48 protein-coding genes (1 of these 48 running past the window's edge) are annotated in these 57671 nt (G+C 33.2%); 15 read left to right on the forward strand and 33 right to left on the reverse strand.

Going from position 1 to position 57671, the window contains the following annotated elements; translation table 11 throughout:
* Nucleotides 1–310: 310 nt before the first annotated feature.
* From HM982_RS13650 to HM982_RS13715, 14 genes are all read right to left on the reverse strand, one after another.
* The gene (locus HM982_RS13650) at nucleotides 311–766 is read right to left on the reverse strand and encodes a hypothetical protein (protein ID WP_246296826.1); all 456 of its coding nucleotides are present in this window, start codon (nucleotides 764–766) and stop codon (nucleotides 311–313) included.
* A gap of 225 nt (nucleotides 767–991) precedes the next feature.
* Nucleotides 992–2707, reverse strand: a complete 1716-nt coding sequence (locus tag HM982_RS13655; protein ID WP_179353809.1) for a caspase family protein — start codon at nucleotides 2705–2707, stop codon at nucleotides 992–994.
* Between the two features lie 153 nt (nucleotides 2708–2860).
* The gene (locus HM982_RS13660) at nucleotides 2861–3544 is read right to left on the reverse strand and encodes a hypothetical protein (protein ID WP_115839799.1); all 684 of its coding nucleotides are present in this window, start codon (nucleotides 3542–3544) and stop codon (nucleotides 2861–2863) included.
* An 835-nt stretch (nucleotides 3545–4379) separates the two neighbouring features.
* Nucleotides 4380–5213: a hypothetical protein gene (locus tag HM982_RS13665; protein WP_179353810.1), complete on the reverse strand. Its 834-nt coding sequence runs from the start codon at nucleotides 5211–5213 to the stop codon at nucleotides 4380–4382.
* A 348-nt stretch (nucleotides 5214–5561) separates the two neighbouring features.
* Nucleotides 5562–6131 carry a hypothetical protein gene (locus tag HM982_RS13670; RefSeq protein ID WP_179353811.1) on the reverse strand — a complete coding sequence of 190 codons (570 nt, stop codon included), beginning with the start codon at nucleotides 6129–6131 and terminating at the stop codon, nucleotides 5562–5564.
* Between the two features lie 122 nt (nucleotides 6132–6253).
* Nucleotides 6254–6781: a DUF6933 domain-containing protein gene (locus HM982_RS13675; protein ID WP_179353812.1), complete on the reverse strand. Its 528-nt coding sequence runs from the start codon at nucleotides 6779–6781 to the stop codon at nucleotides 6254–6256.
* 151 nt (nucleotides 6782–6932) lie between these two features.
* Complete coding sequence (locus HM982_RS13680; protein WP_179353813.1) at nucleotides 6933–7811, reverse strand: hypothetical protein; 879 nt, start codon at nucleotides 7809–7811, stop codon at nucleotides 6933–6935.
* Between the two features lie 122 nt (nucleotides 7812–7933).
* A complete protein-coding gene (locus tag HM982_RS13685) occupies nucleotides 7934–8638 on the reverse strand; it encodes a hypothetical protein (RefSeq protein WP_179353814.1) in 705 nt (234 codons plus the stop codon).
* An 84-nt stretch (nucleotides 8639–8722) separates the two neighbouring features.
* The gene (xerA, locus tag HM982_RS13690) at nucleotides 8723–9922 is read right to left on the reverse strand and encodes a site-specific tyrosine recombinase/integron integrase (RefSeq protein ID WP_218849849.1); all 1200 of its coding nucleotides are present in this window, start codon (nucleotides 9920–9922) and stop codon (nucleotides 8723–8725) included.
* A gap of 183 nt (nucleotides 9923–10105) precedes the next feature.
* Nucleotides 10106–10852: a YebC/PmpR family DNA-binding transcriptional regulator gene (locus tag HM982_RS13695; protein ID WP_179353815.1), complete on the reverse strand. Its 747-nt coding sequence runs from the start codon at nucleotides 10850–10852 to the stop codon at nucleotides 10106–10108.
* A 348-nt stretch (nucleotides 10853–11200) separates the two neighbouring features.
* Entirely contained in the window at nucleotides 11201–11488 is a 288-nt protein-coding gene (locus tag HM982_RS13700) for a 4a-hydroxytetrahydrobiopterin dehydratase (protein WP_179353816.1), read from the reverse strand.
* Nucleotides 11489–11571: 83 nt separating this feature from the next.
* Nucleotides 11572–12408, reverse strand: coding sequence for a sugar nucleotide-binding protein (locus tag HM982_RS13705; RefSeq protein WP_179353817.1), 837 nt, complete (start codon nucleotides 12406–12408; stop codon nucleotides 11572–11574).
* A gap of 23 nt (nucleotides 12409–12431) precedes the next feature.
* Nucleotides 12432–13514: a glycine cleavage system aminomethyltransferase GcvT gene (gene gcvT, locus HM982_RS13710; protein ID WP_179353818.1), complete on the reverse strand. Its 1083-nt coding sequence runs from the start codon at nucleotides 13512–13514 to the stop codon at nucleotides 12432–12434.
* Nucleotides 13515–13599: 85 nt separating this feature from the next.
* A complete protein-coding gene (locus HM982_RS13715; RefSeq protein WP_179353819.1) occupies nucleotides 13600–14109 on the reverse strand; it encodes a DUF421 domain-containing protein in 510 nt (169 codons plus the stop codon).
* Between the two features lie 195 nt (nucleotides 14110–14304).
* Here HM982_RS13715 and HM982_RS13720 point away from each other — a divergent pair, with 195 nt between their 5' ends.
* Together HM982_RS13720 and HM982_RS13725 are read left to right on the forward strand one after the other, a co-directional pair.
* The gene (locus HM982_RS13720) at nucleotides 14305–14622 is read left to right on the forward strand and encodes a four-helix bundle copper-binding protein (RefSeq protein WP_179353820.1); all 318 of its coding nucleotides are present in this window, start codon (nucleotides 14305–14307) and stop codon (nucleotides 14620–14622) included.
* A 24-nt stretch (nucleotides 14623–14646) separates the two neighbouring features.
* On the forward strand, nucleotides 14647–16170 hold the full coding sequence (locus HM982_RS13725; RefSeq protein WP_179353821.1) for a GH3 family domain-containing protein: 1524 nt from the start codon (nucleotides 14647–14649) through the stop codon (nucleotides 16168–16170).
* A 377-nt stretch (nucleotides 16171–16547) separates the two neighbouring features.
* Here the strand turns inward: HM982_RS13725 and HM982_RS13730 are convergent, their stop codons facing one another.
* Nucleotides 16548–17147, reverse strand: a complete 600-nt coding sequence (locus HM982_RS13730; RefSeq protein WP_246296827.1) for a hypothetical protein — start codon at nucleotides 17145–17147, stop codon at nucleotides 16548–16550.
* A 171-nt stretch (nucleotides 17148–17318) separates the two neighbouring features.
* Between HM982_RS13730 and HM982_RS13735 the strand changes: the two genes are divergently transcribed.
* Nucleotides 17319–18581 carry a putative DNA modification/repair radical SAM protein gene (locus HM982_RS13735; protein WP_179353822.1) on the forward strand — a complete coding sequence of 421 codons (1263 nt, stop codon included), beginning with the start codon at nucleotides 17319–17321 and terminating at the stop codon, nucleotides 18579–18581.
* Nucleotides 18582–19355, forward strand: a complete 774-nt coding sequence (locus tag HM982_RS13740; RefSeq protein WP_179353823.1) for a TIGR03915 family putative DNA repair protein — start codon at nucleotides 18582–18584, stop codon at nucleotides 19353–19355.
* Here HM982_RS13740 and HM982_RS13745 read toward each other — a convergent pair.
* Both HM982_RS13745 and HM982_RS13750 read right to left on the reverse strand, forming a co-directional pair.
* On the reverse strand, nucleotides 19348–21069 hold the full coding sequence (locus HM982_RS13745; RefSeq protein WP_179353824.1) for an FAD/NAD(P)-binding protein: 1722 nt from the start codon (nucleotides 21067–21069) through the stop codon (nucleotides 19348–19350). The genes HM982_RS13740 and HM982_RS13745 overlap by 8 nt on opposite strands.
* A gap of 69 nt (nucleotides 21070–21138) precedes the next feature.
* A complete protein-coding gene (locus tag HM982_RS13750; protein ID WP_179353825.1) occupies nucleotides 21139–21621 on the reverse strand; it encodes a hypothetical protein in 483 nt (160 codons plus the stop codon).
* A gap of 139 nt (nucleotides 21622–21760) precedes the next feature.
* On the opposite strand from HM982_RS13750, the gene HM982_RS13755 reads away from it, so the two are divergent.
* Nucleotides 21761–24688 (forward strand): FAD-binding and (Fe-S)-binding domain-containing protein, encoded by a 2928-nt coding sequence (locus HM982_RS13755; RefSeq protein ID WP_179353826.1) that lies wholly within the window; start codon nucleotides 21761–21763, stop codon nucleotides 24686–24688.
* Here HM982_RS13755 and HM982_RS13760 read toward each other — a convergent pair.
* On the reverse strand, nucleotides 24685–25539 hold the full coding sequence (locus HM982_RS13760; protein ID WP_179353827.1) for a UDP-2,3-diacylglucosamine diphosphatase: 855 nt from the start codon (nucleotides 25537–25539) through the stop codon (nucleotides 24685–24687). The two genes, HM982_RS13755 and HM982_RS13760, sit on opposite strands and share 4 nt — an antisense overlap.
* 207 nt (nucleotides 25540–25746) lie before the next feature.
* Between HM982_RS13760 and aroC the strand changes: the two genes are divergently transcribed.
* From aroC to HM982_RS13780, 4 genes are all read left to right on the forward strand, one after another.
* Entirely contained in the window at nucleotides 25747–26817 is a 1071-nt protein-coding gene (aroC, locus tag HM982_RS13765; RefSeq protein WP_179353828.1) for a chorismate synthase, read from the forward strand.
* Between the two features lie 121 nt (nucleotides 26818–26938).
* Nucleotides 26939–28381, forward strand: a complete 1443-nt coding sequence (locus HM982_RS13770; protein WP_179353829.1) for a dicarboxylate/amino acid:cation symporter — start codon at nucleotides 26939–26941, stop codon at nucleotides 28379–28381.
* Between the two features lie 18 nt (nucleotides 28382–28399).
* Nucleotides 28400–29215: a sulfurtransferase gene (locus HM982_RS13775; RefSeq protein WP_218849850.1), complete on the forward strand. Its 816-nt coding sequence runs from the start codon at nucleotides 28400–28402 to the stop codon at nucleotides 29213–29215.
* A 4-nt stretch (nucleotides 29216–29219) separates the two neighbouring features.
* On the forward strand, nucleotides 29220–29555 hold the full coding sequence (locus HM982_RS13780) for a hypothetical protein (protein ID WP_179353830.1): 336 nt from the start codon (nucleotides 29220–29222) through the stop codon (nucleotides 29553–29555).
* A 218-nt stretch (nucleotides 29556–29773) separates the two neighbouring features.
* Here the strand turns inward: HM982_RS13780 and HM982_RS13785 are convergent, their stop codons facing one another.
* The 4 genes from HM982_RS13785 to HM982_RS13800 form a co-directional block, all read right to left on the reverse strand.
* Nucleotides 29774–31696 (reverse strand): DUF4139 domain-containing protein, encoded by a 1923-nt coding sequence (locus HM982_RS13785; protein WP_179353831.1) that lies wholly within the window; start codon nucleotides 31694–31696, stop codon nucleotides 29774–29776.
* Between the two features lie 396 nt (nucleotides 31697–32092).
* The gene (locus HM982_RS13790; RefSeq protein WP_179353832.1) at nucleotides 32093–32512 is read right to left on the reverse strand and encodes a thiol-disulfide oxidoreductase DCC family protein; all 420 of its coding nucleotides are present in this window, start codon (nucleotides 32510–32512) and stop codon (nucleotides 32093–32095) included.
* Between the two features lie 66 nt (nucleotides 32513–32578).
* A complete protein-coding gene (locus HM982_RS13795; protein ID WP_179353833.1) occupies nucleotides 32579–34747 on the reverse strand; it encodes an endonuclease MutS2 in 2169 nt (722 codons plus the stop codon).
* Nucleotides 34748–34795: 48 nt separating this feature from the next.
* The gene (locus tag HM982_RS13800) at nucleotides 34796–36289 is read right to left on the reverse strand and encodes a YfcC family protein (RefSeq protein WP_179353834.1); all 1494 of its coding nucleotides are present in this window, start codon (nucleotides 36287–36289) and stop codon (nucleotides 34796–34798) included.
* Nucleotides 36290–36344: 55 nt separating this feature from the next.
* On the opposite strand from HM982_RS13800, the gene HM982_RS13805 reads away from it, so the two are divergent.
* Complete coding sequence (locus HM982_RS13805) at nucleotides 36345–37016, forward strand: uracil-DNA glycosylase (RefSeq protein WP_179353835.1); 672 nt, start codon at nucleotides 36345–36347, stop codon at nucleotides 37014–37016.
* A gap of 316 nt (nucleotides 37017–37332) precedes the next feature.
* On the opposite strand, the gene HM982_RS13810 is transcribed toward HM982_RS13805, so the two are convergent.
* The 5 genes from HM982_RS13810 to HM982_RS13830 form a co-directional block, all read right to left on the reverse strand.
* On the reverse strand, nucleotides 37333–38187 hold the full coding sequence (locus HM982_RS13810) for a substrate-binding domain-containing protein (RefSeq protein ID WP_179353836.1): 855 nt from the start codon (nucleotides 38185–38187) through the stop codon (nucleotides 37333–37335).
* Between the two features lie 64 nt (nucleotides 38188–38251).
* Entirely contained in the window at nucleotides 38252–39124 is an 873-nt protein-coding gene (locus HM982_RS13815) for a nucleoside phosphorylase (RefSeq protein ID WP_179353837.1), read from the reverse strand.
* Nucleotides 39114–40055, reverse strand: a complete 942-nt coding sequence (locus HM982_RS13820) for a DUF1835 domain-containing protein (protein WP_179353838.1) — start codon at nucleotides 40053–40055, stop codon at nucleotides 39114–39116. Before HM982_RS13820 ends, HM982_RS13815 begins: the two co-directional genes overlap by 11 nt.
* Before the next feature lie 2 nt (nucleotides 40056–40057).
* Nucleotides 40058–40387 (reverse strand): translation initiation factor, encoded by a 330-nt coding sequence (locus HM982_RS13825; protein WP_179353839.1) that lies wholly within the window; start codon nucleotides 40385–40387, stop codon nucleotides 40058–40060.
* Between the two features lie 71 nt (nucleotides 40388–40458).
* Nucleotides 40459–41409: an isopenicillin N synthase family dioxygenase gene (locus tag HM982_RS13830; protein ID WP_179353840.1), complete on the reverse strand. Its 951-nt coding sequence runs from the start codon at nucleotides 41407–41409 to the stop codon at nucleotides 40459–40461.
* Nucleotides 41410–41556: 147 nt separating this feature from the next.
* On the opposite strand from HM982_RS13830, the gene HM982_RS13835 reads away from it, so the two are divergent.
* The 3 genes from HM982_RS13835 (at nucleotide 41557) to HM982_RS13845 (ending at nucleotide 46566) form a co-directional block, all read left to right on the forward strand.
* Entirely contained in the window at nucleotides 41557–43557 is a 2001-nt protein-coding gene (locus tag HM982_RS13835) for an alpha-ketoacid dehydrogenase subunit alpha/beta (RefSeq protein ID WP_179353841.1), read from the forward strand.
* Between the two features lie 160 nt (nucleotides 43558–43717).
* Nucleotides 43718–46027, forward strand: coding sequence for a T9SS type A sorting domain-containing protein (locus tag HM982_RS13840; RefSeq protein WP_179353842.1), 2310 nt, complete (start codon nucleotides 43718–43720; stop codon nucleotides 46025–46027).
* Nucleotides 46028–46131: 104 nt separating this feature from the next.
* The gene (locus HM982_RS13845; RefSeq protein WP_179353843.1) at nucleotides 46132–46566 is read left to right on the forward strand and encodes a 3D domain-containing protein; all 435 of its coding nucleotides are present in this window, start codon (nucleotides 46132–46134) and stop codon (nucleotides 46564–46566) included.
* On the opposite strand, the gene HM982_RS13850 is transcribed toward HM982_RS13845, so the two are convergent.
* Complete coding sequence (locus HM982_RS13850) at nucleotides 46534–47103, reverse strand: ExbD/TolR family protein (RefSeq protein WP_179353844.1); 570 nt, start codon at nucleotides 47101–47103, stop codon at nucleotides 46534–46536. The two genes, HM982_RS13845 and HM982_RS13850, sit on opposite strands and share 33 nt — an antisense overlap.
* A gap of 137 nt (nucleotides 47104–47240) precedes the next feature.
* On the opposite strand from HM982_RS13850, the gene HM982_RS13855 reads away from it, so the two are divergent.
* Both HM982_RS13855 and HM982_RS13860 read left to right on the forward strand, forming a co-directional pair.
* Nucleotides 47241–48755, forward strand: a complete 1515-nt coding sequence (locus HM982_RS13855) for a DEAD/DEAH box helicase (protein WP_179353845.1) — start codon at nucleotides 47241–47243, stop codon at nucleotides 48753–48755.
* Nucleotides 48756–48905: 150 nt separating this feature from the next.
* Nucleotides 48906–49589, forward strand: a complete 684-nt coding sequence (locus tag HM982_RS13860) for a hypothetical protein (RefSeq protein ID WP_179353846.1) — start codon at nucleotides 48906–48908, stop codon at nucleotides 49587–49589.
* Here the strand turns inward: HM982_RS13860 and HM982_RS13865 are convergent.
* From HM982_RS13865 to HM982_RS13885, 5 genes are all read right to left on the reverse strand, one after another.
* Complete coding sequence (locus HM982_RS13865) at nucleotides 49579–50169, reverse strand: pseudouridine synthase (protein WP_246296828.1); 591 nt, start codon at nucleotides 50167–50169, stop codon at nucleotides 49579–49581. The genes HM982_RS13860 and HM982_RS13865 overlap by 11 nt on opposite strands.
* The gene (locus HM982_RS13870) at nucleotides 50148–50957 is read right to left on the reverse strand and encodes a DUF1853 family protein (protein ID WP_179353847.1); all 810 of its coding nucleotides are present in this window, start codon (nucleotides 50955–50957) and stop codon (nucleotides 50148–50150) included. The genes HM982_RS13865 and HM982_RS13870 overlap by 22 nt, the downstream gene beginning before the upstream one ends.
* Nucleotides 50958–50980: 23 nt before the next feature.
* Nucleotides 50981–51427, reverse strand: coding sequence for an arsenate reductase family protein (locus HM982_RS13875; protein ID WP_179353848.1), 447 nt, complete (start codon nucleotides 51425–51427; stop codon nucleotides 50981–50983).
* A gap of 3 nt (nucleotides 51428–51430) precedes the next feature.
* Nucleotides 51431–51733, reverse strand: a complete 303-nt coding sequence (gene hpf / locus HM982_RS13880) for a ribosome hibernation-promoting factor, HPF/YfiA family (RefSeq protein ID WP_179353849.1) — start codon at nucleotides 51731–51733, stop codon at nucleotides 51431–51433.
* Nucleotides 51734–51987: 254 nt separating this feature from the next.
* Nucleotides 51988–57671: the 3' portion of a PQQ-dependent sugar dehydrogenase gene (locus HM982_RS13885; protein WP_179353850.1), read on the reverse strand. 112 nt of this gene lie beyond the right edge of the window; 5684 of the gene's 5796 nt are visible here — the last part of the coding sequence; the start codon falls outside the window, past its right edge; its stop codon occupies nucleotides 51988–51990.

Here is a 57671-nt window from a genome sequence, read left to right on the forward strand (position 1 = left end):
GAAATCAGAAGTAAAATTGTCAATATAATTCCTATTATTTTATTCAATTCGTGAGTTTTCTCAAATTATGCACAACGGTTTTGTGTATGGTTAGTTGCGTGGTTAAGCAACTAAGTTAGTAAACTTTAACAAACCCGTGAAAATTCCGCAGGAATTTTCGCAAGTAGGCAAGAACCTAGCAATTAATTATACACGGTGTTGTAAAACGTTTTTTTTCTTAGTTTATTTTTTTTTAAACTCAATTTTTTAATTCCATTTCCGCAACGTTTGTGATTTAATTTTTTCACAGATTTAAAATCCTGTTTTTTCGTTATTCTACTTTGATAAACTTTCCAGAATTTGAAATTACGTGTAAATTCACACGCATAGTAAATTCAAAAGTGTCTTTTTTGCAATCAGTTATCTCGTAATAAGATTTTCCTTGAGAAATCAAAGCTTTTTGAATTTCTGTCAGCGAGTCAGTTTTCTTTTCCAATGAATTAAGTCGAAAACTATTTGCTCCAATTTTTTCAAATTCGTATTTACGTTTTATATCAGAGTTTATTTTAGTTACATTTTTTCCATTTAGTTCAAATTCCCATTTTGGATATTGAGAAAATTCTTTGTCATAAACCACTTTATATTTTCCATTTTTTAATTCGCACGAGTAATTAGTTTCGTTAAAAGCTAAATCCTCACGCGTTTCTCCGAAGAAATTAGCAACAACAAATCCGAACCCAATAAAAGCAAACCAGCCTATTGTTAGAATTATGAACGATATTTTCAAAATTTTCTTCAAATGTTTTACAACGGTATTGTGTATGAAACGTAGCGTGTAAAAAGATACTACATTTTGGGTTTAACACTGAGCCAAATTTTTATATTTTGATTTTAACTTATCAATCTTAAAAGCCAAATTTAAAAATTTGGCGGTCTTTGTAAATAAGCACCACCTTTGGTTTGGCACTTATTAGCTATGTTTTATACACCTTGTTGGGCGTAGTAATTTTTCTTAACTAATAGTCAATAATGACTTATATCTAAGAATTGTCAACTCTATTTCATTTTCAGGATATATGTAATCAATATAAATTGCATACATCATTTCTTCTCCTTGACTTTCCGAGTCATATAACTGATGTTGAATATTTAAATCCCACTTTCTTCCTGACCAATATCTGTTTTCTTTAATTAGTTCAATCTCGTCTCCTGTTAAATATCCTTCTCCAGAGTTATCCAATCCATAAATCATAGTAATTTCAGAAATCATTAGGCTCAACATTTTTATATCTAAACTTCCATCTAATCTTGATAGGGTCAGGTTACTTGATTTATGAAAATTAGAATTATCAGAGAATACTTTGATTATAGCATTGTCAAAAAAGTTAAACTCAGGTTTATCTAACGTGATATGGTAGTCCTCTAAAAACCCGGAATCCTGTTGTTCTGTATTAACCTTTACCGAAGACTCAATTAAAGAAACGAAATCATTATTTAATGCTTCAAGTATGTTTTTTTCTATTACTTTTTTCTCAGGTGTAATATTTACGGAGAACATCAATAATCGCATTTTGGGTTGAATAAGGTATTTTAAGGTAAACGTTACATTTTTGAAATACCAAATGGTAATTAGTTCCTCCTCAGCTTTTTTGGTTCTACCTTTTGCAAGTTTCTTAATTTTATCTATTTCTCTAAAAGAAGAGTGACGTGTGTCATCGAATATTCCCCCTCCAAGTGTTTTATACAGTTCTTTTGAAATTAGGGTGATTCTTTCGTAGTCTCTACTTGTTGTAAACAAATGATAAATCCTCTCTCCATTGCGCATTATCTTTACTTCGATTTCTTTGAATAAATCAAAATAATTTACTCCATTTTTATAGTATACCTCAATTACACCTTCTTCAGCATCCATTTTATTGAGAGGGATTCCGCTGTGCACAATTCTGTTCGTATCCCAAATTTCAAGTTTTAATTGATTAAATACAATATCACGATTGCTATAAATCAACTTCTTACAGAATGTACTTAAAGAGAAATAATGGTTGTCATTAAAAACAAAATCATTTATTAGAGAAGTAGATTCCCAAGGAACTTGATTTCCCTTTGTTATCTTAATTACTGACTGTCTAACATTCTGAAGTACTTTAATAATTGTCATATCTGGTGCAATAATCTCATCAAGTAATTCAGAAGTGTATAGTCCATTTTGCCCTTCTCCATCAGAAGCAGTTTTGTTTGGAGCTGTGGAGTAAGCAATTAATGTTCCATATGGAGCGCTCATATATGATAGACCTTGATTTGTAGGTGACCTTTCCCATGACCTTTCAAAAGGATTGTTTCGACACGCATCAAGGACAACAAGATTAATTGAGTTGCTCGCATCTTCCATTAATGAAAGAATCAAATTTGCATTTATACAGTCATATTCTACCTGATTCTCACTTTTCGGGTTGGCATCAGATGGAATTAAATAGTTTAATCCTTTTACTTGAATTCCGTGTCCAGCAAAATAGAACATTCCTACCTCATAGTCATTTAGTTTATCTCCAAATTCATTTATAGCAATTTTGAAGTCCTTATAATTTGAATCCTTTAGTGTAATTACATCAAACCCTAATTTTTCTAGAACGATAGCCATAGAATTGGCGTCATTTACAGGATTCTTTAGTGAATTTGCATTTTCATATTTTGAAATCCCAATTATTAATGCTAATCTTTTCTCTTGCAATCGATTTGTTTTTTATTACGCCCAACGTGTTTGTGTATGGTTAGTTGCGTGGTTTGGCAACTAAGTTAGCAAACATTTACGAACCCGTGAATATTCCGCAGGAATATTCGCAAGTAGGCTCAATAAAGCAATTAATTATACACGGTGTTGTGGTTAGTTTTTTATTTCCACTTTCAAATATTTTATTTCCTTTTCGCAACTTGTTTGAAATTCAGATTCAAGTTTTAAATAGTAACTATTATTTGAAACTTTAGATTCAATCGTTCTCCAACCTTGAATTCCAATAACGTACTGTTCTTTCGTTTTTAAATCCGTTAATGCAATTTCCTCTTCTCCATAATAGTTTGAGTGAGAAATGGCTGTTTCTCCATCTGAAGTCAAAGGTTTTCCCATTGTAAAACAAGTCAGTCCGTTTTTCAAGTCAACTGATAAAAATCCCCAACCCTCAAATTCAGTAATTTCAATTAATGCGTTTCCGCAATAAGTTCCCTTAAATTCGTAATTTGAATATCCTTTTTCTTTTAATAAATATTTACAGGCTTTTAATTCAGGTGTTTTTATTCCAATTCCATTATTAGCATTTGCTGGAAATGTATAGCAAGAGTCTTTAAGTTTGAAAATTTCAGGATATTTTTTGGTCAGTTCAATTTCAGATATTGGCTTAAAATCAATAAATTTTTCTGAAATTCTAACAACTTTATCATATTCCGATTTGTCAATAAGTTCCGATTTTCCATTTAGAATATTCGACAAATTCCGTATTACAAAATCACAATCTTGAGCCCAAGAAGTTTGGAAAATGGTAAGTAGAAATATTAAAATTAGTCTTATTTTCATTGGTCTGTCAAATTAACCACAACGTGTTTGTGTATGAGTTAGTTGCGTGGTTTGGCAACTAAGTTACTAAATATTTACCGAATAGAAAATCCGAGAGGATTTTCGTACGTAAGCTCTATAAAGCAATTAATTATACACGGTGTTAACTGTAGTAATTACTTGGTTTTTATTTATTTGAGTGTTTTCGATTTCTTGATATTCCACAATATTTATATTCCGATGATTCTGAATTAATTTTAATTATTAAACCTCTAATTTAGAAAAAAAAATCGAGCGATGCTCGATTTCCTCTAAGTTCGGCTTTTACAAACTTGCTAAAATTCCGACTGAGTGAATTTCAACAGTTTTCAATTCGGATTTGAGTGAGAATTCCGATTGAGTAAGATTCCAATTCCAATTAATCAAACGAGCTAAAATTCCAATGTATTTTCATTCAGATTTCGAGTGAGAAATTCGTGCGTTATGTTTATCAATCTAATCTTTTAAAATTCAGAATTCGAGTGAGATTTTTGCATTTTATTCGGCTTAAGTAACTTGATTTTTTTTGCTGAAAATTCCGAATTTGATTGCGCTGCGTTATTACAGTTAACGGTTTTGGCTAGGATTAGTACGGGAAGAAAAGGAGCAGAGCCTTTTCGAACACGGACTAAGCCGAAGCCTTTTTTTTGGTTTTATTTTTCTTATTCTAAAGCCAAATCAAAAAGGATTTGGCGACTTAGTAAATATACACAAAACTTTGAGCAAGAACCAAAACCCGTATTAATTTTAGCCGGTGTTGTACACAGTTTTATTTTGGTGTATTAAAATTTCTAATGTACTTTTTTTATATTTAATTTCAGAAGTTTTTTAATTTTTCAGGTTTAAAATTAAATATTTTAGATAAAGCTATTAGTTTCTCTTCTGGAATTGATTCATCATTTTCAATAGTAAACCACTGTTTAATAGTTTCAGAAGTCTCACCTATTTCAGCACCAATTACTCCATAAACATTCTTTTTAGGAATATCGTTTTGAAATAAAAGACTAATTATTAAGTCAAAATGGTATTTGTTTCTTTTAAATTTTTTCAATCTTTTTCTAAACTTCAAGTAATCTTCCAGCTCATATTCCCATGATACTTTAAATGATTCTAATAATTTGTTAGAAATCGTTAAGTTTTTCAAGCCAACAGAACTTATGTTGAAATAGCAGTTAATATCGCAACGTTTTATTTTATAGCCTTCTAGATACATAGCATAAATTAACTCACCATTAGTAACATAGTTTCCTAAATGTCTTTCAAGTTCATGCTTTAAACCGTAAGAACTTCTTTTTAAATTAAAAGATTTCGTTTTAGTAAAATATTTTTTGATTTCAGCCCTTATTTTTTCTATTTTTTGGATTTCAGAGAAAGTCGAAGAATCAATTTTCTCATTTCCGTTTGAAAATCCATTATGGCATAAACCAATTAATTTATTTATATCTACTATAGATAATTTGTCATACGGATTATGTTTTTTGGTTTCAATAGATTCTTTGTTTTCGTTAAGGAAATGTTTCCAATTATTGAATCCAAATTTTTCAACAGTAAGATTTAAAGCTTCGTGGTGAGAAATATTTTGTTCTTTTTTAAGTTTTTTAGCGAGTCTTTTTACATAATCTACGTTATGTTTATTAACATTTTTTTTCATCTTAAAATATATTTGTATTCGCAAGATAAAATGTCACTCATCAACCATTCTCAAAAAGCGAGAATATATTCGATTAAAATATGTTCGTAAGTAAACGGTGTTGATACAACTTTTCTTTGATGAGTGAATTGCTTCCGAGTAAAGCAATTCAAAGATACAATTTAATTTCTATAAAAAATTCATAATAGAATAGGTTATTTCAAAATTGTGTACAACGTGTTTGTGTATGATTAGTTGCGTGGTTAAGCAACTAATTTAGCAAACTTTTACGAACCCGTGAAAATTCCGCAGGAATTTTCGCAAGTAAGGAAGAACAGAGCAATTAATTATAAACGTTGTTGTAAAACGTTATTTTTTATTATTCAGCGGAAATGTAATTCCGACTGCAAATGCTCCAACGAATTGTTGAACTGATGGTTGAAAATAATAAGTAAACCCTAAATCAACATTATTATTTTTTCCTAATTCGAGTCCAATTGCGAAAGGTATATGATAAATTATACCACCTTTATCGATATTGTCAAATGCTGTTAATGTTTCAAATTTTCCAATTGAGGTTCCTATTCCAATTTCAACATATGGTGCAACCCAAGGAATTGGCGCACGAACTCTTGCTTTCCCACCAAGCAAAAATGCTTTTGATTCTGCTATTTCATTAGTAGGATTGTCATTTAAATCTTTTCCGTCAGAATTTGTCAAAATAAAACCAGCGTAAGGCCTTAATTCAAACCAAGAAGTGACTTTTAATACTAATTCTCCTTGTGCAAAAAAACCATCATCAGCAACATCGTCAATACTATTATATGGAAAACTAACACCATATCCAATTTGAGCATTTATTGATTTTTCTTTTACAAACTGTGCTTCAGCTAAATTTGAAGTCAGTACTATTATTAATATTATCAGAGTTTTTTTCATAATGTTTTACAACGGTCTTGTGTATGGTTAGTTGCGTGGTTCGGTAGCTAATTTAGCAAACTTTTACTTGCCAGAGAAAATTCCGAAGGAATTTTCGTAAGTAAGACTAAAAAAGCAATTAATTATACACGGTGTTGTACGTAGGCTTTTATTGTTTCGTTCATTACTTCTTTAGGGTATTTCCAATTCATCATTTGGTTTGGTGAGCTATTCAATCCACTATTAATTTTTCGAAATGGTAAATTTTCAAAACTGCCATAGTCAATTTTCCAATCTTCAATACTATACATACAATTATTCAGAGAGCTGTTGGCACTTCTATCATTATTTGTTTCGCACAGTTTTATTTCTCCAATTATTTCACTTAAAGTTCCGTAATCAATTGCAATTCCGTCGTTTTTAAGTTGTGAATGAAGAGTTTCGGTAAATAGTTTCGTAATATCATTCAATTCGGATGCTTTTATGTCAGGAAGAATTAGCAAATATTTAGTAAGTTTATTTATAATTAACCAACATTTTTTTCTGTCCATATAAAAAATGGTCGCAACCCATTCGCCTAAAATTTTATTTTCGATTTCGTTTTTCTCAACAATCGATTTCTGAATGGTTTTTTCAAGTTTTCGTGTTGTATAAATTTGAGTGTAATTCATTCAATATTTTCCTTATCTGAGTGTCTTTGGCAGCTTACGTACAACGTGTTTGTGTATGGTTAGTTGCGTGGTTAAGCAACTAAATTAGTAAACTTTTACGAACCCGTGAAAATTCCGCAGGAATTTTCGCAAGTAGGCAAGAACAAAGCAATTAATTATACACGGTGTTGGCAATAGTTTTTATTTCTTTTCCTTTTATATTTCGAGGGTCAATTCCTTTAGTTTTTAATATTCTATAAATCCTAATAGGTAATGTGTCAGTATAATGTTTGTTATCTTCCGATTTTTTTTGATTTATAGTAATCTTCAATTTATTGGTGACTATTGAATCTGGAATACTCTTGTCAGCAAAAATTCGCAAATGGAATCGTTCTTCTGAGTACATTTCGTTTTCTCCAGCGAATTCTTCCCCTAAAGGTCTAATACTATCTTTAAAATTCTTAATGTCAAACTCCAAATTATTTAGATTTTCAGAAAGCTCTGTTCTAGCGATAATTTTGTTATTTGAACTTCCCATAAAGATTTTTAGTCCATAATTAGGGTGTAGTTTCTTGCTGCCAATTGTTGAATGATACATTTGACCTAAATATATTCCAGAGCTATCTTTTGGTAATGTAAATTCAACAGCAAACTTTTTTTTCAGATATTCAATATAGCTTTTTGTTCTTAGTAAACCGAATTTATGTACGCCCCAATTGTTTCTTAAAGTTCCAAAAAGACTATCTCTATTTTCAGAAAGTTCGTAATTAATTAAAATCCTATTAATTGAATCTTCTGGTGTTTCAGATAATTCCCAATAAAGATTAGGAAGTTCAAATTCAATTTGAGATTTATTGGCACTCCAATTTGTCTTTTCATCAGATTCGCCTGGAAATTTCAAAACTAAACTGTCAGGAAAAAAATGCCAAGTGCTAAATTCGCTTTCGATTGCACGCCAATTCCCGTTTAGTTCTTTTTCAGAAGAATTTTGTCCACAAGAAAAAGCCAATAGAAAAAGCAGAAAGTTCGATATGTAAACGGATTTTTTCAAATTATTGCCAACGTGATTGTGTATGGTTAGTTGCGTGGTTAAGCAACTAAGTTAATAAACATTTACGAACCTGTGAAAATTCCGCAGGAATTTTCGCAAGTAGGCTAGAACCAAGCAATTAATTATACACGGTGTTGTGCGTTCGTTTTTATTTTTCGGTCAATTTCGTCTAATTCCTCAATCGTGTGAAATCCATCATCTCCTTTTTTCGTAAATTTTGTTTTTATTTTTCCAGCAGACCAGAATATAAAATCCAATTTTTTCATTTCGGACAACTTATTATCTTTAAAAACATGGTCAAAAAGTCCAATTGTTTCTGGTAAAAGATTTTGGTTAATTATTTGCTCGTAACCATTTTGAATTTTGTCAAGTTGGTCTAAATACTTATCCAATTTAATTTCAAATTCCGATTGATATGGTCTTGACATAGAAAACATTTTAGCAACTTCGCTGTCGTAAATCGGCATTATATCGTCAATTGTATTAAACATCTTTGTTGCAAATGAAAACTGCAATGTGTTTTGTCCTTTTCTGTTCGGAAACGAGTAAAGTCTCCGTAACACTTTTTCAAAGTCAAATTGTTTTTCGTTCCGATTTTGTTCTAATATTTTAAAATACTCTTTTTTAAATTCAGGCGTAAGTCCAGCGTTGTCAATTCGGTAAAAACTCCTAAAAACAAATTGAAATAAGTAATTCTCATTAATATTCGATTTCCTAAATTCAGTTTTTAGAAAATTATAAACATCGACACTTTCTTGGTCAATATTTTCAATTATTTCAGTTGAATTGTTTTCAATCCAGTCAGTTATTTCTCGTGTTTTTTTCATTATTTTTTCCTGAATTTTCAATTTTAGTACGATTTTTCTTAAATGACGCACAACTGGTTATATCAATTCAAATATAGTTAATTATCACTGAAATTTTCGGGATAACAGCAGTTTTTGATTGTTATTATCCTGTTTAGCTAAATTGCCAACCGTTACATCTAACGGACTCTTTATCTCCATTAAACTATGTTGTGCTACATGTGTATATATCATTGTTGTTTCCGGTTTACTATGTCCTAAAAGAATTTGAATATAGCGTAAATCAACACCATTTTCTAACATATGTGTCGCAAAACTATGACGTAAGGTATGAGGTGTGACCTGCTTAGTAATACCCGCTAGTTCACACGATTTCTTTAAAAAACTACGGACAGAACTTGCACTATATGCATTGCCTTGCTGACCTTCAACAAAATAAAATTTTGGTTGATACGTGTTTATATAATTATAGAGTAGGGGTTTTAAAACTTCACTGAGAACGACGGTTCGGTCTTTACGCCCTTTGCTTTGTTTTATAAATAATTGATTGCGATCCAAATCAATATCTCTTATACGTAAACTTAATAATTCTCCTATCCTTAGGCCACTGGAATATATTAGGCCTATTATGGCACGATGTTTTAAGTTTTTTGTAACCTGCAATAAATCTATAATCTCTTCTTTAGATAAGACAACTGGTAAATATTTGCTCTTTTTTGGTCGTTGAATATCCTGTGAATCAAAATCGTCGATATTGCAAAAAGCAGTAAAATACTTGAGAGCACTTATACATTGTCTATGACTGCTAATACTATAATTTTCACGAGCTATAACTTTCTCTAAAAATAATTCGAGTGTTCTTTTGTTCCACTCAGATTTTGGAATATCTTTAGTAAAATCTACAAATCGAAGTATAAAATGACCATAAGTTGAAATTGTGCTCTCACTTAAACGTTTGCTTTTTAAGTAACCCACACATTCTCTTATCAATGATTGCTTGTCTTGGGCTAAATTCTTGAAAATTTCTATTTGAGAACTTTTAAGTATTTTTTTAGACTTTTTATTGGCTTTATTAACGGGTTGTCTTAAGGCAGTAGAATCTATATTATACCCTTTTTCTTTTAAATAATTATAAATGCCTCTCCTGTGAGTTGCATTATCCGGAACATAATATATGCGATGTGTATTAGACCATTTAACAGCATTATAAGCCTTAAGGTGTGCTTTTAGTTTTGAATTAAAAACGAATTTAATTCCAATAATATTAATGTTATTGTGTTGTAAAGGGAGGAGAGTAATAGCCATATTAATATCATAATTAAAACACTTGTAAACACACAAATATCTTAAAATTAAGGAGTTTTATGTGTTTTAGTGTTGATTAATAGATAGTTAAGTTAAACTAAATATTTGAATAACTCAAAAAAAACAGGATGTATTTATGAGTTTTAATAACGTTATGCAAAAATATTTTTTGAAATAACAGGCTTACTCACCACTTTCCTCCATGGTGTGATATACATTTTGCACATCATCATCTTCTTCTAATTTCTCTAGCAGTTTTTCAACATCTTCAGCTTGCTCTGGACTTAGTTTTTTTGTCACCTGTGGAATACGCTCAAAACCAGACGAAATTATTTCAATTTTATGTTCTTCTAAATACGATTGAATACTTCCAAAACTCTCAAATGGTGCATAAATCAACACACTGGTGTGTTCTGTACCATCTTCATCTTCGTCAGTGTCTTCAAAGATTTCATCGACACCAGAATCTATCAGTTCTAGCTCTAATTCTTCTAAGTCTAAATCATCACCCTTAATTTTAAAATTACAGGTATGATCAAACATAAAAACAACCGAACCAGATGTTCCTAAGCTGCCATCTGTTTTATTAAAATAAGAACGTACATTGGCAACCGTACGGGTGTTATTATCTGTTGCAGTTTCAATAAGCACTGCAATACCATGCTGGGCGTAACCTTCAAAAAGCACTTCTTTATAATCACCCTGACTCTTATCAGAAGCACGCTTAATAGCACGCTCTACGTTATCTTTAGGCATGTTTACCGCCTTCGCATTCTGAATAACAGCTCTTAAACGCGAATTACTATCGGGATCCGGGCCACCTTCTTTTACTGCAATTACAATGTCCTTGCCAATACGTGTAAAGGCTTTACTCATTGCTGACCAACGTTTCATTTTTCTTGCTTTTCTAAATTCGAAAGCTCTTCCCATAGTAAAAAAAGTTATAAATTATTAAGTATATAAAGTGCCTAATGTTAGGCAAAAGCAAATTTAAGAAAATATTGAAATTGTAGAAATAAGATTGACTCTATTTATGAATATAATATCTTTAAAAAGGTTAAAGCAGGAAGTGAAATTTATAAATAAAACTATGGATTATCACAACCATCGTCTTTGCGCCTTGTCGTCTTAGTGTGAAAAAAAATCATTAAGCAAATAAGCACAAAGCAATTAATAAAAATTATTAGGTATTAAGCGTTGCTAATCAACATTCAGTTTGTAATTTTCACCAATCACCAATCACCAATCACCAATCACCAATCACCAATCACCAATCATTTATTCTTCGACTTCAACAATCGCTTCAATAGCTTCAGCCAATTTAAAATCCTTATCGGTAACACCATCCGCATCGTGAGTAGACAATGATATTTTTAAAACATTATAGGTGTTACTCCAATTTGGGTGATGGTTTTGGGCTTCACATTCAAAAGCTATTCGGCTCATGGCACTAAAACAATCTTTAAAATTATCGAATTCAAATTCCGCATGAATCGCATTTTCAAAATAATCCCAATCCGGAAAATGTAATAATTTCTTTTCTATAGTTTCGTCGTCTAATTTCATAAGTTCTAATTTTTAATAAAAATAATATAATTTGAAAAAAGACGCGTTGAAACCTTGTTATTTTTTCAAAACAGAGATTTAACTTATTTAGAAAGCTCTTCTAAAATTTTATCACTCGTAATTTGAAGGTGATTAGCTAAAGAATTAAATTTAGGTAACACAGCTAAATAACGGTCTTCATTTGAGGTAAAGACTTGTTTTATCACAATCTTTTTCTTGGTAATAAGCGCTAAGACGTCGTTTATAAATTCATCATGATGAACCAAATCGGTGCTTCCTAAGTGAAACACACCATATTTATTCCGGTTAATCATATAATGTATCTGCTGCGTTACTTTTTTATCGAGCGCAACATTCATTATTAAATTCGGAAAGACTTCAACGGCTTCTTTTGCTGCAATGGCTGATTTTAATTCTTGAATTCTAGGCGAACCAGCACCAAATACCATAGGAAGTCTAATAATAGCGACTTGGTGTTTAGGGAGACGTAAGAGTAAGTTTTCAATCTTAATTTTAAAATGCCCATAAACACTATGACTTAGCGTTTTGTCTAACTCGTAACTTGGATATTTACTGTAGGCATCAAAAACGTTGGCAGAAGATAAAAAGAAAAGCTTACTGCCAGAACCAATGATGTATTCTACAATATGCTGATGTGCAATAACCTGAGCATTAAAATCACCACGGAGTGCAGAAATAATAATTGTAGGTTTGCAGGCTTCTAAAATTTCATAGACATCATCGATTTCAACATCGTAATGAATAAATTGCTTATTAGCTTCAAATGCTTTTGTAGGTTGGCGATAGGTACCAAAAGTCTTAAAATAAGGCGCTAGTTCTTTGTATATTGCGTTTCCAATATAACCACTAGCGCCTAGTATAAGTATGCGATGTTTATGAGCTTCTGTATCCTCCGTCATTTATCAGACTTCATGCTTAGCGTTTACCCTTTGTAAAAAGGTGGTTTTACAACCGTTGCAGGAATGGCTTTTTTACGCACCTGAATAAATATTTTTGAATCTACTTTAGAAAATGCTGTAGGCACATAACCCATGCCAATACCAATACCTAAACTCGGACTCATGGTTCCTGAAGTCACACGGCCAATTGTATTTCCGTTTTCATCAACAATAGCATAATCATGACGAGGAATGCCACGCTCTTCAAGTTTAAAAGCCACTAGTTTATTGTCGGGCTTACGTACTTTTTCAGCTTTTAGAGCTTCGCTATTAGTGAAATCTTTAGTGAATTTACAAACCCATCCCAAACCAGCTTCAATAGGAGAGGTGGTATCATCAATATCGTTGCCATATAAACAATAGCCCATCTCTAAACGCAAGGTGTCTCTTGCTGCTAAACCAATAGGCTTAATTCCATAATCAGCACCGGCTTTAAATACGTTATCCCATATTTGTTTCACTTCAGAATTCTTACAGTAGATTTCAAAACCGCCACTACCAGTATAACCAGTAGCTGAAATGATAACATTATCTACACCTGCAAAATCACCAACTACAAAATTATAGAATTTAATAGCTGATAAATCATGACTCGTTACAGACTGCATGGCTTCAATGGCTTTTGGACCTTGAATGGCTAATAAGGAATAGTCCTCACTTAAATTGCGCATTTCGGCACCAACATCATTTTTAGATGCAATCCAATTCCAATCCTTTTCAATATTACTGGCATTAACAACCAATAAATAAGTCGTTTCTTTTAATTTGTATATAATTAAATCATCAACAATACCACCATCATCATTTGGTAAACAGGTGTACTGCGCTTTACCAATCTCTAATTTAGAAGCGTCATTACTAGATACACTTTGTATTAAAGTTAAGGCATGAGGACCTTCAATTAAAAATTCGCCCATATGCGAAACATCAAAAACACCAACCGCTTTTCTAACCGTTTCGTGTTCTGCATTTACGCCTTCATATTGTACGGGCATGTTATAACCAGCAAAGGGAACCATTTTTGCACCAAGGGCTTCGTGTGTAGATGTTAAAGCTGTGTCTTTCATAGATATTGCCTGAAAAATCAGGGGTTTTATAGTTGTTAATCGTCAATTTTTGAAGCACAAATTTAAACAAAAAAATAAGCTTTGTTTAAAAATCCATAAGCCAATCATCTATAGATTTATCATCAGCACCATGCAAAACCGAAATATCGCCTGTAGACTCAAAAACAACGGCTTTAACTTCCGATAATTGAATCACGTTAGCTTCACGGAGTTTAGCTTTTAAATCCGATTCTGTAACCTTGCATTTTTCTAAACTACCTTCTATAATTTTACCGTTTTTCATAAGTAACGTAGGCTTGTTATCCACTAAATTCCTTATAGGTTGCCATTTTCTAGCTTTTGCAATGACCAATTGTAATGCATAGACAACCGCTAATGCCATAATACCGTTTTGTAGTGATGCTGATTTTGAAATGATAACGGTTGCCAATATAGAACCTATAGCAACGGTCATAGCGAAATCGAAACTAGACATTTTAGAAAAACTACGCTTTCCGATAATACGGGTAAAAATTATTAAAGCACAATAAATACCAATGGTTGTTAGTGTAATAGCGAGAAATCCTTCTGTTGAATATTGAAACCAATCTTTCATCTTTTAAGAGTTTAAATTTTTGAATTTATAGACACATCAATATGCTTTTATTTTAATGAAGTCGTTAGCTCATATAAAATTTTGATTACTCTAATTGAAGTTTTTCAAATGGATCAATTCTTTTAGGTATTGAAGCATCTTATAATGACCTTTTTAAAGATCTTAGTGAAAATTAATTCTGAAAAAAAATAAATTATGAATGATACGTATAAATCAATAATTGAAATTAACCAACAATGTATTACAGATTGTAAAAATTGCATTACCGAAATGGCAGGAAAGGAAAGTCATAACGATTGTCCTGATTGTTGTGTTCAATGTGTAAATGCTTGCGATGTACTTATAAAAATGATGACTGCCGAAAGTGCTTACGTTAAACAATACGCTTTATTATGTGCGGAGATTTGTGACTATTGCGCAGACCATTGTGAAGAACATGAGCATGACCACTGCAAACAATGTGCAAAAACTTGTAGAGCATGTGCAGAGGCTTGTCGAAAAATTGCAGCGTAATAAATTTAAATTTCAAATAAAAAAATGGCCATATTAGGAAACATCATTAAGGGGGTAATTGAATTGAAAGACACGTTTTCGTCAGAAATAATTCACGAAGAAGCTCAAGAAAAAGTCTTAAAAGAACTATTAGAAACTGCCAAAAACACCAAGTTTGGTAAGTATTACGATTTTGAAAGTATTCTTGAAACCTCTAATATTCAGAGTAGCTTCACCAAAAGTGTGCCTTACTTTGATTATAATAAAATTAATGCGGAGTGGTGGAGTAAACTACATAATGGTGAAACTAATTTAACTTGGCCAGGAAACCCTACGTATTTTGCATTGAGCTCTGGAACTACAGGCAAATCTAGTAAACGGATTCCTGTGACTAACGAAATGATAGATGCGATTAAAAACGCTGGAATTAAACAGGTGTTTGCTTTGAAAAATTTTGAGCTTCCTGCTGATTTTTTCGAAAAAGAAATCATGATGCTAGGTAGTTCCACGGAATTGGAAGAAAACAACAATCACTTGGAAGGTGAAATAAGTGGCATAAGTGCTAGTAATATTCCAATTTGGTTTAGAGGATATTATAAACCTGGTGATGAAATTTCGCAAATCGATGATTGGGATGAACGTGTAGAACGTATTGCAGAACGTGCTAAAGATTGGGACATTGGAGCTTTAAGCGGCATTCCATCGTGGATAGAATTGATGCTTCAAAAAGTAATTGAATATCATAACTTAAATAATATCCACGAGATTTGGCCCAATTTGCAAGTGTACACCTCGGGTGGTGTTGCCTTTGGTCCTTATGAAAAAAGTTTTAAGGCTTTACTCGGAAAACCCGTTACGGTGATTGATACCTATTTGGCTTCCGAAGGCTATATTGCCACACAAGTACGCCCCGAAACGGATGCCATGCAATTAAATACGGATAATGGAATTTATTTTGAATTCGTACCTTTTAAACCCGACTATATTAATGAAGACGGTTCGCTTAAAAATGAAGCGCCTGCTCTAACCTTAGATCAAGTAAAGCTAAATCAAGATTATGTTTTAATCATTAGCACTGTGAGTGGAGCGTGGCGTTATTTAATAGGGGATACTATTGAATTTACAGATATTAAACGTGCTGAAATTAAGATAACAGGCCGTACAAAATTTTTCTTAAATACCGTTGGATCTCAGTTGTCTGTTAATAAAATGGATGCAGCAATGCGCGAACTTGAAGCGGAGTTTGATACCAAAATTCCAGAATACACCATATGTGCTAAACGCGGCGATGATGGTGAATTTTATCATTATTGGTATTTGGGAGCCGATTTACAAAACCCTGATGAGGAAAAAATAGCCCAAGCTTTAGACGAGGCTTTAAAAACAGCAAATAAAAATTATAAAGTAGCACGAAGTAAAGCCTTAAAAGGAGTTAAGGTCAAGGTGATTGCACCAGAACGTTTTCATGACTGGAATGAAAGAAACAAGAAAAAAGGCGGCCAAGTGAAAATGGAACGTGTCATGGGAGAAGATAAATTTGCCGATTGGGAAAGTTTTATTAATGCTTAAAAAGTAATTTTCAAACCAAAATTATCATCATAATTTAATTTTTCTAGAATTGTCCCCTTGAGGATTACCGAGAAACAAAATATTTTTGTTTGAAAGTACTTAGCGAAGCGCTTAGGGGTGTATAAGAGGCTGTACAAAAAGTGTACAAGCAAAACCAAACTGAAACAATAGTATTCTCCCATTAACAATCAGCAAAAACAAAATTTAATAATTTAATATACAGTAAATTAAAAATGTTTTGAACTAAGTTATTGCTAAAGTAGTGTTAATAAAAAGTTTCAAATAGAATAATATTAAGTTTCACTTGATGAATCAATCATACAATTTTCCAACTTCCAACTTCCAACTTCCAACTTCCAACTTCCAACTTCCAACCATCACTCAATCCCATCGCGTTCTTCCACCAAATGCATAATCTCTTCAGGGGATAAATAATACTTTTTTATACGGTCTTTATAAGCCTGTGTAATATCAGCGTGATTTAAAATGAAATTTTTAGTCTTCAAAATATAATCTTCCATGCCGTGATTTACGGCAAACGCATCTGCTGCACGTTCAGCCTCAACAATATGACTTTGCGACAATAAGTATTTAAGTCCAAACCAAACTAAGTTCAGTTTACTACGGTTTTGGTAATCCATCACATGGCCTAATTCATGACCAATCCATCCAATAAAAATAGCATCAGGAATATGACGTGTAGAAAATTCCTTATCGGCAATTTGAAATTTTTCACTAATTAAAATCACATAAGCCCTATTTTTCCTGCTTTTTAAAAAACTTCCAAAAGTAGGTCGTGCCTGCATTGTCGATTTTTTAATGTTTTTCTTAAACCGAAATTCTAAATTGATATCTTTTAGTTGTGGATAATAGCTTAGGGCTGTATTAACGTTTCCTTTTATAGATTCAGGAATAATGTGCTGTGCACTCATGTGTTGGTTAGTGATTATTAGGATTAAAACAATTAATGTTCTCATATAGCCTTAAATATAAATGTTGTTGGGTGCAATCATTACAAGGTTTAGTGAAAATTTTAACCCATTCAAAAAAGTTAAAAATCGTTATAAATCTTTATAGCTACAAAAAGTAGCAATCAAATGCTTTTGTATGTAGTATTTTTGTAGGCTATAATTTAAGGAGGAAACTATTTGTCTTTTAACCGTATTCAAGAAAAATTAAAAATACTTGCCGATGCCGCCAAGTATGATGTGTCGTGTTCTTCTAGCGGAAGCAAGCGCGCCAACACTAACAAAGGATTAGGTGATGCTACAGGTATGGGTATTTGCCATTCGTACACCGAAGATGGTCGCTGTGTATCATTGCTTAAAATTCTACTCACCAACCACTGTATTTTTGACTGTGCATATTGTGTTACTCGAAAAAGTAACGATGTTAAACGTGCCGCATTTAAGGTGCAAGAAGTAGTGGATTTGACCATTAATTTCTATCGCAGAAATTATATCGAAGGGCTTTTTCTAAGTTCTGGTATTTTTAAAAGTGCCGATTACACCATGGAACGCTTAGTTGCTGTGGCTAAAAAATTACGACAGGAAGAGAATTTTAATGGGTATATTCATCTCAAATCAATTCCTGGGGCTTCCGATGAATTGATGCGTGAAGCCGGACTTTACGCCGACCGATTGAGTGTTAATATTGAAATTCCAACAGAAGCAGGGCTTAAAAAACTAGCACCAGATAAAAAGCGTGAAGATTTTATAAAACCAATGGTTAAGGTGAAAAATGAAATCATTCAGTATAAAGCTGAAAAGAAACTTATTAAACACACTCCAAAATTTGCACCAGCAGGCCAAAGCACACAAATGATTATCGGAGCAAGTGGTGAGAACGATTTTCAGATCATGCAAACCTCAAATTATTTTTATAAAAGTTACAATTTAAAACGCGTGTATTACTCGGGTTATGTACCTATAAGTTATGATAATCGCTTGCCTCAAATAGGAAGTGCCGTGCCTATGCTGCGCGAAAACCGACTGTATCAAACCGATTGGTTAATGCGCTTTTACGGTTTTGATGTTAGTGAAATATTAAATGAACAACATCAGAACCTAGATTTAGATGTAGACCCTAAACTGAGTTGGGCTTTGCGAAACCTTCATGAGTTTCCGGTGGATGTTAACACGGCAGACCAGCGTATGCTTGCTAGAATTCCTGGTTTAGGAATGAAATCGGTATATAAAATTATTAATGCCAGACGTTTTAGAAGATTGAATTGGGAACATCTCAAAAAAATTGGTGTGGCTTTAAATAGAGCCCAGTATTTTATGGTTTGTGAAAGTAATCAGTTTGAAAAACGCGATTTAACGCCTGAAAAAATTAAAGGTTTTATACTTCAGAATTCAACAAGTAAATATCAGAAAACATTAAGTAATCAATTAAATTTATTCGGGTAAGTGACGGCTAAGAATTTAATTTACGATGGTACCTTTGATGGTTTTTTATCTGCTGTTTTTTATGTCTTTGAACATAAATTGAAAACGGTAAGAATTCAAAATGAATTTACAGCTCAGCAAGGTTTGTTTTCAGAAAATGAAATCATTATTACCGATGAGGTAAAAGCCAACCGAGTGTGGAACGGGATTAAAACTAAATTAGCTTCTCAAGGCTGTTACCAACTCTATTATGCGTTTTTAAGTGAACAAATAGGCGTAGAGGATTTGCTGTTAGGTTATTTACAATATGCCTTTTCGAAGACGAAGAATATGGGTAAGGATTACTCACATCCGTCTATTTTAAAAATAGCTCAAATCGCTAAATCCGTTGGTCGTGAGAAACACCGAATGGAAGCTTTTGTACGCTTCCGACTCACTAAAGATACTATTTATTTTGCAAGTATTGCGCCCGATTTTAATGTGTTACCACTAATTGACAAGCATTTTAAAAGACGTTATGCGGATCAAAAATGGGTGATTTATGATTTGAAACGAAAATACGGTTTGTTTTACAATTTAGAAAAGGTAGAAGTGATGCAAATGGATTTTCCTGAGCATTTCGATTTTACAAAAACAGATGCTGCTTTTTTCTCCGCTCAAGAATTCGAGTTTCAAAAATTATGGCAAGACTATTTTAAGTCGACTAATATTGAATCGCGCAAAAACATGAAACTTCATATAAGACATGTGCCAAAACGCTATTGGAAATACCTAAGCGAAAAACAACCTAATTAGAGCTTAGTCGTTGTACATAAGCTTTTGCCCAAGCTTCAATGCGGGGTCCAAAACATTCTAAAATAGCATCAACACCAATAACACTGCCTTTGGCTAAACGTCCTAAGACTGCAATAGGAACATCAGCTTTATTTTTAGGTGTGTTTACAAAACCATCAGGTGAGGTTTCAATGCCTAATTTGGAATGAATTGGTTGAATGAAATCATTCTGAAGCAAGTTTTTTATCAATGGAGCTTTGACTTTAAGCAATTTTGGCGCATCCAAAACACTATTAATCATCACGGGATTGGTTATGGATTGATTTTTAGAATTTTTAAATTGCCAGCCTTCAGAAACTAAGTTTATTTCTGGGTTACTCACAAAATCTAAAGTTAAAATACCAGCATCAACTAAGGCCAACACTTGTTGCATGCTTTCAATTGGTGGGCCATAAGAATAGCGTTTACTACGTTCGTCTAAGGCTATCACACGCTCAATAATGTCATTATTTACTTTAGCGTGAGAAAAAGCTTTGTACAAACTCGGTTGGCAAAGTCGCCACACCTGACCAACACAATAATCTAATGAAATTGGCCGCTTTCCTAAAGCCATCTCAATATAATTTTGAATGAGCTTATAAGTGCCAATGTTATAATCTTGAATTAAAGGATGTGAATAGTTGTTGTCATTTAACCAATTTAGAATAACCGTTTTTAATTCGGATAGATTAAGGTTATGAGAAACACTTTTATGTTTTAACTCTAAAAAAACACGTGCAATAATTTTAGCCATGGGCTGAATTAAAAAGGCAATAGAATCTGGATTTGAAGCGGTTTGAGCAACGGCTTCAATTTCTGACTTAAACATCTCTAACTCACTCGCTGTTGGTTGATACCATTGGTCAATAGTTGCGTTTAGTGGTTTTGGCACCAATGGCAAACCGTCTAAAGAAAAAGGAACTAGTTTCAATTTTTGGTCCTTAACTTTATAATATTGCGTTTCAAAAGTGGCAGGATTAATAAGTTTAAAATTGCCGTAATTATTAATTGTGAGATAGCGCATCACATCAATCATGGCTAAACCGAAACCTCTAATTCCAATATTAATAGCACTTTCATTTTTTATGGTGTTGAGCTGGTCAATAGGATAGGCTGTTGTATAAAGTGAAATTGACTGGTGTAATGTAGTATGCGATTGCCATTGCTTCAACTGTTTAGATAGTTCTGTCGGTTGATGACCTATAGTCAGTAAGACCGTATCACTCGTCCAGATTTGGGAATGACCAACTGTTTCTAATTGGTTGTTTTTTAAATTTAAGTCTTCAATCTTATACTTATGAAAGCTCATAAGAGTGGAGTTATCAAATGTTTGAACAATTGAATTGTAGCGTTCAAAAAGGTATTTCCCGACTTTGTTTCTAGGTGGAAAAGTATCGGGTTCGTTAGGAGACTTGTTAAATTGACACCAATGGTGATAGGACGGAAAAGCTTGGAGCGTATAATTATCATAAACAATTTGCGGCCGTTCCTTAATATCGCTTAAAGCTCGTTCTGTGATATTAATCCAATTAGAATCGGGCTGTGTAGTTTCCCAAACATTACCAGAGCCACCACAATCCGAAGCATCAAATACGCTTATTTTTACGCGATAATTTGTGTAGCTGAGTTCTAAAAGTAACTGCTCTAAAGCATAAAGTCCTCTGGGACCCATTCCGATAATGGCAAGTTGTTTCATAGGATTAATAAAAGTAACAAAAAAACCACCTCGTTAAAGGTGGTTTTTTAAAATATACATTGTCGCCGTTTAGAATTGGTATCTTATACCTAAGGCGATATCAAGGTCTAAATCGTCGTTGTAATCTCCAAAGCCTATTTCAGGTCTAAAATCTAAGGATAACATTAATGGAATATCAAAACTGTATTCAATACCAACATCACCAGCAATAAAAACAAAAGTATCATCGTAATCATTACCATAATCATTGTCATAGCTGTAAGACCCTAATCCACCACCAGCACCTGCGTACCAGTTAAAACCATCTTCAATATTCCAAACCCATTGGTATATTCCAGCAAGTTTAAATCCATCGTAGTTGTCTCCAGATCTCCATCCTAAATCAGCTTCTAATCTGTTATTACCACCTAGTGCACGCTGGTAAGATACTTCAGTACCAAATCCGTCATTTCCCCCTAGTCTTAGTCCAATAGCATTATCTGCTATTTCTTGAGCACTAGATAAACTAGTAAAACCAATTGCAAATAAACCTAATAAAAATAATTTCTTCATAATAATCTGAGTTTAAAATTTTTAGTTTTAGCAATTTAATATTGCTATTAATCTTAACGCCAAAATTATAGTAAAATTGAGTGATTTGGCTTAATTTTAAGACAAATTTATAACTCGTTTCCATCGATTATTGACGCTAATGCAAAATACAAATCTTATTAATCTAGACCCTTTAAAGCGAAAATTAGAAGGCGATTTACATGCCGATGATTTAATGCGAAAACTTTATGCCACTGATGCTTCGGTTTATAGGAAGTTGCCATTAGCAGTTGCCTTACCTAAAAATGAGAATGATATAAAACTTTTAATCGCCTTTGCTAAGGCTAATCATACCTCTTTAATTCCGAGAACTGCAGGGACATCTTTAGCGGGACAGTGTGTAGGCGATGGTATTGTGGTGGATGTTTCAAAATATTTTACCCGTATTTTAAAAATTGATGAAACAGCTCAAACGGTGACTGTTCAGCCAGGTGTGGTTAGAGATGAATTAAATAATTACTTAGAGCCCTTCGGCTTATTTTTTGGACCTAATACCTCGACATCTAATCGATGCATGATAGGCGGCATGGTGGGTAATAATTCCTCAGGAACCACATCAATTCAATATGGCGTCACCCGAGACAAGGTCTTAAGCTTGAAGACGATTTTGAGTGATGGGAGTGACGCTGAATTTTCAAATGTATCGGTTGAAGCATTTCAAGAAAAATTAAAATTAGAAACTCTTGAAGGGCATATTTATAAAACGATATATAAGGAATTACAATCTGAAACGGTTCAGCAGCAAATAAAAAATCACTTTCCAAAACCCGAAATCCACCGAAGAAATACCGGTTATGCGATTGATGAACTTATAAAATCTTCTGTTTTTATGGATTCAACAGTCGATTTTAACATGTGTCAATTGCTATCTGGAAGTGAAGGAACCCTAGCATTTACAACAGAAATAACCTTACAATTAGATGTGTTGCCACCAAAAGAAAGTGCAATTATAGCGTTGCATTATAAAAGCATAGCTAATTGTCTAAAGTCTGTAGCAACAGTGATGCAATACAACCTGCATACCTGTGAGATGATGGATGACACCATTCTTAATCTTACCAAACACAATAAAACGCAGCAAGAAAATAGAGAATTTGTAGAAGGAGAACCGGCTGCCATTTTAATGTGCGAGCTTAAAGCAGAAACGCCAGAACAATTAAAGTTAGCTATTGATGAATTTTTAAGCGCAGTTAAGGTGCTAGATTTATCTTATGCAGCCGCGATTTTAAAAGGTGAAGCCATAGGAAAAGCTATAGAACTCCGAAAAGCTGGTTTGGGTTTATTGGGAAATCTTATAGGCGATAAAAAAGCAGTGGCATGTATTGAAGATACAGCAGTGGCTGTGGACGATTTAGATGCTTATATTTCAGAATTTACAGCACTGATGAAGTCCTATAATCAAAATGCAGTGTACTATGCGCATGCTGGAGCAGGGGAATTGCATTTACGACCGATTCTAGATTTGAAACAGAAAGAGGATGTTGTTTTATTTCGAAAAATAACGACTGACGTTGCCAAATTGGTAAAAAAATACAAAGGGTCCATGTCTGGAGAACATGGTGATGGTATTGTACGCGCAGAGTTTATACCGTTGATGATTGGCGAAGCGAATTATGCGATTATAAAACGCATTAAAACAGCTTTTGATGCCGATAATATTTTTAATCCTGGAAAAATTGTAGAAGCTTATCCGATGGATAAAAATTTACGTTATGAAACAAACCGAAAAGAACCAGAAATTGAAACTTTACTTGATTTTTCAGAATCCCAAGGGATTTTAAGAGCAGCAGAAAAATGTAATGGTTCTGGTGATTGTAGAAAACTCCCTGAATTTGGAGGTGTGATGTGTCCAAGTTTTAGAGCCACAAGAAACGAAAAAGATACTACAAGAGGACGCGCCAATACATTGCGAGAATTTTTGACGCATTCGGAAAAAGCCAATCGTTTTAATCATGAAGAATTAAAAGAGGTTTTCGATTTATGTTTGAGTTGTAAAGCTTGTAAAAGTGAATGTCCAAGTAGTGTGGATATAGCGAGTTTAAAAGCCGAATTTCAATACCAATATCAGAAAGTAAATGGTGTGCCTATGCGTACAAAACTTTTTGCTTTTAACAATACAATTAATAGCTATGCAAGTCTAGTTCCTGGTGTCACCAATTTTATTTTTACCAATCGTTTTACAAGTTCAATTATAAAAGTTGTTGGTGGTATAGCTAAAGAACGAAGCTTGCCTTTAATTTCAAGTAAAAGTTTATATAAAGAATTTAAAACATCTAAAAAAGAGACTATTACAAGTAGTTATGTTAAAGAAGTGTGTCTGTTTGTTGATGAATTTACCAATTATTTAGACACCGAAGTTGGTGTCGATGCCCTTGCGCTTTTAAAAGCTTTAAATTATAAAGTAAGTGTTATTTCACATTCAGAATCGGGACGCGCTATGTTGTCTAAAGGTTTAGTGAAAAACGCTAAAAAAATGGCTAATAATAATGTGTCTAAATTTAAAACTTTAGTTTCAGAAAACACACCATTAATTGGTATAGAGCCTTCTGCGATTTTAACGTTTAGAGATGAATATTTAAAATTAGCGGATGATAAGGAGGCGGCAAAATCCATTGCAAAACATACTTATATTATTGAAGAGTTTATTCAGCAAGAAATTGAATTACGACATATAACTTCAGAACAGTTTACACAAGAAGCTAAAACGATTAAATTTCATGGACACTGTCATCAAAAAGCTTTATCGAATCAGAAAACAAGTTTTGATGTTTTAAATTTGCCAAAAAACTATAATGTTACCATTATTCCTAGTGGTTGCTGTGGTATGGCAGGAAGTTTCGGTTATGAAAAGGAACATTATAAAGTGAGTATGCAAATAGGAGAGCAAACGTTATTTCCTTCGGTAAGAAAAGCGTCAGAAAACACAATAATTGCTGCAAATGGAACAAGTTGTAGGCATCAGATAAAAGATGGAACAGGGCGCCTGGCTAAGCATCCAATTACAATACTTAAGGAAGCCTTACTTTAATCTTTCTTTTTTGATTTTTTTGGTTGCTCAACAATAGTGATAGCGGCAATTAAATCTTTAAGCTCCATGTCTTTTAGCTCTTCATCGGCGTAGAAGGCTGATAGCTTATCTTCGTTGTAATTATAGATTTTCCAACGTTTAAACTGATACTCTAAAGCTGTAAAATTTTCAATCCAGTCGCCAGAATTCAAATAGGTCGTTTCACCACGTTTGTTCTTTTTTACAAGCATCTTAGGTTGATGAATATGACCACAAATAACATAATCATATCCATTTTCTATCGCTAAGTCTGTCGCTACAGTTTCAAAATCATTAATGTATTTAATAGCCCCTTTAACGCTATTTTTTATTTTTTTAGATAAGGAATAACGTTCCTTACCTAATTTGTCTGAAAACCAGTTAATAGCGCGATTGATAAGAATCAAAATATCATAACCCCAACCGCCAAGTTTGGCTAACCATTTTGCGTTTTGAATAGAAATATCAAAAACATCACCATGAAAAAACCAGGCTCTTTTGCCATCAATATCTAAGACTAATTTATTAACTATTGAAACATTTCCAATTTCAGTATCTGTGAATTTTCGTAGCATTTCATCATGATTTCCGGTGATATAAACCACTTCGGTGCCATTGGCTGCAAAATCCATTATTTTTTTAATAACACTAAGGTGGGATTTAGGAAAGTAACGTTTTTTAAATTGCCAAATATCAATAATATCACCATTAAGAATTAATTTTTTAGGCTCAATACTATTCAAGTAGGTTAACAATTGTTTAGCATGACACCCATATGTTCCAAGGTGAACATCAGAAATAACAGCTATTTCTACTTTTCGTTTTATTTTCACAATAGTTAAATTAATATTACAAATAACTTTAATATATTTAAGAGTTCAGTTACCCTACAATTAACTAACTATGAGTAAATTGTTATTAATACATTACCTAAATATTATGAACTTCTAGAAGTAATACGTGTAGCGAAGGTAGGAAATACGGTTAGGGACTTTTATTTTTATAATAATACAATTACATTAGTGGCATAAAATATAGCAATGGCAGGAAATTCCTTTGGAAAATTATTTAAACTAACCACATTTGGCGAATCTCACGGAAAGGCTATAGGTGGTATTATTGACGGTTGTCCTGCGGGATTAACCCTTGATTTAGAAGCAATTCAAAACGAATTAAATCGTAGAAAACCAGGACAATCAAAAATTGTTACCCAGCGTAAAGAGCCTGATACGGTTGAATTTTATTCAGGTATTTTTGAAGGTGTAACCACAGGAACACCAGTTGGTTTCGTGATTCATAATACCAATCAGAAATCTAAAGACTACTCACACATAAAGGATGTATATCGTCCAAGTCATGCCGATTATACCTACGATAAAAAATATGGTGTAAGAGACTATAGAGGAGGTGGACGTAGTTCTGCGCGTGAAACAGCGTCTCGGGTTGTTGCAGGTGCTATTGCAAAACAAATGCTAGCCAATATTAAAATCAATGCCTTTACATCTTCGGTTGGTGAGATTTTTATAGATAAGCCTTATCAAGATTTAGACTTTAGTAAGATTGAATCGAATGTGATTCGTTGTCCTGATGACGCTTCAGCAGAAAAGATGATTGCTAAAGTTGAAGCCATTAAAAAACAAGGAGATACTATTGGAGGTACGATAACTTGTGTAATTCAAAATGTACCTGTTGGTTTGGGCGAACCTGTATTTGATAAGCTTCATGCCGAACTTGGAAAAGCGATGCTATCCATTAATGCTGTAAAAGGCTTTGAATATGGAAGTGGTTTTTGTGGTGCTAAAATGACTGGAAGTGCGCATAACGATTTATTTAATGAAGATGGTAGCACTAAATCTAATTTATCTGGTGGTATACAAGGCGGAATTTCAAATGGTATGGATATTTACTTTAGAGTCGCTTTTAAACCTGTCGCAACCGTAATACAAAAACAAGAAGCCTTAAATAGTTTGGGTGAACTTGTAGAAATGCAAGGTAAAGGCCGTCACGATCCTTGTGTAGTGCCAAGAGCGGTGCCAATTGTTGAAGCTATGGCTGCTTTGGTAATAGCGGACAATATACTTTTGCGTAGACAAGAATCTCGCGAGTGGTAATTAATTTCTGTGAGAACGAAATGTGTTTTCTAAAACCCAAGTACTTATTTTTTGAAGAAACGCTATTAAGATAAAAAGATATTTAAATATGAGACTCCTACTCTAAACAGGAATATAACGTATGAAAAAACTAGCACTACATTGGAAAATTATAATAGGAATGGTACTCGGAATTATATGGGCTTTAATGTCAAGCTCATTAGGTTGGAGTCAATTCACTATTAACTGGATCGATCCTTTTGGTACTATTTTCATTAACTTATTAAAGCTCATTGCAGTTCCGTTAGTTTTATTTTCTATCATTGGCGGTGTGGCTAATATTGGTGACCCTAAGAGTTTGGGACGAATGGGAGGTAAGACCTTGGGGATTTATTTACTCACCACCATTATGGCGATTGCACTCGGATTGCTCTTAGTGAATGTGATAAAACCAGGGGAACTCATAGATGAACAAAGCCGAATTGATAACCGTATTAGCTATGAAATATGGGCTGATAGTGAAGGTTATGAGATTAAAGATGGGATTAATTATCTTCAAGATCCAGATTTTTTTGAACGCGCTCAGGAAATTTCAGAATTATCAAAAAGTCAATTAAAAGAAGCTGCCGTTGCAGATAAAATGGAAACGGTTAAAGACCGTAAAGAAAGCTCACCTTTACAACCTTTGGTAGATATTGTTCCAAGTAATTTTTTCCATTCCTTATCAGATAATGGCTTAATGCTACAAATTATATTTTTTGCTATTTTCTTTGGAATGTGCTTGTTATTTATCCCTTCAGAAAAATCACTGCCCGTTTTAAATTTAGTCAATGGTGTTAATGAAGTTTTTCTAAAAATGGTAGATATTGTAATGCAAGGCGCCCCTTTCTTTGTCTTTGCGTTGTTAGCTGGTGTGGTTAGTAAAATGGCTGGTGACGATATAGGTAAAGTTGTCGAAATATTTAAAGGTTTAAGTTGGTATTCTTTAACGGTTTTAGCGGGCTTACTTTTAATGATTTTTGTGATTTACCCAATGATTTTGAAACTATTTGTAAAGCAAATTCCTTATAAAGGCTTTTTTAAATCTATGAGTCCTGCGCAAACCTTAGCATTTTCAACATCTAGTAGTGCAGCGACATTGCCTGTAACTATGGAATGTGTTGAAGAGAATTTAGGCGTTGATAAAAAAATAAGCAGTTTTGTACTTCCCATAGGCGCTACGGTTAATATGGATGGTACCAGCATGTATCAAGCAGTAGCAGTGATATTTTTAGCACAATTACATATGATAGACTTAACTTTGGGGCAACAAGTCACGGTTGTTTTAACGGCTACTTTGGCTTCTATTGGTTCAGCGGCTATTCCGAGTGCTGGTTTAGTAATGTTGATTATTGTATTGAGTTCTGTAGGATTGAATCCGGCTTGGATTGCGATAATTTTCCCTGTAGACCGTATATTAGATATGTTTAGAACTGTGGTTAATGTTACTGGAGATGCTACAGTCTGTTCAATTATTGCTGATGGTGAAGATTTATTAACTTATGAAGAACATGATCCAACGGAAACTTTTGACCTTGATTCATAATATAATGAGTGTTTAATAATGAAAACCTTGCAACTTAATTCACCTTTGGTTTCTGTGGATTGGCTCAATTCAAACCAAAATGCTTCCAACTTAATAGTGTTGGATGCGACGATTAATAAGGTTATTTCTTCAAGATCACATAGAATTCCGAAGGCTAGATTTTTCGACATTAAGCTGAAGTTTAGTGATACTTCGGCGCCATTTCCAAGTACATTACCTTCTCAAGAACAATTTCAGGCTGAAGCTCAAAATTTGGGCATCAATCAGGATTCAGTTATAGTTGTTTACGATGATAAAGGCATTTACTCGAGCGCAAGAGCTTGGTGGTTATTTAGAGTTTTTGGCTTTGATAATGTAGCTGTTTTAGATGGCGGTTTACCAGAATGGAAGGCACAAGGTTATGGGGTTGAAAATTATTATGCTGAAACTTATTCAAAAGGTAACATTAGGGTAAATTATAATTCAGAATTAATGGTGAATTTTGAAGGTGTGAATCTATTTTCAACACAACCAAACACTTTAATACTAGACGCTCGCTCAGAATCGCGATTTAAATGTTTAGTAGATGAACCAAGAGCTGGGCTTAGACGTGGCACTATTCCGAATTCTAAAAACTTACCTTTTACAACGCTCTTTAATGGTAATACATTGAAGCCCATTAATGACATATCAATAATCTTTAATAAATTAGTAGGAGATAACAAAACTTTGGTTTTTAGTTGTGGCTCTGGCATTACCGCTTGTATTTTAGCTTTGGCAGCCACACTTTGTAATTATAAAAATTTAATAGTCTATGATGGTTCATGGACAGAATATGGAAGCTTAACTGATTGAACAAATGAAAACAATTGACTGGACAAAAGACGAACTCGTCGCTTACATTTTGCTTTTTGCTGCAAATGCCGATTTTAAAGAGTCTGTGGCAGAACGTAACTTAATTATCTCTAAAGTAGATGTGGATACATTTCAAGAGATTCATGAGGAATTTAATCTTGATAATGATTATCAGGGACTTAAAAAAATAATGACAAGTCTAGAGCAACATAATTACACTAAAGATGATATTGACTTGTTGCTTGAAGATATCAAAGCCATATTCTTTGCTGATGGTGATTTTGATATTACAGAGCAAAACATGTTGTTATATCTTAAACGTTTGTTTAAAACGGTTTAAACCTTTTGTTGCTACATAAGTTTTTTTATGAATATCATTATTGTGGTAATCACTTATAATAATGAATAAAAAACCTCAAAACGAAATTAGTATTTCTATCCGTATTACTGATACTTATAAGCGGGTTAGACAAATCCGTTTACAAGAACAAAACACATTCCCAACTAACAGAAGTTAGGGTTTTGTTGAAACTATTTCGCTTTGAGGCTATAAATTAATTATAGGTTAACGCGTTTACCTTTTGGAAATTTTAAAGTATACGAGTGTTTCATTGTCTCTGTTTTTCCAGACTCTAAATTTATCGTCCATTTTAAAATACCTTTTTCTTCATTATACATTGAATTGCCTGTTTCTATATCATCTATTTTTATGCTTTTATTTTGACTTATTGGAATACGGTCTAAGATGGTTAAATTAATATCGGCTTGTTTGTTGTTCTTTATTTCTATTTCATAAGCTTTATTTACAAGCCTATTATTGCCAATAAAAGTTGTCTTTTTAAAATCGTCTAATTGCGTACGTTTCACTATAATATTAGGGTCTACACCAAGTGAAACCGTTAAACTATCTGTTGTAGCACTTGGATTGATGTTGGTTTTTCCGGAATAACTACCTTCAAAATACACATTGGCTTCTGCAGGTAATAAGTTGTACTGCTCCCAATTACCAATTTTTGCAGTTAGAAATATATTTTCATTTAAAATTGGTGCTGTAAAATAATCGTAGGTTGCTGGTAAACTAAATTTATCGACTTCAATAACCGTAATGTCACCATCAGAAGGGATACTGTGTTTTTTTTCGATTTTAAAACTAGTGTTGGTGATGCCTTCTTCAATGGTGTTTCCAGTTGCTGTATATTGCTCTTCAATATAAGGTTCTTCATCAAAATCTTCATCCATCATATGTTGGATGCTTTCTGCACTTACAACACTTGAACTGCGCTCTTTATTATAACCTACTACCACAACTTCATCTAATTGAACATCTTCATCCAAGGTTAGATTCATAATACTAGAATGGATTGGTAATTCTTCGGCTTTCATACCAACATGAGAATATACAAGCGCGCTACCAGTTGTTGTCGTTAACCTGTAACGGCCATAAAAATCTGTTTGAACACCATTGGAGGTTCCTTTTTCAATAACACTAACTGCAGGTAATGGTAAACCATCAGAAGATGACCTCACTACACCAGAAACCGTTTGTACCAACGGATTATGTTTGTAATTATAACGTCTGGTAGCACGTTGTGTTTGGTGATTGCTATATGGATTTATAAAATTTAGATATTTAGGGTTTACCGTTGGTTTTTCGTTATTAGTGTTAGGGTCACTCGTGGAAAGTACAAGATTTATGTCGGACCAATCACAACCAGAATTCTGATATACATGAGCTTTATATTCTAAATTTATAGGATTGTTGATTTTATCAGCTTTTAAATCATAGATAGGAAACCAGCCTGCATTTTTAATATTATAGGTGATTTTTAAGTCTAAAGACGTGTCGGTATCACTATTTAATTTCAGTGTGATTCCACCTGTTTGTGTTTTGTCTTCAACATTTAATTCAACCAATTGTTTGTTGATAGCGGTTTGTGTTTCTTGATGGTTTTTAATTTCTAAATTAGACGCGCTTATGGCTACTTTTAATGCTGTAATTCGGGTTCTGTAGTAGGAAGCAAAAGATTTTAGCTGTTCTAAACTAACCACGGTAGTTTCATTTCCTAAGTGTTTGTTGCTTTGAATAAGACTTAATTCTTCATTGTATCCGGCAATTAAATGGTATTGATATTGAATTTTACCTTCAAGCGTTTTTAATTCGTTTTGTAAAGCTGTTATGGAATTACTTTGTTTTTGCTTTGATAGGTAATTTATTCCATAATTAATGGATAAGATTGAAGCATCTTCTAATCCTGAAATTTGAATGCTACTTTCTTCAATATAAGGTGATAAATCGTTTAAGGTAATTTTAGATGTTCCTGAGGTGAGTTTTATTGAAGCACTTCTGTTAATTTCTGCACCATCAAGATACACAGTTACATCTGTAATTTTGCTTGACTGTTGAGCATTTAGAAATTGTAAGCCTAATACAGCGAAGAATAAAAGAACAATTTTGAAAGCGTTTAGTTGTGTTACCATCATGTTTGAATTTTGTTTGTATTCAAATCTAGGAGAATTGTGAAGTTATAGATAGGAAGAATGAGTAACGGGTGCGTTATAAGTCGTGTAAGGCGTATTTCACTTAGCTAGACAAATTTTACAGGATGTCATTAATAGATATTATTGACATGATTAATGTTTATATCATCAATTTAGGTGCTTATGTCGAATATTTTTTTGAGTATTTAAACTCGGTTTTATATTTATATTAACAAAAAGTATGTGTTATTAATCAATTTGTTATTACCCTCAATGACAAATTGAAAAATTTAATTTTTTTGTTAGGTTAAATTAGTTTTAAGTCATACCAAATGAATTTTATTTGGTATAAATTGTTAATTATAAAAGCCCTTTTCATTCATTCTGAAAAGGCTTTTTTTATGCTAAAAACTTAGATTTTAATTCTTGTGTAGGAATCATACAGGCTTCTTTTTTACCATACCACTGGTAACGGTTTTTAGCAATGTAGTTGTAAACCCAATTTCTAATAAAAGCAGGAATAATTAAAAACATACGCATAAGATTCACAGGGAAATTAAGCTGCTTAGCTATTAGAAGTGCAGCCGTAGACTTGTAAGTTAGTGTATCGTTTTTAGAGTTATAAAGTAAAATAGAATCGGTTTCTTCTGTATTAATATTAAATTTTTGAATGATTGTTTTCCCAATCTCACTTTGTAATGGCGCAAATAAGAATTTATCTTTTTTATCGCGCTTTATGACATACAACACACTAGAATTGCAGAGATTGCATACGCCATCAAAAAGAATAAGTTGTTTGTTATTTGGGATATCTATCATACAAATTTCAATGTTGTAATAATATAAATCAATTTTTATTAATAGAACTACAAATCAATTTATAATTTATTTTTTCATAGCTTCCACTAGTTCAAGTTGATCTAGACTTACATTAGTCGTAAACATACCATAGTTAACGTTGGCTTTTCCTTTTTCAATAGAATCTATACTGCCAATAGCTCTACCATCTTGCAATCTTACACGATCACCAACTCTTAAAATAGGTTTTGGTTTCTCTACTTTAACCTCTTTTTTCTTGGCCGCTTTCTTCTTTTTACGGATAACTTCAACTTTTTTCTCAGCTTCTGCTTTTACTTGTCTTTCTTTGTGTTTTTCGGCGCGCTTTTGTTTGGCGGTTAGTTTTTTGCGCTTAGAGTTTTCAATTTGAACCAATCGGAACAATTCGCCCATTAACTCTTTCTTTTTCTTGTTTTCAAAATATTTTTCAGAAATATCATTCACCTTTTGTCCTAAGTAAATTAAGCGTTGGTTAGAATCATATAACTCTTGAAAACTTTCAAGTTTCTTTTGAACTTTAGCGTTAACTTCTTCGAGCTTATCGGCTTCAGATGATTTCTTTTTCTCATTTTCCTTTAATGAGCGCTCCGTGCGTTCTAGCTTGCTGCGTTCCTTTTGAAGTTTAGCAATTGTAGCATCAAACCGCACTTTACCACGTTCAATTTTCTTTTTCGATTTATTGATTAGGCTATAGGGAATTCCATTTTTTTGTGCCACCTCAAAGGTAAATGAACTTCCTGCTTGTCCGACCACCAATTTATACATTGGTTCTAAAGTTCGCTCATTAAAAAGCATATTAGCATTTTTAATATGAGGTAACTCGTTGGCCAATAATTTTAAATTGGAATAGTGTGTGGTTATAATACCGAAGGCTTCACGTTCGTAAAAAACTTCTAAAAAGGTTTCCGCTAAAGCGCCTCCCAATTCTGGGTCACTTCCGGTTCCAAATTCATCAATTAAGAAAAGCGTTTTATTATTACACTTTTTCAAGAAATAATTCATCTGTTTTAAGCGATAACTATAGGTGCTCAGATGATTTTCTATAGATTGATTATCACCAATGTCACTTAGAATTCTATCAAATAAGCAGACATAACTACGTTCGTGTACTGGGATTAGCATACCGCTTTGTAACATCACTTGCAATAAGCCCACGGTTTTTAAGGTGATACTTTTCCCCCCTGCATTAGGCCCCGAAATGACTATAATTCTGCTGTCTTTTTCTAAATCTATAGTTTGTGGAAATGTTTTTTTGCCATTCTCCTTATTAGTTAAATAGAGTAGTGGGTGATAAGCATCACGTAAATACATACTACGTTCTTTAGAAAACTCTGGTAGAATAGCATTCATACTTTGGGCATATTTTGCTTTAGCAGAAACGACATCTAATTGTGTTAAAAACGCTTGATATTTGTGAAGCAGTGGTAAGAACAAACGAATAAAATCCGTTAACTCCTTTAGAATTTTAATGACTTCTTCCTTTTCTTCGTATTCTAAATTGTTGAGTTCTCGGGTGTGTTGAAGCGTGGTTTCAGGTTCAATATAAACAATACTTCCCGTTTTACTGCCGCCCATAATAGCACCTCTCACTTTTCTGCGATACATGGCTTTTACAGCAAGCACACGTTTATTATCTACAACAGACTCTCTAATATCATCTAAATAATCGAGATTGTTATAAGTGTTTAAAGCCGAAGAAAAACTGCTGTTAATTTTACCTTTGAGTAGGTTTATAGACTTGCGTAAATTTGAAAGTAGAGGCGAGGCATTATCTTTAATATCACCAAAACGGTCTACCACAGCATCAACTTGTTCTATAAGTGCGGTGTTTATTTCAATATCTTGACTGAATTGTTGCAGTTGCGGATAATACTCATGAAACTTCTTTAAAAATTTTAAAATTGAATTGACTGTCAAAGACATACTCACCAGCTTCTGTAAACTAGAAACTTCGAGAAAGGTGTTTTCTATTTTTAATAATTTTAATTCTTTATCAATAGCATCAAAACCATGATTAGGAATTCTGTTTTCATTATCAAAAGACGATAAATATTCATTAACGTAAATAAGCTCGCGTTTTAATGATTCTTCCGCTTTAAATGGAAGAATAGCCAAAACCGCTTCTTTTCCTAAAGCGGTAAGTGTATGCTTGCTAACTTGATCTAAAACTGTAAAAAACTCAAGGTCTTTTAAGGTTTTTTCATGAATGTTTATCATGTAATAGTTTTAATTTTTAGAATTGCAAATTTAGCATATTATGCAATATTATAAGTATGAAGACACTGCTAATACGACCAAAGTGACTAAGATGAGTATAATGAATAGCGGAAAAATAAATTTTAGCCATTTACTAAAGTTAATCTTGGCAACGGCAAGTGAGGCTAAGATTAAACCTGTAGGGTTTATAAGGTAAAATAAGCCCAATCCGTATTGATACGTGTTGACTACAATTTCGCGACCAATACCCACCGTATCTGCTAAAGGCGCCATTATGGGCATGGTTAAAACGGCCATTCCTGAAGAACTTGGAATAAAAAATGATAAGCCCGAATAAATCATGGTCATTACACTCGTGAAAATGCCTTTATTCATACCTGTTGTCATATCACTGGCGTAATATAATAAGGTATCACTAATTAAACCATCGGTCATTAAAACGGTAACCCCTCTTGCAATTCCGATAATTAAAGCGACACCTAATAAATCGCTTGCACCTTTTACAAAGGTTTCAATAAAATCAGTTTCACTAATCTGAATAATAAATCCAATAAGTATCGCACCAACTAAAAAGACGGTAGTCATTTCTACAAACCACCAGTCTAAAAGCGAAACACCAATAATCATAATAATAAAACAGCACGTGAATACAAATAAGGCTAATTTTAATCGCCAATTAAATTGAATATTTGAACTGTCTTTTAAAGTGAATAATTCAGCAATTTCTTCTCGCTGGTCGTAAATTATAGATTTGGTTGGGTCTTTTTTAACGCGCTTGGCATAGCGTATAATGTAAATAATGGTTATGGTTAAACACAAAGCCAACATAAAAATTCGACCATATAAACCGGTTGTCCAATTAATACCTGCAGCATCACTAGCTATAATGGTAGAAAAAGGATTAATGGTTGAACACATCGTACCAATAGCAGAACCTAAGAAAATACAAGCCACACCAACAATGGCATCGTATTTAGCCGCTAAAAACACCGGAATTAAAATAGGGAAGAAGGCGATGGTTTCTTCGGCAAAGCCAAAGGTTGTTCCGCCTATTGCCACTAAAGTTGTTACAAAAACAATAAGTAGCGATTCTCTGCCTTTTAATAGGGTTGCTAGTTGGCCAATAGCCGCATCAAAAGCACCAGATTTATTGAGTATACCTATTAAACCTCCAATAATTAAAACCAAGAAAATAATATCTGCAGCTTCAATAATTCCTTTTATAGGTGATTTTATAAAGTCATAAAAACTTTGGGGCTGCGCGTCTAATTTTTTATAGGTTTCAGGAATATTTATAGGTTTATAGATGTCACCATTGGTAAATTTATCTATGGGAATTTTAATATTTAAATCCTCGAGGGTTGCTTGAGAAGCTGGTAAAGTGATTTCTTCATCTAGACTTAAACGTGTAAATTTGTCTGTTGAGGCATTATAACTTAAAGTATCATACTTTCCGGCTGGAATAAACCAAGTTAAAAGGGTGACTAAACCTGCAATGATAAATAATATGGTTTGTGCAGAAGGGAACTTAAGTTTTTTCATTTTGAAATATTTGCCGTCAAAGATAAGACTTATAGATTTTAATTTGTTTTTTTATATGACTATAAATATAGATGAAAGCTGGAATAAACAGCTTAATACAGAATTTGATCAACCGTATTTTAAAGATTTGATGGCTTTTGTAAAGGAAGAATATTTTAATAATTTATGTTTTCCGAAAGGTTCAGAAATTTTTAACGCCTTTAATCATTGTAAATTTGAAACTGTAAAAGTCGTGATTATTGGTCAAGATCCTTATCATGATGTTGGTCAGGCTAACGGTTTGAGTTTTTCTGTTAATGATGGTGTAAAACATCCACCTTCACTGGTTAATATTTTTAAAGAACTTGAGCAAGATTTAGGAATTCCTTATCCAAAAAGTGGAGATTTAACGCCATGGGCAAACCAAGGTGTATTGCTTTTGAATGCGACATTAACGGTTAGAGCACATCAAGCCGGTAGTCATCAGAAGAAAGGTTGGGAGCAATTTACAGACGCTGTAATCAAAACGATAAGTTCAGAGAAAAAGAATGTGGTTTTTCTACTTTGGGGCGGATTTGCTAAAAAGAAAAAGAAATTAATAGATACTAGTAAGCATATTGTATTAGAAAGTGGTCACCCGTCACCACTAAGTGCCAATAGAGGGTATTGGTTTGGTAACAAGCATTTTAGTGAAACTAACTCCCAGTTGGAGCGAGTTGCTGAGACTCCAATTGATTGGAATCTATAGTTTTTGGTGGTTTATTGGTCTGTATAGAAGGAGAAACTCTCCGTGTAACTTTCTTAGAGGTTTTATTGCAACTAAAAATCAATAATAAAAAGTTTAAAGCCACTAAGAAGGATAAAATCAGAGCAATTGTAATAATCATATAATCTGTAGGTGTTAATGATTGTTAAGTTAATGTTAAACAAATGTAATTAAAAAAATATTAACTAGAAAGTTATCTATTTAATCCCTGCTAATATACTAAAAATATTAACTTTTAAATTTAAACTACCTCTTTTATAAGGTATTAGTTCTCTGATTTATTCTAATGTAGAATAACTTATAATTTATGAATTAAGTCTGAATATTCTACTTTTTTAGAAATTATATCCAAATCAAAAAGTTGTTTTTGTACATTTTCTATTGTCTCTTTGTCCATAACATCTTGAGACCACTCGGTAAGCGATAACCACTCTTGTACATCTTCTAGCGTTTGTTCGTAGCGATTTGAAATGGTTTTATCTATACTAGGTATCGATTTGAAATCTGAAGTCGTTTGATTTATAACTTCTAAAATAATTTTTAAATGGTCTTCGTTGTTTTCAATAAATTCATTTCGAACAGCAATTACAAAACAAGGCCAAGGTGAAGGACAGTTGCCAATACGTCTAAAAACACCTTCGTCTACAATAGGCTTAGTGGTGAATTTTTCCCACATAAAATAATCAGCCTTATCTTCGGTTAGGCCTCTAATTGCACCATCGAGGTTATCAATCACTTCAAAATTAAGGTCATTTTTTAAATCCCAATTGTTATTTTTAGCATTAATATAAGCCATAAGGTGTGAGCCAGATCCGTACCTGCTTATCGCAGCTCTTTGACCTTTGATGTCTTCAATAGTTTCGAATTTTGAGTCTGACGCTACATGAATTCCCCAAATTAGAGGTGTTTCTACAAAGGTTTGTACTATTTTAGAAGGATTACCATCAATAATATCTTTTACAACTCCTTCCGTTAAAATAACAGCCATGTCAATTTTTCCAGAGCGTAATGCTTTGTTCATTTCGCCTGTTCCGCCATAGTAGTCGTGCCATCTGAGGTTAATACCTTTATCTTTATACTCGCCATTTTTTAGTGTTAAATACCAGGCTAAGTTAAAGTGCTCTGGTACGCCTCCTATATTTACTGTTTTCATATTAATGCCCACGAAAGTGGGGATCTTTTTATTAATCTTTATTTTTTTAGAAATTACCTTTTTATCAAATATTCACAATACGTTCTAAAGCATAGGTAATTAATCTTTCTACAACTTTTTTAGGGTCTTTACTAAAATCACCATTTGCTCTATTGGCTATAATAGCATTGAGAGATATAGCTTCGTGTCCTAACAATTTTGAAAGCCCGTAAATAACTGAAGTTTCCATTTCAAAATTTGTTATTCTAAAATCTTTGTAGCTAAAGTTGTCTAACTTTTCATTTAGGCCTGCATCGTGTAAAGGTAAGCGTAGCACGCGGCCTTGTGGTCCGTAAAAACCACCAGCAGTTCCTGTCATACCTTTAAAAATTTTGTCTCCTTCAAAATATTTTTCAAGATATTTACTATTATCAATAATAATCGGACGCGCTTTATTCTTATCCCATTCAGTATGCTTAATAAAAGCATCTTCAACTTCAGGATTACAAATGCCTTCTGTTTGATAGAAATGTAGCATTCCATTAATGTCTAGACCATGTGTGCTTATTAAAAATGCATCAACAGGAATATCGTGTTGTAAAGAGCCAGAGGTTCCAATTCTAATAATATTTAAACTCGATAAGTTTTCTTTGGGTTTGCGAGTTTCTAAATCAATATTGACTAAAGCATCGAGTTCGTTTAAAACGATATCAATGTTATCTGGGCCGATTCCGGTAGAAATAACAGTAAGTCTTTTATCTTGATAATAACCCGTTTGTGTTTTAAACTCCCGTTTTTGAGTGCTAAATTCTACACTGTCAAAATGTTTTGTGATTTTTTCAACACGATCTTGGTCGCCAACAAATATAATAGTATCCGAAATATTTTCGGGCTTTAGGTTGAGATGGTAAACACTGCCATCTGGATTTAATATTAATTCTGAATCTTTAATCGCCATAAGTTATGGTTTTAACAAGTTTGTTTTGTTCTTCACTAAATTGATAAGCCAATCGGTTTACACCGCCGTAAGTCATGTTATTATTGACTTCTAAAGCAAAGTTATGTTGTTTTAAAAGGGCAAGGTGTCCTTTTCTGTTTAGGGTAATACCGTCTTCAGAAACGGTGTAAAATAGCGCTAATTCTTTAATTCTAAGTTTTAGTTGCATATCGCCATAGCCATAATACCCCTGATAATTTAGGCAATAACCCAAAAGGTGATTTTCAGATTTTATGGTGTTTTCTTTTATAATGGTTAAAATATTAAACTCAATATTTCCTAACCCACTTTTTTGAAAAGGAAAACGTTCTAAGTGTGCCTTAAGACAATTACTCATGTATTTAAAGTTAGACTCTTCAACGATATAAGGTTTAAAAATATTATGATCTTTACCACAATACGTTCGCCATAAAGCAATCGCGAAATCAATATCTTTCTTAGTGAGTAATACTTTATTCTTATAATGAGATTTAAGTTGCGCTGAATTTAACTCAGCTAAACCTTTTAAGCTTTTTTCGCCTTTAACACGCCCACTACAGATAAGATATAATGGTTTGTTTATTTCTTTTTGGTGTAACAAATTAATGACACCTAATAAATTGATATGACAATATAAATCGTATTCAAACCATAGATTGATTTCAGAATAATCTGCAGTATCATCTAATTTTGAAAGTTCCTTTTTTAGATCTTTTTGATCAACTTCAATATTGTAATGCGCTCTTAAAAAATCGACCCTAAGGTCAAAAAACTCATCAGAATCTATTTTAGGAATGGTTGGACCTTCACACAACATTTCTTGCCAAGTGAGGATATCGTCTTTAAAATCTAATTCAATTAAATAGTCAGTAAGTGCATTACCATTAGTAATATGTAAACATTTTTTTTCCATAATTAACCACCTACACGCTTAACGTTAAATCCTTTTTCTTTTAGAATTGTCATGATTTTATCGCGATAATCCCCTTGAATAATAATTTTATCGTCTTTAAAACTTCCTCCAACGCTTAATTTGGTTTTTAGATCTTTAGCTAATTTTTTAAAATCTTCAGTAGCCCCCGTATAACCTTCGAGAATCGTAATTGGTTTCCCTTTTCGTTTTTCGTACTTACAAATTATGGGGTCATCTTGTAACCATAGATTATCTTTAGATGCTTCAGTATCTTCTGTAGCTTCGGGTGTGTGATCTGGGAATAGGTTTTTTAGTTGGTCTTGTAAATCCATCTTAGTATCAGTTTACAGTATCAGTTTACAGTTGCAGTCGCTAGAAGAACACTGCTACTGAATACTGATAACTACTTTTTAATCAGTCCTAATTCTATTAAACGCTCATTTAGAAATTCGCCAGCAGTAATGTCTTCAAATTGTTTTGGGTTATCCTCATCGATACAACTTTCTAAAACATCTAATTTCATTTCGCTAATAGGATGCATAAAAAAGGGCATCGAGTAGCGCGATGTTCCCCAAAGTTCTCTTGGTGGATTTATAACGCGATGGATGGTAGATTTCAATTTGTTATTGGAGTGTCGTGATAACATATCCCCAACATTAATCATCAGTTCATCTGGTTCTGCAATGGCATCAATCCATTCGCCATCATTACGTTGTACTTGCAAACCTCGGCCTTGCGCTCCCATTAGTAAAGTAATTAAATTAATGTCGCCATGTGCTGCAGCTCTAACGGCATTTTTAGGTTCTTTTGTAATTGGAGGGTAATGAATTGGCCGTAATATAGAATTTCCGTTATGGATGTATTTATCAAAATAAGTCTCTTCTAAATTAAGATATAGAGCCAAGGCACGCAATACATATTTTGCAGTTTTTTCGAGCATTTGGTAGGTTTGTTTGCCCACCTTATTAAAATCCTCGAGTTCTTTTACCTCAACATTTTCAGGGTATTCTTTTCGGCGTTTCTCATCATCTTCTACATACTGTCCAAAATGCCAAAACTCTTTTAAATCACCTTCTTTTTTTCCTTTAGCACTTTCTTTACCAAAGGACACATAACCACGTTGACCTCCAATACCAGGGATTTCGTAATTTTCTTTAGTCTCTATAGGTAAGTTGAAGAAATTCTTTACTTCTTCATATAAATTGTCTACCAATGTATCATCTAAAAAATGACCTTTTAGGGCCACGAAACCGATGTCTTCATATGCTTTTCCTATATCTTCTATAAACTTTTGTTTGCGTTTGGGATCATCTGAAATGAAATCCTTTAAGTCTACGCTAGGTATTCTATCCATTGGGTTGTTGTTTAAATTTTTGTGAATATACAAATGTAACGATAATAGTGCGAAAAAAACAGATTGAAATTATTGATAAATAGAAGTCGATAATGGATTATTGAATCAATTTTATTTACATTTGAGACATTACTGAAATAAAATTATATGCCAACAATTACAAAAAGTAATATTGCCTTCGACAAAAGAAATTTAAGAGATATAGAGTTACTTAGGCTTTATTACAATATGCTAAAACCTCGATTGATAGAAGAGAAGATGCTCATATTATTACGTCAAGGGAAAATTTCAAAATGGTTTTCTGGCATTGGGCAAGAAGCAATTTCTGTTGGTGTAACTATGGCTTTAAAGCCTAGCGAATATATATTGCCAATGCACAGAAACCTCGGTGTATTTACAACCCGTGAGATTCCTTTGCATCGTTTGTTTTGTCAATGGCAGGGTAAAGCAAGCGGATTTACAAAAGGTAGAGATCGCTCATTTCACTTCGGTACACAAGAGTTTAACATCATAGGTATGATTTCTCATTTGGGACCACAGTTAGGCGTTGCAGATGGTATAGCTTTAGCTAATCGTTTAAAAAATAATGGAAAAATAACAGCCGTTTTTTCTGGTGAAGGAGGAACGAGTGAAGGTGATTTTCACGAAGCTTTAAACGTGGCTTCTGTGTGGCAATTACCAGTTATATTTTGTATTGAGAATAATGGTTACGGACTTTCTACCCCAACCAATGAGCAATACCATTGTAAACATATTGCAGATAGAGGCAAAGGTTATGGTATTGAATCTTTTATTCTAGATGGTAACAACATTATTGAAACCTATACTAAGGTTCAAAAATTAGCCGAAAGTATTAGAAAACGACCACGACCAATTTTAATTGAATTTAAAACCTTCCGACGTCGTGGGCATGAGGAGGCTAGTGGAACAAAATATGTACCTAAAGAATTGATAGAGGCGTGGGAAGCTAAAGATCCTATAGAAAATTTTAGAAGTTACTTACTTAGTAAAAAGATTTTGAGTGTTGAAACGGATAAAAATTATACCTCTGAAATTAAGTCTGAAATTGATACTGCTTTAGCATCTGCGAATGCAGAAGCAGATATAATTCCCAACGAAACTAATGAATTAATTGATGTTTATAAACCATTTGATTATAAGGCGTTTATTTGTAATGAAGAAACTAAAGAGTTAAGATTGGTAGATGCTATTTCTGAAGGTTTAAAACAATCCATGGAAAAGCATGAAAATCTTGTTATTATGGGGCAAGATATAGCAGAATATGGTGGTGTTTTTAAAATTACAGAAGGGTTTGTTGAAGCCTTTGGAAAAGACCGCGTTAGAAATACACCTATTTGCGAGTCAGCAATTGTAGAAACGGCCATGGGATTATCTATTTCAGGAATAAAATCGGTTGTAGAAATGCAATTTGCCGATTTTGTGACTTCAGGTTTTAATCCCGTTGTTAATTATTTAGCAAAATCCTACTACAGATGGCAACAAGAAGCTGATATTGTTCTTAGAATGCCTTGTGGAGCAGGTGTTGCTGCAGGCCCTTTTCATTCGCAAACTAATGAAGCATGGTTTACTAAAACACCAGGTTTAAAAGTGGTATATCCGGCTTTTCCGTATGATGCTAAAGGTTTGTTAGCTACTGCAATTAATGATCCAAATCCTGTATTATTCTTTGAGCACAAGGCTTTGTATAGAAGGATTCGTCAAGAAGTACCAACGGATTATTTTACAGTTCCGTTTGGAAAAGCAAGCTTTTTAAAAGAAGGTGAAGCAGTGACCATTATTACATATGGTGCTGGTGTACATTGGGCTTTAGAAACCTTAGAAAAAAATCCTAATATTTCAGCCGATTTAATTGATTTAAGAACCTTACAACCCTTAGATAAAGAAGCAATTATTAATTCTGTTAAAAAAACAGGACGCGCTATTATTTTACAAGAAGATTCGTTGTTTGGAGGTATAGCTAGTGATCTTTCGGCTATGCTTATGGAAGAGTGCTTTGAATATTTAGATGCCCCTGTAAAGCGTGTAGCTAGTATGGAAACACCAATACCTTTTAATAGTCAGTTAGAAAATCAATATTTAGCTAAAGGACGCTTTGAGTCCGTTTTAAAACAACTATTATCCTATTAATTAATATTTTTTGGTAGATTAAAAATAGTGTTACGTAGATAAAAGTTAAGTTTAAGTATATTAAATTTTAAACTCAAGTTATTAATAGTTTTATTTGAATTGATATACTATGTTGAAACTAATTTATGTTGAAACTAATTAATAACCAAAAATATAAAATATGAGATTTAAATTACTTATTACATTATTTTTTGTAGGTGTTGTTGCATTTGCACAAGTGATTCCAGATGACGTTAAACCGCCAAGTTGGGAGAATACTACAATTAAACCTTTAACACCTTTTGAACTGCCTTCTTTTGATTTAAAAACATTACAAGAAGAAGATAAAATAAATGATCAAGATAAATCTATTCCTTGGCGGTTTGGACATGATTTATATGTAGATCATAATTTTAATGAAGTGGGAGAGTGGACGACTTTAAAAAACGGTGATCGCATATGGCGAATGGCATATTATTCTAACGGAGCACAATCATTAAACTTTATGTTTGATGTATTTAAAATTCCTGAAGGTGCAAAACTTTATGTGTATAATAAAGAAAAAACAGATTTATTAAGACCTTTTACATTTAAAAATAACAATACTGAAGAAGTTTTAGGAACTTGGTTAGTAGAAGGTAACGTTGCTTATATTGAATACTACCAACCAGCAAATGTTGTTGGAGAAGCAAAAATTACAGTGGGTTCCGTGGTACACGGTTACCGTACTGTAAAAACTTATGAAAAGTCTTTAGGACAGTCTGGGGATTGTAATTATGATGTAGATTGCGATATTACTCCTTCACCAGACCCTTATGGCTTAAATACAGTTAAGGATAATATAAAAACTTCAGGTGCCTTAATTTTAGCGGGGGGTACAGATTGGTGTTCTGGCACATTAATTAATAATACCAATAATGATGGTACACCATATATGTTAACTGCCAATCATTGTGCTGGAGGAGAAGGTACATGGGCATTTAGATTTAATTGGAGAAGTCCAAACCCGTCTTGTGGTACAACTACAAATAGTACAAACGGTACGTATAATCAAACTGTTAGTGGAGCTACCGTACGTGCAAGCAGTTCAAAATCTGATATGGAATTAGTAGAAATCACAGATTCTAGTTTCTTTGAAAATAATTACGATTTAGTTTGGGCTGGTTGGAACAAATCTACAACAGATGTACCAGCTATAAGTTTTGGATTTCATCATCCAAGTGGAGACATTCAGAAAGTTTCTAGAAATGACGAAGGAGCAATTAGATTTACCACAAATTTTAATGGAAATTCTACTGCACAAATGTGGAGAATTAATGACTGGGAATTGGGGGTTACCGAAGGTGGATCATCAGGATCTGGTTTATTTAATGAGACAGGTCATTTAATAGGTATGCTTACTGCAGGAACTGCAGCATGTTCTGGTACGGTTGACAATGGAGGCTATGATATCTATGGGCGCTTTGGTGTAGCATGGGATTATGGAACTACAGCTTCAACACGTCTTAAAGACTGGTTAGATCCATCGGATTCTGGAATTGAAGTTTTGGAGGCATACCCTGCTTCTGAAACCTATAATAATGATGCTAACATTGCTGCAAGTTCAGAAAGTACGATATTATGTGGCGAAGATTTTACAACTGAAGTTACACTTACTAATTCGGGTACTACAGCATTAACTTCTGCTACAATAACTTACTACATTGACTCAGAAGTACCTGTAGAACTTAATTGGACAGGTAATATTGCAACAGGAGAAAGTCTAGTAGTTGCAACACCAACTTATACCGATCTGAGTTCTGGAAGTCATTCTTTTATTGCTAGTGTTACTAACCCTAATGGCACCACAGATGAAAATACTTCTAACGATACTTTTGGTATAATCTATGAAGTTGCTACGACTTATGAAACATCGTCTTTGGTTTTAAATATTGCAACAGATACTTATGGCGATGAAACAACATGGGAACTTACCAATAGTTCAGGAACCGTAATTAGTGATGGACCAGCATTCGTTTATAGTGGCAATTCAAACTATGAAGAAACAATTACTATAACTGATTTTGGTGAATGTTATACATTCACAATTTTTGATGACTATGGTGATGGTATTTGCTGTGATTATGGTAGTGGTAGCTACAGTTTAGAAGATGAAAATGGTAATGAAATTATTTCTGGAGGCGATTTTTCGAGTTCTGAATCTGTTACATTTTCTGTTGAACAAGCTTTAAGTACTGCTGATTTTAATTTAGATAACGCTATTAAAATTTATCCAAATCCAGTAGAGAATCAATTACAAATTGAATTAACGAATTTCAATGAAGATGTAAAGTATCAAATTTACAATACATTGGGTCAAGAAATTACTAAAGGGCATTTAAACGCTAATAGTTTAAGTACTGTAAATATGTCGCAATATCAAACGGGTATTTACTTTGTAAAAGTGACGACTGGCACTAGTTCAATGACACAAAAATTGATTAAGAATTAATTTATAAATAAAATTAATAACATAATTAAAGTCAGTTTCTTTAATCAGAAACTGACTTTTTTGTTTTTTCGCTAATTAATTATAATCAATGTATATTTATACCTATGAGAGTAAGTTGGTACATTATACTATTTTGTATTATAAGCGTCTATAATTGCAAAAGTAAAACAGACAATACGTGTAACAAACGTACAATAGATGTTGTTGCTACGGCTTATAATTCTTTAGCTTACCAAACCAATTCTAATCCCAACATTACAGCTTTTGGAGATAGCTTAAAACCAGGTTTAAGATATATTGCGGTTTCACGAGATTTGTTAGATTCGGGTTTAGTACACAATACCCAAGTTAAAATTCAAGGTTTCGATAGTTTGTTTACCGTTAAAGACAAGATGAATCGTCGTTGGCGAAAACGCATAGATATCTATATGGGCAATGATGTTAAAAAAGCAAAAAAATGGGGCAAAAAGAAAGTGAATATTTCATACTGCTTACCTAAAAATGATTCAATTAAAATTGCGTTTCACCATAATTTCTGAAACTTTAAAAGGATAGGCTTTTTGTACTTCAATACGTTCTTGTTTAGATAATTCGCTAGGTATTTTATCAAAAACACGTTTAGCATAATGTATTCTAAGGTTGTAATAAGCTTTTGTGATTTCGTCTTGTAAAGCTATATAAGATTCATAGGAAGTAAATGCATCATGGCTTAAAGAAATTACAGCGTCTTTGGGATGATCCGATGATTTAGTAGATTGTTCACCTTCACAATAATCACATTTGCTAATACCGTTATTATCGATAAAATTTTCAACTATATAAGCGACTTCTGCGAATTCTACCAGTTCATTCTTAATCATAATTTGTTGGTTTTCATTCATTGAAATTTGTAATAAATTTCGTTCTGGAATTTCCGCAGTACAGTCTTCAGTGTCACAAACTGCGGGTAGTTGTCGTAAAATACCTTTGTCTGCAGAAATGGTAGTGGTTACTAAAAAGAAAATGAGTAACAAAAAGGCAATATCTGCCATTGATCCTGCATTGACCGTTGCAGAATGTCTTCTAAATGATTTCATAATATATAAGATTTAAATGTTAATAATCTAGCAATCACAACAACAGTACCAATGTTGTTAATTCTTGTTAACAATCCATTCTAAAACCCTTATAATGTGCTATTTTTGCAAAATTAATCAAGTACTAAATTTATTTTATGTCTTCAGAAACCGAAACCATTCCACAAAATGCAACAGAAAAAAGTCTCTATGATTACCAAATCAAAGACCTTAATCGCATTTTTGATGTAATGCGAGATGAGGCTGATGATTTTAACCTTTTATATCAATTGCCTACTGGTGGCGGAAAAACGGTTATTTTTTCGGAGATTGTGAGACGCTATGCTGAGCAACACCAAAAAAAAGTAGTGATACTTACCCATAGAATTGAGCTTTGTAAGCAAACTTCTAACGTATTATCAGGATTTAACGTTAAGAACAAAGTGATTAATAGTAAGGTGAAAACCCTAACCGACCAAGACGAATATCAATGTTTTGTGGCGATGGTAGAAACCTTAAATAATCGGTTATCTGATAATGATTTTGAGCTTAAAAATATAGGCTTAGTTATTATTGATGAAGCCCATTATAATTCCTTTAGAAAACTATTTAAATTTTTCGAAAATTGCTTTATCCTAGGAGTAACAGCGACACCTTTAAGTAGTAATATAAAACTACCAATGAAAGACAACTACAACAAGCTTATTGTTGGAGATGATATTTCTACTTTAATAAAGAATGGGTTTTTAGCCAACGCCGAAGTTTCTAATTACGATGTGGGATTAACCTCGCTTAAAATTGGAATTAATGGTGATTATACTGTAAAGTCTTCCGAGGCTTTATACACCAATTCTACAATGCAGTCTAAGCTATTATTTGCTTATGAGGAAATGGCAAAAGGTAAAAAAACACTGATTTTTAATAACGGGATTTACACGTCTAAAGAAGTTTATTATACATTTAAGAAAGCGGGTTATAATGTTGCACATTTAGATAATACAGCGAGTAAGCAAGAGCGGAAAGATATTTTAAAATGGTTTAAAAATACGCCAGATGCGGTGTTGTCTTCGGTTAGTATTCTAACGACTGGTTTTGATGAACCTTCTGTAGAGTCTATTATTTTGAATAGGGCTACACGATCTTTAACTTTATATTTTCAGATGATTGGTAGAGGAAGCCGTATTTATAAAGACCAAAACACATTTCAAGTCATTGATTTAGGTAATAATGAAGCCCGATTTGGCCCTTGGAATCAACCTGTAGATTGGCAACATATTTTTAAATACCCCGACCTTTATCTCGAAAACATTATTGATGATGAATTGCTTGAGCGTGATTTTGTTTACACAATGCCAGATTCATTAAAAGTAAAATTCAAAAAATCGTATACCTTAAACTTTGATATTAAAGCAGAATATAAAGAGGTCGTCAATTCAGGAAAAAAATCTTTTACTGTAATTGAACGTTCAATAGCGCAGCATTCTCAAATGTGCATAGATAACAGTGAAGATGTTTTTGAAGCAAGAGAACTAATTAAAGACCTACAAGATGAAATCGCTTTTAGAATAAAGCAATACTGTTATTGCATTATGAATAGCACTCAAAATTATAAAGATTGGCTTTTTGAAGAGTATAACAGAAAGTTAAGGATTAGCTTTAACGGTAAGTTTTAACTTTTTTTTGTAATGATTTCTATATTTATGTCTTTATTTTGAAATAAGATTAGTTTTTATTAACTAATAACTTGAATATTAAAATTATTTTTTATCAACGTGAAAACCTTTAAACACTTCGTATTTCTGTTCTGCATTTTGTGCAGCAGCATGGTTTTTGCCCAAGTTACAGATAAGGAAAAGAAGTCTATTCGTATTCCTGCTGAAAAATCAGAAACGGAAAAAGATTCTGCTTTAGTAAAAATTAAAGTTGCTCCAATTCTTGAAAAGGAGGAAGATAAATCTGGTGGAAACACAGAAAATAAAGAAGACAAATTTGTCATTAGAGAGACTAAAAAGCCATTTTCTATGATTGAAAATGATGGTCTTAAAAGTCCGGGTGAAATTTTTGAAAAGCGTTGGAAAAAAGAAGCCGTAAAAGGTGGTTATGTAAGAACCATGTCTGATCAGTTTTTAGGTGAACATCGTGTAGATACAAAGTTTGTAAATATAGTTTGTAGAGATCATCAATATCCAGATGGTGACCGGGTTCGTATTTTAATCAATGATGTTGTTGTTAAACACGATTTGCTGCTTACAGGTAGTTACAGACGTGTAGAAGTCGATTTGGCTGATGGCAGAAATGTGGTTGATATCGTAGCGCTTAACCAAGGGGATTCTGGTCCTAATACAGCAGAATTTGTTGTATATGATGATAAGGGAAATGTTATTTCTTCAAAAGAATGGAATTTATTAACCGGTGTAAAAGCTACTATTATATTTCAAAATGAAAAGGTTGTAATTCAAGAAAAAACTGCTGAGGATGAAAAATCTAAAACCGCCTCTAGTAACTAATTTCTTTAACATCTGAGGGTTGCATGTCTTCCAATTTGTAATCTCCAATTCTTACTCGTACTAATCTTAAGGTTGGTAACCCTAGCTTAGCAGTCATTTTTCGAACTTGCCTAAATTTTCCTTCCGTCAGTGTTATAGAGAGCCATGAGGTTACACCATGTCTTTTGTCGCGTACAAATCGTTCAATAATATGTGATGTATCAGTTAAAATCTCAGCTTTACAAGGTTTTGTTATATAAGGTTTTCCTGCAACGGAAATTTCAACACCATTTATTAATTCAGAAATAAGCGCTGGTGTTATAATGCCATCAACCATCACATGGTATTCTTTTTCTATATGAGAACTGGTAATATGGTTACTAAACTTCCCATCAGTGGTCAACAATAATAGACCTTCAGATTTTTCATCTAATCGTCCAACGGCCATAACCTTAGTTTCAAATTCATGCAATTCATTTAAAAGTTTTTTGTTGCGTCTTTTATTCTGATGGTTGATAAACTGGCTTAAATAACCGTAGGGTTTGTATATTTTATAATAATGATGTGTTTTCATAGCGGTTACCAAAAGGTAATAAAACATTTATCAAATTTTGAATTATTATATTTTAACCAAACTAAAGGAGAGCGGTTGGCTTTAATATGTGTCTTAATTAATTTTTTTGCTGAATTATAGCTGTGCCATTCGACCTGGATATGAGGTTCAATGAGCCAGTCTAACTTTTCAGGAATGTAAAATTCTAAATGTTCAAAAATAGACATATCTTGAAACGAAATATAGAAACCACTAATACAATTTTCGTTCAGTGGCGCAATTGAACTCATTGTGTTTTTATAAGGTAAGTATAATTGCGCTTTAAAACAGGTTTGCTGTGTAAAAGCTTCAATATTCAGATTATAATTAGCGAGTTGTTGTTGCGTTTTTGTTTTATAAAGAAGTGGAAATTGTTTGTTTTTTAATTTTTCTAATTTATAGAGCAGCGTATCTTTTCGGTTGGGGCCAATCCAATAGGCGAGTGGTGTATTATAGGTTTCTAAAGTATCGTATAGATAGAATTTGTAAACGATTTCGAGATGAATAAGTTGCTTGTTTAAATAATATAGTGCATCTAGCTCACCAATAGTACGTCGTTCGTTTTGAATCTGTAAATTTTCTGCAACCCAAGTTACTGAAGAATCACGTTTTAGGTCATAAAACACAAATTCTTCAACTAATTTACCTAAGCGCTGATTAACAAATTCTGTATTATCATATAAAAAATCAGAACTTGAATTGATTTCAAAAAATTCAAATCCTGATAAGTCATGTGGCTTAAATAATGAGGGTGTGTTGCCATACCCTTTATAACGTAATACGGTACTTTTATCCATAACAGAATAAAAGTAGGCATAATTTAGATAAAGTTATTGTTCTCTGTAGATTTATCAATATCTGGTTTTTCAGAATGCATGTTTTTTTCAATACCTGCACTATCTACATTGAAATAATTTAAGACTTTAGTTACCGTAGATATATGTTCAGTTTTTGATCCATTAATGATTATGGCTCCTTTAAGAGCTTTAGGATTATTTTCTAATACGGTTACATAATCATTAGCATCAAAGTCTGAACTTTTCTCAATGTTTTCTACTTGAGATAAGTCTAGTAATTCCTCAATAGGTTTATTAAGCTCCCGCGACAACTCTTGCCATTGTGTGGGCGTAGGCATGGTTTCGGTGATATTAATCATTAGTATATCTTTATCAGAGGCTTTTAAATAGCCTTCGAGTTGTTTTCCAAAATCGGTATTGCTTGCGTAAACACAATTAATTTGATTATTTTTTCTGCTAATTACTCCCATAATTTAATAGGTTTTAAGTTTATCTTTTCGCTTTTCTAATTGCTTCAATAATTCGTTTACAGTTTCGGATGTGGCATTGTAAAAACTATCTTTTGAAGACTCTGCAAATAATCGAGGTCCAGGCGCACTTAGTCTTATTCCACATTTTTTTCCTGTGTCGTCACTCGTGGTATTGTCGGTTTTAAAAAAAACGTCTGCTCTAATCACAAAGTCATAGCGTTTAAATAAGTTATCTAATTTCTCCTTGGCGTGCGATTCTAAAGCATCACTTGATGCTACATCATGATATTCAAATAATATTTCCATAATTCTATTTTTTTGTCTGTGATAAAATTACAGATTAGTATCAGTTTAACTTAACTTAAATAAGTGAAGCATTAACGTATTACATAGTTGAATGCAAAATAGATTGTTTACGAGTCGAGAAATTCTTAATAGTTTTTATATCGCTATTAAAATTTTGATGGGAGCGTATTTTAATATAGTAAAGTAATAATTTATTAGGAGTTGCTGATGATTAAATAAAAAACCACAAGTGAAGTCCCTGTGGTTTTTATTTATTAATTAATAACTAGTTTTTGAATACGCCGTTCTCCTGACACAGAATTTAATTCAACGATATAAATTCCTGTATTCAAATGGCTAACAGCTATGGTTTGCTGTGTAGTGTTCACTTCTAAATTTTGAGTTAAAATTACACGACCATGAATATCGTAGAGTTTAAATAAGGTTTCTTGGTTTAATTGCCCTGTAATCTCAATAGTTTTATCATTTTGATTTGTAGTAATCTTTAAGGTATTAAAATCTTGATTGGAGACATTAAGGGTTTCATTTTCGAATCTAAGATAGAAGCGACCATCACCTGAAATAGAATTTAAAGCTGTAAACGAATAGTCGTTTTCGTTTAGTAAAGTAAAAGTGTTTGTAATATTGTCTTCTAAATAAACTTTAGTTGTTATTGGCAATGTAAATTCCGAAAGACTCACAGTGATAACTTGTCCCTGTTCTGCATTAATCCCTAAAGGAACAATTGTGCTAACTAAGTCGTCTGTACCAAGAGCTTGAATGGCAATAGGGTCACCTAAGTTATCATTTACTAAATAAGAATTAATACAAAATTCAGTTGAATTTCCGCCAAACATAGCTGCATCATAACCAGCATCTAAACCTAAACTCGCATTTTCATTAAAATGAATTGCAGTATCATAACTTTCTGAATCCTGATTAGTAATCTGAAGTTTAATATAGCCTTCATTGTCGTTAGTACTAGAATTTCTACCGACTATAAAATCATCACTAGTACCATAAGTTCTTATATCTGATAGAAATTCTATAGTACCACCACCAGATTTAGATTTAATAAAGAAACCTTGACCAGGAGCGATTAATTCACTTGTGTTTAAACTGTTGTATATAGTCCATTTGTTGGTTGCATTATTATTGTAGCCATAGATAGCTTGATAAGCACCATTACTATTTAATTGGTCTTTGTTCTCTTCAAAAAATTCAGAGAAATCTATATAAGACGGGTAGGGGTTCCCTATTAAATTCCAACCTCTAAAAGAAGAGCCTGCTGTCTCTGTTATAGGAATTGATACATCACCTGTTTCTACTTGTCCAGTAAAAGTAAAAGTTGTACCACTAACACCATCTTCTATACTATCTCTTGCAGCTCTAAAACCAATACCATTTTCTATAGTTGTATCACTATCCGTAGTAATTGCATAATTTACATACACACCATTAGGTTCATCAAAGGGCGCAAATGCTTTTTGATCATTATTATTGGGATTTTCTAATATATTGGGATTATCATTTTCAAAATCTCCAAAGCTTTGTCCTGATAATGGAGCGGAAACTAAATCGTTTCCTGTAACGCCATTATAGGCATTAATATGGCGTTTATAAACCACATTACCTGTACTTGATCCTTCGACAATTAAACTAGAATATTTAGTAGAAATCGATTCTAATTGTATTTTTCCATAATTAGTTAAATCACCATTAACAGTAATACTGCCCCCTTCTTTTATGACAATTACCGCATCGGTATAGACTATTAAATTATCAACTACTATTGCTTCATCTGCATCAACTGTGTAAATTCCATTACCTATAAACATATCTTTAGTACCGGTAGTTCCATCAGGTGAAATATTATCTTTCCATGTATCATTGCAGTATAATAGGGCATCGTTAGTAAGGTTAGCACCACAAGTATTATCTAAAGGGATATATTGAATTAGCGTCGCCTTAGGTGTCGTAGACTGGTCGTGTCCTTCTGATCTATTTGAAGTACCTCCTCGACCTCTAAGGTGAATATGTATTACTGAATTACTACCGTCACTATAAAGTTGTACACGCAGTGCATCTGCAACAAAAGGTTGTTGATCACTGCCTCCCCATTCGTAAATACCGCTATCAATCCATCCACCTTGGCCTTCTTCTAAAATGGTCCATGTATCGTTATGATGGTAGCTAATCCGCCACATCGTATTAACCTGCGGTTGATTAGAGTAAGTACCGCCAAAAGTTATATAATTTATATATTTTGCATTGTTCCAATTCACTTGCCATTTCATGCCTTCATCAACGGTAGGGGTGCCAAGATTATAATTATAAGCAACTCCATACTCATTATAATTAGTGACATTACGATAATTATTTAGTGCAGGATCATAAAGTATATCTAAAGGCGCACCTCTACCATTGGTTACAGAACCACTTAAAATAGCATCACTAAGTAAACCTAAATTTATACTAGTATCAGGGCTATTATCAGGGGCACCAGCATTACAATTAGCAGGTGCTGTATAGAGATTATTTACAGTTAACGTACATGCATTCTCTTCTGAGAATGATACTACTACATTTTGATCCAAACCATTAGAGGCTAAACCAGTTAAAAGCACTGTTTGTGGGCTACCACTAATAGGAAATGCTTGCCCATTCACCATTAAATTTCCACTTTCAGGTTCGTTGACATAGGTTACCGAAATTTCTTGGGTATAGGTGCCATTTAGCTCGTTGCAAGCCGATTGTGCCCCTGATGTTATACTTTCAAATCTACATGCGGTACAATTTACAGGTGCTGTAAATAAGTCTTCAATAATTATAGAACAAGATGTTTCATTTGAAAAAGACACCTCAACATCTTTCGATTCGCCATCAGAAAGCAATCCTGTAAGTGTGACCGTTTGTGGACTAGATGTTACAGCAAAAGCTTGCCCATTGACAATTAAATCGCCATTTGAAGGTGCATTATGATAAGTTATAGTAATGTCTTGACTATAAGTCGTATCGATTTCGCTACATGCTGTTTGTCCTCCTGCGGTGACTGACTCAAAATCACATTCCGTTGGGAAAGGTAAATACTGTATAAGTGTTGCTTTAGGGTTGGTGTCAGAATCATCATAACTACTACTATAGGTAGATTCTCCACCACGTCCTCTTAAATGAATACTTACAACATCATTTACGCCGTCACTAAAAGCTTCAAGTTTTATAGCATCAGCTGTTATTGGTGTTTGAAATTTACTCCCCCATTCATAAATTCCTGCATTAATCCAGCCACCTTGGCCTTCTTCATGCATTATCCATGTATCATTTAATCGGTAACTTATCTTCCAATTTGTATTAGGTTGAGCTTGATTTGGATAAACACCTCCAAAGGTTATATAATTGATTTTTTTTGCAATTGGCCATGATACTTGCCATTTAAAAGCATTATTTATATCTATTGGGCCCAAATTGTGATTTAAATCTACACCGTATTCATTAAAAGGAGTTTGATGATAATATTCATTAATTCTAGGGTCATATAAAATATCTGTAGGTTCGCCTCTTCCGTCGTTGACTGATCCCTCTACATTTGCGGAAGGCAATAAAGCCAAATTGATACTTGCATCTGCGGTGTTTATGGTATCGGTAGGTGCTTCTAATTGATCAATCCATAGGCCAATTAAATCTACCGCATCTTGATCGATAACATTTTTAGATAAGGTTGGCATCATTACCGTAGGGTCTATACTGTTCATTCTATGGTAAAGAATAGACCGTAATGAATCTCCAGGATATATGATCTTTTCATCAGCATAGTTACCTAAAGGACTTAATATACCTGCATTTAATATATTGGTGGCTTCGAGGCTATTAAATAAGCGCAAATCAAAATTAGCTCTATTTCCTGTTTCTGGTCTATGGCAGTAGGCACAATTTAAATCTAAATAAGATCGTGCTTTTTCATCTAGTGTTGCGTTGGTATCATAAATAGACTTAGAGGTAAGAATGTTGGGCGTGTCGGTATCTACAATAGTTTCATCTAATATACCTAAATGACTGAGTGTAACTAGTTGATTAGCTGTAGTGGTAGTGCCGTTTTCCGTATAATCATAATCTGAGTTTAGATAACGTGCTTTAAGACCAAGCGCTCCTGAAACTACATTGTTATGGCAGGTTTTACAATCGGTATTAGAAGGAAAATGCCAGGTTTGAGTCCGTGTGCCTCCGCCTTCGGTCGCAATAGTTACAGGCTCATCTAATCCTACTTCTTGCAATACTGCATCCGTTTGCGCTTCATTCCAATTGTAGGTTAAATAATAAAAATTACCATCACTTCCCATAATAGAAAGTCGGGTTTCGATTTTTTTAGTAATACTTGAATCCGTATCGTCTACAGGAAGATCAAAGTGTTTAATTAAAACAGAGCCAATAGGGAAAATCCAATCGCCATTTTCAGAATATTCAATTTGTTCTGCATCCGAATTATGAGTCCCATCATTAGGTATGGCCATCCATCGTCTTTTTAAAGCGCCATCTGACCAAAACGATTCTACTAAATCATAAGGTACAATACCATTGGCAACTTCTAAAGTTGTCATGTCTGTGAATATATTAGTCGCTGAGAGGGTTTGAGGAAATAAGCTATAATCTGCTGAAGCTGATTTCATTTTATAAATAGGAGTATTGTTTCCCTCAGGCAGTAAATATATTTCGTTTGCACTATCTTGACCAAAGGATATAATACCACCAGGTGTAAAGTTACCTATTAATTCATAAGCACCTGTCGTTGTATTTACAGACCACATTTCATCACCATCACCAAAATCGGCACATATATATTTCCCTATATATTCAGGCATTTCAGTTCCTCTGTAGACAAAACCACCTGTAATTGAATTTGCTTCTGTTGCAGGAAAAGCTACTAATGGCGCTTCGTGTGCCATGTTATCTAAAAGTTGAGGAACACAACCGGGTCCTGCGTCATTACCTTCCCATAAAGGCCATCCAAAATTTTTCCCACCACTATTTAGAACATTGATTTCTTCATTAGAATCTAAGCCCACATCCCCAATATAAAAAGTACCTGTAGTTGCGTCTTTGGTCATACGGTGTGGATTTCTAAGTCCTACACTATAATACTCTTCAAAATTAGATCCATCAGGACTTAAGAAAGGGTTATCGTTTGGTATCCAGTATTCTTCACCCGTGATTTCATCTGCAAAACCATCAGTAGGTTTTTTTCTTATCGGTGCGTGACTTTTGGTTGAATCTTTATCTACATCAATTCTAATTACACCACCATCGATATCATTTGTAATATCTTGTGCTTTACTCCATGAGGTTTGATCACCGATACTTAAATAAAGAAATCCATCATCACCAAATTCAAGTCCACCTCCTCGGTGACCCGTACCGTACATTCGGTTTTTCATAATAATAGTACGACTATTTGGGTTAATAGTCATGGCGTTTGAACCTACCTCAAAACGTTCTAACATTAAAAAATTACCCTCATATTCAAAGTGAGAACAATTTTGAGTTGTAAATTGACCAAAAGGGGGAGAGTTTTCTCCAGCTGCATTCTTTGTTGCGTAATAAACGTAAATATAATTTTTAGGATTTGTAGCGGCATCAAAATCTGGATGAATGGTTAAACCTAAAAAACCACCATCGGAAACCAAGCCAACGTCTCCAGACAAATCTAATAATAAATCTTTGACACCCGTTTCTTCGTATTGATCAATATCAAAAGAAAAAATTTGACCATCTAGCTGTCCTATAATAATTTTATTACGACTTGGGATTTCGTTAAACGTTATAGGGTAAAAAAAACTTAAACCTGGATAAGCTATTCGATAAGGTTCTGCAGTTGCCGTAGATAATGGTAAAAACTTACCATTTAAGTAAGCTCCCATGGGTTGAGCCGTAGTTAGACCTGGCCCATAAAAATAAGGCACCGCAC

Origin of the sequence: Winogradskyella vidalii (assembly GCF_013403955.1) — a bacterium.
Taxonomy (GTDB): Bacteria; Bacteroidota; Bacteroidia; order Flavobacteriales; family Flavobacteriaceae; genus Winogradskyella; species Winogradskyella vidalii.

Excerpts from the sequence above, each read along its gene's own strand:
- gcvT (WP_179353818.1), bottom strand. The coding sequence starts at position 13,514 with ATGAAAGACACAGCTTTAACATCTACACACGAAGCCCTTGGTGCAAAA.
- HM982_RS13810 (WP_179353836.1), bottom strand. The coding sequence starts at position 38,187 with ATGAAAACAGTAAATATAGGAGGCGTACCAGAGCACTTTAACTTAGCC.
- HM982_RS13800 (WP_179353834.1), bottom strand. The coding sequence starts at position 36,289 with ATGAAAAAACTTAAGTTCCCTTCTGCACAAACCATATTATTTATCATT.
- HM982_RS13850 (WP_179353844.1), bottom strand. The coding sequence starts at position 47,103 with ATGAAATCATTTAGAAGACATTCTGCAACGGTCAATGCAGGATCAATG.
- HM982_RS13770 (WP_179353829.1), top strand. The coding sequence starts at position 26,939 with ATGAAAAAACTAGCACTACATTGGAAAATTATAATAGGAATGGTACTC.
- HM982_RS13685 (WP_179353814.1), bottom strand. The coding sequence starts at position 8,638 with ATGAAAAAAACACGAGAAATAACTGACTGGATTGAAAACAATTCAACT.
- HM982_RS13860 (WP_179353846.1), top strand. The coding sequence starts at position 48,906 with ATGGTTTTTGCCCAAGTTACAGATAAGGAAAAGAAGTCTATTCGTATT.
- HM982_RS13755 (WP_179353826.1), top strand. The coding sequence starts at position 21,761 with ATGCAAAATACAAATCTTATTAATCTAGACCCTTTAAAGCGAAAATTA.
- HM982_RS13695 (WP_179353815.1), bottom strand. The coding sequence starts at position 10,852 with ATGGGAAGAGCTTTCGAATTTAGAAAAGCAAGAAAAATGAAACGTTGG.
- HM982_RS13845 (WP_179353843.1), top strand. The coding sequence starts at position 46,132 with ATGAGAGTAAGTTGGTACATTATACTATTTTGTATTATAAGCGTCTAT.
- hpf (WP_179353849.1), bottom strand. The coding sequence starts at position 51,733 with ATGGAAATATTATTTGAATATCATGATGTAGCATCAAGTGATGCTTTA.
- HM982_RS13785 (WP_179353831.1), bottom strand. The coding sequence starts at position 31,696 with ATGATGGTAACACAACTAAACGCTTTCAAAATTGTTCTTTTATTCTTC.
- HM982_RS13865 (WP_246296828.1), bottom strand. The coding sequence starts at position 50,169 with ATGTTTTATTACCTTTTGGTAACCGCTATGAAAACACATCATTATTAT.
- HM982_RS13720 (WP_179353820.1), top strand. The coding sequence starts at position 14,305 with ATGAATGATACGTATAAATCAATAATTGAAATTAACCAACAATGTATT.
- HM982_RS13815 (WP_179353837.1), bottom strand. The coding sequence starts at position 39,124 with ATGGCGATTAAAGATTCAGAATTAATATTAAATCCAGATGGCAGTGTT.
- HM982_RS13870 (WP_179353847.1), bottom strand. The coding sequence starts at position 50,957 with ATGGATAAAAGTACCGTATTACGTTATAAAGGGTATGGCAACACACCC.
- HM982_RS13745 (WP_179353824.1), bottom strand. The coding sequence starts at position 21,069 with ATGAAACAACTTGCCATTATCGGAATGGGTCCCAGAGGACTTTATGCT.
- aroC (WP_179353828.1), top strand. The coding sequence starts at position 25,747 with ATGGCAGGAAATTCCTTTGGAAAATTATTTAAACTAACCACATTTGGC.
- HM982_RS13820 (WP_179353838.1), bottom strand. The coding sequence starts at position 40,055 with ATGGAAAAAAAATGTTTACATATTACTAATGGTAATGCACTTACTGAC.
- HM982_RS13775 (WP_218849850.1), top strand. The coding sequence starts at position 28,400 with ATGAAAACCTTGCAACTTAATTCACCTTTGGTTTCTGTGGATTGGCTC.
- HM982_RS13780 (WP_179353830.1), top strand. The coding sequence starts at position 29,220 with ATGAAAACAATTGACTGGACAAAAGACGAACTCGTCGCTTACATTTTG.
- HM982_RS13715 (WP_179353819.1), bottom strand. The coding sequence starts at position 14,109 with ATGAAAGATTGGTTTCAATATTCAACAGAAGGATTTCTCGCTATTACA.
- HM982_RS13830 (WP_179353840.1), bottom strand. The coding sequence starts at position 41,409 with ATGGATAGAATACCTAGCGTAGACTTAAAGGATTTCATTTCAGATGAT.
- HM982_RS13670 (WP_179353811.1), bottom strand. The coding sequence starts at position 6,131 with ATGAAAAAAACTCTGATAATATTAATAATAGTACTGACTTCAAATTTA.
- HM982_RS13795 (WP_179353833.1), bottom strand. The coding sequence starts at position 34,747 with ATGATAAACATTCATGAAAAAACCTTAAAAGACCTTGAGTTTTTTACA.
- xerA (WP_218849849.1), bottom strand. The coding sequence starts at position 9,922 with ATGGCTATTACTCTCCTCCCTTTACAACACAATAACATTAATATTATT.
- HM982_RS13700 (WP_179353816.1), bottom strand. The coding sequence starts at position 11,488 with ATGAAATTAGACGACGAAACTATAGAAAAGAAATTATTACATTTTCCG.
- HM982_RS13660 (WP_115839799.1), bottom strand. The coding sequence starts at position 3,544 with ATGAAAATAAGACTAATTTTAATATTTCTACTTACCATTTTCCAAACT.
- HM982_RS13725 (WP_179353821.1), top strand. The coding sequence starts at position 14,647 with ATGGCCATATTAGGAAACATCATTAAGGGGGTAATTGAATTGAAAGAC.
- HM982_RS13790 (WP_179353832.1), bottom strand. The coding sequence starts at position 32,512 with ATGATAGATATCCCAAATAACAAACAACTTATTCTTTTTGATGGCGTA.
- HM982_RS13675 (WP_179353812.1), bottom strand. The coding sequence starts at position 6,781 with ATGAATTACACTCAAATTTATACAACACGAAAACTTGAAAAAACCATT.
- HM982_RS13875 (WP_179353848.1), bottom strand. The coding sequence starts at position 51,427 with ATGGGAGTAATTAGCAGAAAAAATAATCAAATTAATTGTGTTTACGCA.
- HM982_RS13825 (WP_179353839.1), bottom strand. The coding sequence starts at position 40,387 with ATGGATTTACAAGACCAACTAAAAAACCTATTCCCAGATCACACACCC.
- HM982_RS13750 (WP_179353825.1), bottom strand. The coding sequence starts at position 21,621 with ATGAAGAAATTATTTTTATTAGGTTTATTTGCAATTGGTTTTACTAGT.
- HM982_RS13855 (WP_179353845.1), top strand. The coding sequence starts at position 47,241 with ATGTCTTCAGAAACCGAAACCATTCCACAAAATGCAACAGAAAAAAGT.
- HM982_RS13665 (WP_179353810.1), bottom strand. The coding sequence starts at position 5,213 with ATGAAAAAAAATGTTAATAAACATAACGTAGATTATGTAAAAAGACTC.
- HM982_RS13730 (WP_246296827.1), bottom strand. The coding sequence starts at position 17,147 with ATGAGAACATTAATTGTTTTAATCCTAATAATCACTAACCAACACATG.
- HM982_RS13805 (WP_179353835.1), top strand. The coding sequence starts at position 36,345 with ATGACTATAAATATAGATGAAAGCTGGAATAAACAGCTTAATACAGAA.
- HM982_RS13840 (WP_179353842.1), top strand. The coding sequence starts at position 43,718 with ATGAGATTTAAATTACTTATTACATTATTTTTTGTAGGTGTTGTTGCA.
- HM982_RS13835 (WP_179353841.1), top strand. The coding sequence starts at position 41,557 with ATGCCAACAATTACAAAAAGTAATATTGCCTTCGACAAAAGAAATTTA.
- HM982_RS13705 (WP_179353817.1), bottom strand. The coding sequence starts at position 12,408 with ATGACGGAGGATACAGAAGCTCATAAACATCGCATACTTATACTAGGC.